The sequence below is a fragment of the Micromonospora sp. ATLC16 genome (assembly GCF_057196645.1).
Genome location: NZ_JBXUOW010000007.1, coordinates 57672 through 114058, shown reverse-complemented (window position 1 = coordinate 114058; position 56387 = coordinate 57672). Strand labels below are relative to the sequence as shown.

Annotated in this window: 53 protein-coding genes and 3 pseudogenes (1 of these 56 only partly in view); 20 read left to right on the top strand and 36 right to left on the bottom strand. The window is 70.5% G+C overall.

The genetic code is table 11. From position 1 onward, the window contains the following. The 8 genes from AC2CHE_RS05390 to AC2CHE_RS05355 form a co-directional block, all read right to left on the bottom strand. Positions 1-372, bottom strand: the 5' portion of a protein-coding gene (locus AC2CHE_RS05390; protein ID WP_484503780.1) for an ATP-grasp domain-containing protein. 798 nt of this gene lie to the left of the window's left edge; the window shows 372 of its 1170 coding nt (coding positions 1-372); its start codon is at positions 370-372; its stop codon lies off the left edge, out of view. A 154-nt stretch (positions 373-526) separates the two neighbouring features. After that, complete coding sequence (locus AC2CHE_RS05385) at positions 527-934, bottom strand: arsenate reductase ArsC (RefSeq protein WP_484503769.1); 408 nt, start codon at positions 932-934, stop codon at positions 527-529. A 55-nt stretch (positions 935-989) separates the two neighbouring features. Next, positions 990-1733 carry an aquaporin gene (locus AC2CHE_RS05380; RefSeq protein WP_484503768.1) on the bottom strand — a complete coding sequence of 248 codons (744 nt, stop codon included), beginning with the start codon at positions 1731-1733 and terminating at the stop codon, positions 990-992. Then, entirely contained in the window at positions 1730-2416 is a 687-nt protein-coding gene (locus tag AC2CHE_RS05375; RefSeq protein WP_484503767.1) for an arsenate reductase/protein-tyrosine-phosphatase family protein, read from the bottom strand. The genes AC2CHE_RS05380 and AC2CHE_RS05375 overlap by 4 nt, the downstream gene beginning before the upstream one ends. A gap of 68 nt (positions 2417-2484) precedes the next feature. Continuing rightward, positions 2485-3072: a DUF6879 family protein gene (locus AC2CHE_RS05370; protein ID WP_484503766.1), complete on the bottom strand. Its 588-nt coding sequence runs from the start codon at positions 3070-3072 to the stop codon at positions 2485-2487. Positions 3073-3288: 216 nt separating this feature from the next. Next, positions 3289-4581 carry a hypothetical protein gene (locus AC2CHE_RS05365; RefSeq protein ID WP_484503765.1) on the bottom strand — a complete coding sequence of 431 codons (1293 nt, stop codon included), beginning with the start codon at positions 4579-4581 and terminating at the stop codon, positions 3289-3291. After that, positions 4578-5678, bottom strand: coding sequence for a HesA/MoeB/ThiF family protein (locus tag AC2CHE_RS05360; protein ID WP_484503764.1), 1101 nt, complete (start codon positions 5676-5678; stop codon positions 4578-4580). Before AC2CHE_RS05360 ends, AC2CHE_RS05365 begins: the two co-directional genes overlap by 4 nt. 156 nt (positions 5679-5834) lie before the next feature. Continuing rightward, a complete protein-coding gene (locus tag AC2CHE_RS05355) occupies positions 5835-6233 on the bottom strand; it encodes a hypothetical protein (protein ID WP_484503763.1) in 399 nt (132 codons plus the stop codon). A gap of 86 nt (positions 6234-6319) precedes the next feature. Between AC2CHE_RS05355 and AC2CHE_RS05350 the strand changes: the two genes are divergently transcribed. The 3 genes from AC2CHE_RS05350 to AC2CHE_RS05340 all read left to right on the top strand — a co-directional run bounded on the left by AC2CHE_RS05350 (position 6320) and on the right by AC2CHE_RS05340 (position 10285). Beyond that, positions 6320-6940: an L-threonylcarbamoyladenylate synthase gene (locus tag AC2CHE_RS05350; protein ID WP_484503762.1), complete on the top strand. Its 621-nt coding sequence runs from the start codon at positions 6320-6322 to the stop codon at positions 6938-6940. A 188-nt stretch (positions 6941-7128) separates the two neighbouring features. Continuing rightward, entirely contained in the window at positions 7129-9492 is a 2364-nt protein-coding gene (locus AC2CHE_RS05345; RefSeq protein WP_484503779.1) for a tetratricopeptide repeat protein, read from the top strand. A gap of 115 nt (positions 9493-9607) precedes the next feature. Further along, complete coding sequence (locus AC2CHE_RS05340; RefSeq protein ID WP_484503761.1) at positions 9608-10285, top strand: hypothetical protein; 678 nt, start codon at positions 9608-9610, stop codon at positions 10283-10285. Positions 10286-10395: 110 nt separating this feature from the next. On the opposite strand, the gene AC2CHE_RS05335 is transcribed toward AC2CHE_RS05340, so the two are convergent. The 4 genes from AC2CHE_RS05335 to AC2CHE_RS05320 form a co-directional block, all read right to left on the bottom strand. Next, positions 10396-11472, bottom strand: coding sequence for an ABC transporter ATP-binding protein (locus AC2CHE_RS05335; RefSeq protein ID WP_484503778.1), 1077 nt, complete (start codon positions 11470-11472; stop codon positions 10396-10398). A gap of 65 nt (positions 11473-11537) precedes the next feature. After that, complete coding sequence (locus AC2CHE_RS05330) at positions 11538-12374, bottom strand: ABC transporter permease (RefSeq protein WP_484503760.1); 837 nt, start codon at positions 12372-12374, stop codon at positions 11538-11540. Positions 12375-12377: 3 nt separating this feature from the next. Continuing rightward, the gene (gene modA, locus AC2CHE_RS05325; RefSeq protein ID WP_484503777.1) at positions 12378-13124 is read right to left on the bottom strand and encodes a molybdate ABC transporter substrate-binding protein; all 747 of its coding nucleotides are present in this window, start codon (positions 13122-13124) and stop codon (positions 12378-12380) included. 29 nt (positions 13125-13153) lie between these two features. Next, a complete protein-coding gene (locus AC2CHE_RS05320; RefSeq protein WP_484503759.1) occupies positions 13154-13576 on the bottom strand; it encodes a TOBE domain-containing protein in 423 nt (140 codons plus the stop codon). A 289-nt stretch (positions 13577-13865) separates the two neighbouring features. On the opposite strand from AC2CHE_RS05320, the gene AC2CHE_RS05315 reads away from it, so the two are divergent. Further along, entirely contained in the window at positions 13866-15815 is a 1950-nt protein-coding gene (locus AC2CHE_RS05315) for a copper resistance CopC family protein (protein ID WP_484503758.1), read from the top strand. Between the two features lie 85 nt (positions 15816-15900). Next, positions 15901-16782, top strand: a complete 882-nt coding sequence (locus tag AC2CHE_RS05310; protein ID WP_484503757.1) for a hypothetical protein — start codon at positions 15901-15903, stop codon at positions 16780-16782. Between the two features lie 20 nt (positions 16783-16802). On the opposite strand, the gene AC2CHE_RS05305 is transcribed toward AC2CHE_RS05310, so the two are convergent. Further along, positions 16803-17144, bottom strand: a complete 342-nt coding sequence (locus AC2CHE_RS05305; RefSeq protein ID WP_484503756.1) for a hypothetical protein — start codon at positions 17142-17144, stop codon at positions 16803-16805. 392 nt (positions 17145-17536) lie between these two features. Here AC2CHE_RS05305 and AC2CHE_RS05300 point away from each other — a divergent pair, with 392 nt between their 5' ends. Beyond that, positions 17537-18886, top strand: coding sequence for a CE1 family esterase (locus tag AC2CHE_RS05300; RefSeq protein ID WP_484503755.1), 1350 nt, complete (start codon positions 17537-17539; stop codon positions 18884-18886). 97 nt (positions 18887-18983) lie between these two features. Here the strand turns inward: AC2CHE_RS05300 and AC2CHE_RS05295 are convergent, their stop codons facing one another. The 6 genes from AC2CHE_RS05295 to AC2CHE_RS05270 all read right to left on the bottom strand — a co-directional run bounded on the left by AC2CHE_RS05295 (position 18984) and on the right by AC2CHE_RS05270 (position 25079). Continuing rightward, positions 18984-19940: an acyltransferase domain-containing protein gene (locus AC2CHE_RS05295; RefSeq protein ID WP_484503754.1), complete on the bottom strand. Its 957-nt coding sequence runs from the start codon at positions 19938-19940 to the stop codon at positions 18984-18986. 59 nt (positions 19941-19999) lie between these two features. Beyond that, positions 20000-20197: a hypothetical protein gene (locus AC2CHE_RS05290; RefSeq protein WP_484503753.1), complete on the bottom strand. Its 198-nt coding sequence runs from the start codon at positions 20195-20197 to the stop codon at positions 20000-20002. Positions 20198-20233: 36 nt separating this feature from the next. Then, complete coding sequence (locus AC2CHE_RS05285; RefSeq protein WP_484503752.1) at positions 20234-21985, bottom strand: ABC transporter ATP-binding protein; 1752 nt, start codon at positions 21983-21985, stop codon at positions 20234-20236. Next, positions 21982-23658: an ABC transporter transmembrane domain-containing protein gene (locus AC2CHE_RS05280; RefSeq protein WP_484503751.1), complete on the bottom strand. Its 1677-nt coding sequence runs from the start codon at positions 23656-23658 to the stop codon at positions 21982-21984. The genes AC2CHE_RS05285 and AC2CHE_RS05280 overlap by 4 nt, the downstream gene beginning before the upstream one ends. Positions 23659-23746: 88 nt before the next feature. After that, positions 23747-24688, bottom strand: coding sequence for an NAD(+) diphosphatase (gene nudC, locus AC2CHE_RS05275; RefSeq protein WP_484503776.1), 942 nt, complete (start codon positions 24686-24688; stop codon positions 23747-23749). Positions 24689-24875: 187 nt separating this feature from the next. Further along, on the bottom strand, positions 24876-25079 hold the full coding sequence (locus AC2CHE_RS05270; RefSeq protein ID WP_210823429.1) for a cold-shock protein: 204 nt from the start codon (positions 25077-25079) through the stop codon (positions 24876-24878). Between the two features lie 157 nt (positions 25080-25236). Between AC2CHE_RS05270 and AC2CHE_RS05265 the strand changes: the two genes are divergently transcribed. Beyond that, positions 25237-25419, top strand: a complete 183-nt coding sequence (locus AC2CHE_RS05265; RefSeq protein ID WP_484503750.1) for a GntR family transcriptional regulator — start codon at positions 25237-25239, stop codon at positions 25417-25419. A 337-nt stretch (positions 25420-25756) separates the two neighbouring features. Further along, entirely contained in the window at positions 25757-25972 is a 216-nt protein-coding gene (locus AC2CHE_RS05260; RefSeq protein ID WP_484503749.1) for a hypothetical protein, read from the top strand. 162 nt (positions 25973-26134) lie between these two features. Here the strand turns inward: AC2CHE_RS05260 and AC2CHE_RS05255 are convergent. The 6 genes and pseudogenes from AC2CHE_RS05255 to AC2CHE_RS05230 form a co-directional block, all read right to left on the bottom strand. Next, positions 26135-26545: pseudogene (locus AC2CHE_RS05255) on the bottom strand (cellulose binding domain-containing protein); the annotation flags it as partial. Positions 26546-26584: 39 nt separating this feature from the next. Then, positions 26585-28282 (bottom strand): annotated as a pseudogene (locus AC2CHE_RS05250) (CotH kinase family protein); the annotation flags it as partial. Further along, positions 28273-29103, bottom strand: coding sequence for a polyphosphate polymerase domain-containing protein (locus tag AC2CHE_RS05245; RefSeq protein WP_484503748.1), 831 nt, complete (start codon positions 29101-29103; stop codon positions 28273-28275). The gene AC2CHE_RS05245 and the pseudogene AC2CHE_RS05250, both read right to left, overlap by 10 nt. Continuing rightward, positions 29100-29699: a DUF4956 domain-containing protein gene (locus AC2CHE_RS05240; RefSeq protein WP_484503747.1), complete on the bottom strand. Its 600-nt coding sequence runs from the start codon at positions 29697-29699 to the stop codon at positions 29100-29102. Before AC2CHE_RS05240 ends, AC2CHE_RS05245 begins: the two co-directional genes overlap by 4 nt. A gap of 506 nt (positions 29700-30205) precedes the next feature. Beyond that, positions 30206-31078: a bifunctional DNA primase/polymerase gene (locus AC2CHE_RS05235; RefSeq protein ID WP_484503746.1), complete on the bottom strand. Its 873-nt coding sequence runs from the start codon at positions 31076-31078 to the stop codon at positions 30206-30208. A gap of 216 nt (positions 31079-31294) precedes the next feature. Then, the gene (locus AC2CHE_RS05230) at positions 31295-31549 is read right to left on the bottom strand and encodes a hypothetical protein (protein ID WP_484503745.1); all 255 of its coding nucleotides are present in this window, start codon (positions 31547-31549) and stop codon (positions 31295-31297) included. 261 nt (positions 31550-31810) lie between these two features. Between AC2CHE_RS05230 and AC2CHE_RS05225 the strand changes: the two genes are divergently transcribed. Next, positions 31811-32500 (top strand): lysophospholipid acyltransferase family protein, encoded by a 690-nt coding sequence (locus AC2CHE_RS05225; protein WP_484503744.1) that lies wholly within the window; start codon positions 31811-31813, stop codon positions 32498-32500. Between the two features lie 107 nt (positions 32501-32607). Here the strand turns inward: AC2CHE_RS05225 and AC2CHE_RS05220 are convergent, their stop codons facing one another. From AC2CHE_RS05220 to AC2CHE_RS05210, 3 genes are read right to left on the bottom strand one after another with little or no spacing between them, the layout of a single operon-like run. Next, complete coding sequence (locus AC2CHE_RS05220) at positions 32608-33222, bottom strand: transposase (protein ID WP_484503743.1); 615 nt, start codon at positions 33220-33222, stop codon at positions 32608-32610. Next, positions 33183-33500, bottom strand: a complete 318-nt coding sequence (locus AC2CHE_RS05215) for an IS110 family transposase (RefSeq protein WP_484503742.1) — start codon at positions 33498-33500, stop codon at positions 33183-33185. Before AC2CHE_RS05215 ends, AC2CHE_RS05220 begins: the two co-directional genes overlap by 40 nt. Next, positions 33430-33669, bottom strand: a complete 240-nt coding sequence (locus tag AC2CHE_RS05210) for a hypothetical protein (protein ID WP_484503783.1) — start codon at positions 33667-33669, stop codon at positions 33430-33432. The genes AC2CHE_RS05215 and AC2CHE_RS05210 overlap by 71 nt, the downstream gene beginning before the upstream one ends. Before the next feature lie 245 nt (positions 33670-33914). On the opposite strand from AC2CHE_RS05210, the gene AC2CHE_RS05205 reads away from it, so the two are divergent. From AC2CHE_RS05205 to AC2CHE_RS05195, 3 genes are all read left to right on the top strand, one after another. Beyond that, positions 33915-35573 (top strand): glucuronyl esterase domain-containing protein, encoded by a 1659-nt coding sequence (locus tag AC2CHE_RS05205; protein ID WP_484503741.1) that lies wholly within the window; start codon positions 33915-33917, stop codon positions 35571-35573. Between the two features lie 213 nt (positions 35574-35786). Beyond that, positions 35787-37037, top strand: a complete 1251-nt coding sequence (locus tag AC2CHE_RS05200; protein ID WP_484503740.1) for a glycoside hydrolase family 10 protein — start codon at positions 35787-35789, stop codon at positions 37035-37037. 270 nt (positions 37038-37307) lie between these two features. Next, a complete protein-coding gene (locus AC2CHE_RS05195) occupies positions 37308-38684 on the top strand; it encodes a glycosyl hydrolase family 18 protein (protein WP_484503739.1) in 1377 nt (458 codons plus the stop codon). A gap of 165 nt (positions 38685-38849) precedes the next feature. On the opposite strand, the gene AC2CHE_RS05190 is transcribed toward AC2CHE_RS05195, so the two are convergent. Next, the gene (locus tag AC2CHE_RS05190; RefSeq protein WP_484503738.1) at positions 38850-40682 is read right to left on the bottom strand and encodes an RICIN domain-containing protein; all 1833 of its coding nucleotides are present in this window, start codon (positions 40680-40682) and stop codon (positions 38850-38852) included. A 272-nt stretch (positions 40683-40954) separates the two neighbouring features. Here AC2CHE_RS05190 and AC2CHE_RS05185 point away from each other — a divergent pair, with 272 nt between their 5' ends. Genes AC2CHE_RS05185 through AC2CHE_RS05170 form a run of 4 tightly spaced genes read left to right on the top strand, consistent with a single transcriptional unit; the run spans position 40955 to position 45800 of the window. Continuing rightward, entirely contained in the window at positions 40955-42202 is a 1248-nt protein-coding gene (locus tag AC2CHE_RS05185; protein WP_484503737.1) for a sugar ABC transporter substrate-binding protein, read from the top strand. A 50-nt stretch (positions 42203-42252) separates the two neighbouring features. Then, positions 42253-43206 (top strand): carbohydrate ABC transporter permease, encoded by a 954-nt coding sequence (locus AC2CHE_RS05180; RefSeq protein WP_484503736.1) that lies wholly within the window; start codon positions 42253-42255, stop codon positions 43204-43206. Continuing rightward, positions 43203-44024: a carbohydrate ABC transporter permease gene (locus tag AC2CHE_RS05175; RefSeq protein WP_484503735.1), complete on the top strand. Its 822-nt coding sequence runs from the start codon at positions 43203-43205 to the stop codon at positions 44022-44024. The genes AC2CHE_RS05180 and AC2CHE_RS05175 overlap by 4 nt, the downstream gene beginning before the upstream one ends. 57 nt (positions 44025-44081) lie before the next feature. Continuing rightward, positions 44082-45800 (top strand): MGH1-like glycoside hydrolase domain-containing protein, encoded by a 1719-nt coding sequence (locus tag AC2CHE_RS05170; protein ID WP_484503734.1) that lies wholly within the window; start codon positions 44082-44084, stop codon positions 45798-45800. 51 nt (positions 45801-45851) lie between these two features. Here AC2CHE_RS05170 and AC2CHE_RS05165 read toward each other — a convergent pair whose 3' ends face one another. Continuing rightward, on the bottom strand, positions 45852-46871 hold the full coding sequence (locus AC2CHE_RS05165; protein ID WP_484503733.1) for a LacI family DNA-binding transcriptional regulator: 1020 nt from the start codon (positions 46869-46871) through the stop codon (positions 45852-45854). A gap of 130 nt (positions 46872-47001) precedes the next feature. After that, positions 47002-47778: an IclR family transcriptional regulator gene (locus AC2CHE_RS05160; protein ID WP_484503732.1), complete on the bottom strand. Its 777-nt coding sequence runs from the start codon at positions 47776-47778 to the stop codon at positions 47002-47004. A 46-nt stretch (positions 47779-47824) separates the two neighbouring features. On the opposite strand from AC2CHE_RS05160, the gene eda reads away from it, so the two are divergent. Both eda and AC2CHE_RS05150 read left to right on the top strand, forming a co-directional pair. After that, the gene (eda, locus tag AC2CHE_RS05155; RefSeq protein WP_484503731.1) at positions 47825-48463 is read left to right on the top strand and encodes a bifunctional 4-hydroxy-2-oxoglutarate aldolase/2-dehydro-3-deoxy-phosphogluconate aldolase; all 639 of its coding nucleotides are present in this window, start codon (positions 47825-47827) and stop codon (positions 48461-48463) included. Further along, positions 48460-49563: a sugar kinase gene (locus tag AC2CHE_RS05150; protein ID WP_484503730.1), complete on the top strand. Its 1104-nt coding sequence runs from the start codon at positions 48460-48462 to the stop codon at positions 49561-49563. The genes eda and AC2CHE_RS05150 overlap by 4 nt, the downstream gene beginning before the upstream one ends. 39 nt (positions 49564-49602) lie before the next feature. On the opposite strand, the gene AC2CHE_RS05145 is transcribed toward AC2CHE_RS05150, so the two are convergent. The 5 genes and pseudogenes from AC2CHE_RS05145 to AC2CHE_RS05125 form a co-directional block, all read right to left on the bottom strand. Then, on the bottom strand, positions 49603-50286 hold the full coding sequence (locus AC2CHE_RS05145; RefSeq protein WP_484503729.1) for a response regulator transcription factor: 684 nt from the start codon (positions 50284-50286) through the stop codon (positions 49603-49605). After that, positions 50283-51515, bottom strand: a complete 1233-nt coding sequence (locus AC2CHE_RS05140; RefSeq protein ID WP_484503728.1) for a sensor histidine kinase — start codon at positions 51513-51515, stop codon at positions 50283-50285. Before AC2CHE_RS05140 ends, AC2CHE_RS05145 begins: the two co-directional genes overlap by 4 nt. A gap of 69 nt (positions 51516-51584) precedes the next feature. Beyond that, positions 51585-53117 carry a multicopper oxidase family protein gene (locus AC2CHE_RS05135; protein ID WP_484503727.1) on the bottom strand — a complete coding sequence of 511 codons (1533 nt, stop codon included), beginning with the start codon at positions 53115-53117 and terminating at the stop codon, positions 51585-51587. Continuing rightward, positions 53114-53341, bottom strand: a complete 228-nt coding sequence (locus tag AC2CHE_RS05130) for a hypothetical protein (RefSeq protein WP_484503726.1) — start codon at positions 53339-53341, stop codon at positions 53114-53116. The genes AC2CHE_RS05135 and AC2CHE_RS05130 overlap by 4 nt, the downstream gene beginning before the upstream one ends. Before the next feature lie 132 nt (positions 53342-53473). After that, a pseudogene (locus tag AC2CHE_RS05125) lies at positions 53474-54063 on the bottom strand (YybH family protein); the annotation flags it as partial. Between the two features lie 238 nt (positions 54064-54301). Between AC2CHE_RS05125 and AC2CHE_RS05120 the strand changes: the two are divergent. Next, positions 54302-55660 carry a TrkH family potassium uptake protein gene (locus AC2CHE_RS05120; RefSeq protein ID WP_484503775.1) on the top strand — a complete coding sequence of 453 codons (1359 nt, stop codon included), beginning with the start codon at positions 54302-54304 and terminating at the stop codon, positions 55658-55660. Next, entirely contained in the window at positions 55653-56333 is a 681-nt protein-coding gene (locus tag AC2CHE_RS05115; RefSeq protein ID WP_484503725.1) for a potassium channel family protein, read from the top strand. The genes AC2CHE_RS05120 and AC2CHE_RS05115 overlap by 8 nt, the downstream gene beginning before the upstream one ends. Positions 56334-56387: the final 54 nt, after the last annotated feature.

The following is a 56387-nucleotide window of genomic DNA, read 5'->3' as shown; positions in this document are numbered from 1 at the left end:
CGGCGCGAGGCGCTGGGCGTGGACCATGTCGAGACCGGCGTCGGCGACGGCCTGCCGGGTGGCGGCCTTGTCCTTGCAGCGTCGCGCCGACTCGGGATCCTTGCCGCGCAGACCGAGGCGACGGGCGGCGAGCGCCGTCGCGGCCTGCAGGTGATCGCTGTTGGAGAACAGCCCCACCGCGGCTGGTCCGTCCCGGACCACCTCGGTGACGGCCTGCGGGTCCCGCACCGGGCAGCCCCGCGTCGGCACCGTCGCGGGCCAGTCGTCGGGCCGGTCGGTCAGCACGGTGACCGACACGCCGAGCCTGTCGGCGGCCGGCAGCAGGCCGTCCAGCACGGAATCGGTCGGGTTGAGGGCGGTCAGGTACAGCATCACGAGCCGGCTCGATGACGAGCCGTCACCGGGCGCGCCAGTAGGCCAGCGCCGTTGCGTTTCACCCTGTTCTCCACTGTGGCTGCGGTTCGGCTGGCGGGGGAGCCTGTCGACCCTCGACGGCGCGTCCCTGGTCGAGGCCGCGCGGCGCTGCTCAGATTGCTGGCCGCAGGTCGGCCAGCAGCTTCTCGACCCGGGTGCGGATCTCGTCGCGGATCGGGCGGACCGCCGCCACGCCCTTGCCGGCCGGGTCGTCGAGCTTCCAGTCCTCGTAGCGTTTGCCGGGGAACACCGGGCAGGCATCGCCGCAACCCATGGTGACGATGACGTCGGAGGACTCCGCGGTGCCGTACTCAAGGAGCTTGGGGATCTGGTCGGTGATGTCGATGCCCACCTCGCGCATGGCCGCCACGGCGGCCGGGTTGATCGCGTCGGCGGGCGCGGAGCCGGCGGAGCGGACCTCGACGGCGTCGCCGGCGAGGTGGCGCAGCCAGCCGGCGGCCATCTGGGAACGGCCGGCATTGTGTACGCAGACGAACAGGACGCTGGGCTTGTCGGTCACGAGGCGCCTTTCTGCGGTGCGGGGGTCGTGGCTGGCGGTCGGCCGTGCGTGGGGGTCACCGGCGTCGGCTCGCGGTCGCCTGGTCGTCGGCTGGCACGACCACCTGGTCGGCGGCGGCACCGGCGTCCGGGTAGAGGGCCGCCAGCAGGCCGAGCCCGACGGCGAGACCGACGAGCTGTGCCACCACGAAACCCGGTACGGAGGCCGGGGCGATGCCGGCGAAGGTGTCGGTGAACGCCCGGCCGACCGTGACGGCCGGGTTGGCGAACGACGTGGACGAGGTGAACCAGTAGGCGGCACCGATGTAGGCACCCACGGCGGCCGGCGCCACGACGGCGCGGCCGGACCGGGCCAGCGCGAAGATCAGCAGGACCAGTCCGGCGGTGGCGACGACCTCGCCGAGCCACAGGTTGCCGCCGCCGCGTTCCCTGCCGGAGAGGCTGACCGCGCTCAGGCCGAACATCAGGTTGGCCAGCACCGACCCCGCGACGGCCCCGGTAACCTGCGTGGCGACGTAACCGGCGAGTTCCCGGGGGGAGAGGCCGGTGCCCGATCGGCGGCCGAGCAGCCAGTCGGCGGCGGATACGACCGGATTGAAGTGCGCGCCGGAGACCGGCCCGAACATCAGGATCAGTACGCCGAGGGCGAAGGCAGTGGCGATCGAGTTCTGCAGCAGTTGCAGGCCGACGTCGTCCGGGGAGAGGTCGGTGGCCATGATGCCGGATCCGACCACGGCGGTGACCAGCAGGGCGGTGCCGGCGAACTCGGCCAGCAGACGCCGCCAGAGTGCGATGGTCATCGTTGGTCTCCGGGTAGGACGGCGGGGGCGAGCCGGGCGACCCGGTCGGCGAGGTCGGCGTAGGTGGACTCGAACGCCTCGTCGGTGTCCACCCGGACCGGATCGGGAATCGACCAGTGCAGTCGGGGGCGTGACTGCCCGGTCATTCCCTCGTGGGCGTTGTCGCAGACGGCGATCACGAGGTCGTCGCCTCGTACGACGTCGGCGACGTGGGCGGTGCCGGTGGGGTCGAGGTCGAGATGGTGGCGGTGGGCCACGGTGACCGCGCGGGGGTGGACCCGGGCCGCCGGCCGCGTGCCGGCCGAGGCGGCGGTGCCGCGGGTGCGGTGCCGCCACAGCGCGGCGGCCAGCTGCGAGCGGGCCGAGTTGTGGGTGCAGACGAAGACCACCCGACCGACTCCGGTCAGTCGGGGGGTGGCGAGAGCGGCGAGTGTTTCGGGGCGCAACCGGAGGTAGGTGCGCCGCCGGTCGCCCTCCGAGCGGACCCTCACCACCAGTTGGGCCTGGGTGAGGACCTTGACGTGATGGGCGACCAGGTTGGTCGGCAGGTCGAGACGGTTGGCGATCTCGCCGGGTGAGGCATCACCGAGGGTGAGCGCGTCCACGATTGCCAGGCGGGCCGGGTCACCGAGCGCGGCATGGGTGCGCGCCCGCTCCGGCAACGAACAAAGCTCAACCTCCATAGACTCAATAATTGCTGACTTAAAATCGGTCGTCAAGGTGCCGCCGGTGGACCGCGCTGGTCCCTTGATCAGCCCAGCTCGCGGGGAAAGTAGTCGGTCAGCGGCTCGCCCGTCCGATGCAGGTCGGTGACCACCTGGCGGCACGTCCGGACCAGGTCCGCGTCGACGTAGCGATCCGCGCCGACGAGTACGCCGTCGACGTCGTAACGCACCTCGTAGAGCGTCTTGTCGGCCACCGTGACGAGTTCCGGCAGCGGCTCGTTGCCCTCCAGCGGTGCGACCTGTGATGGCCCGACGATCCGGACGTCGGTGCCGCATTCCGCCCTGATCCGCAGCACGTGCAGGTTCCACCGCACGTACTCGCTCAGCGGCGGCTCCACCACGCGAACCCAGTGCAGCGTGATCGCGTGCCGGGCCATCCGCTGGTGCTCGGCGGTGATCTGCTGACGGTCCACCTGGAGCAGCCGCATCGACTCCGGCCAGTCGCCCCGGGCGAACGCCTCCCACACCCCATAGCCGGGCTCCTGGAAGTGCTGCCGTCGTTCCAGCTTCCAGATGTCGGCGCCGCCGACGGCCCAGAAGCGCTCCCAGAAGTCCGTCAGGTACTCCTCCCGCGCCAGTCGCCTCCCGGTCGCCTGATCGAGTAGATCCCGCACGGTCTCACCTTTCTGCCTCGGTGCTGTCACCTTCCCGGGTGCCGCCGGCTCGGCACGACCGGAGTCGCGTCGAGCCGGCGGTCCGTCGGCATCAGCCGGACGGGTTGCTGCTCATCGCAGTCGTCTCGATCTTGTCGAGCTTGCGGATCTCGATCTTGTCGAGCTTGCCGGCCTGCGGCTTGTCGGCCTTGCGGCCGTCCGACTTCTTCACGCGGTTCACCTCCTTCCGGTCTGCCGCCGTTGGCGGCTGATCCCCCGTCGGACCCGGCGCCCGTGTCGATGCCACCAGGCACGGGTCCACAGGACGACAAAGACGACGCTGATGGCAGCTACCGCGACCGCGTCGAACAGGTGGCCGGCCGAGCCGCCGGCCAGCATGGTGCCGATGGCCGAGGTCAGCACGGTGACCGCCACCGGGAGGCTGATCAGAGCCGCCACCGCCAGGCAGGCGACCGTCCCACCAACCAGCACGACGGCGTACGACCGCACGGCCAGGCGTTCCCGGGCCATGAGTCGCCGGCTCGGGTCCTCACCCGGGGCGGCCGCCCGCCAGAACCGGCGCACCGGCCACCCCGCCAGGTGTCGCACATAGGCCGAACCGTCGGCGTACAGGTTGGCGCAGCCGGTCACGTCCTGCAGCACGAAGTAGATGTCGGTACGCATGAACACCAGGAACTGCACGGGGACGAGACTGAGCGAGAGCAGGCCCACCGCCCCGAGCAGTCCATCGGCCGGACCCGCGACACTGGTGGCCCGTACCAGCACCGTTCCGGCGTAGATCACCAGATTCGTCGTGATACCGGCGAGGTAGACGGCCAGGCGGTCGCGGCGGGGCGCCGCCCATACGCCGCTGACATCGGTCTGCGCGACCAGGAACTGCAAACGGGTACCGAGGCTGATCCGACCGGGTGCCCCGGCCGCACGGGCGGTGACCAGGTGCGACAGCTCGTGCAGAACGATCAGACTCCAGACGATCCCGAAGTTGCCGAGCAGGATCAGCCCGCCGCTCTCACTCCAGAGCAGGTCCTGGTGGTGTGGTGCCAGCACGGGGTCGCGGCCGATCACCACTGCGGCGGCGAACACCACGCTGCCCGCGATCAGCGGAACCACCGGATGCAGCAGCCAGCGGACGTGCCGTGGACGCAGCCACGGCAGCATCGGTCTGGGCACCGGCGCCGTCGGTAGCGGTCGACTGTCGATCTCTGCGACGAAGCCGAGGTCGATCAGGTCGGAGACGAATTTGGCGACGTCCACGTCGGGGCCGCTTTCCTCCCGCAGCGTGGCTCGCACCTCCCCGACGGTGGCGTGCGGTAGCAGCGTGATGGCCCGGTGCCCGATCGGCGGAAGTCGGACGAACGACCCGGTGTCGACCCGGCCGACGACCCAGGAGTTGCCCTCCGGACGTAGCCTGAGGCGGTGCAGCCGGATCCGACTGCGGTCGGCGATCGGCATCGTGTCGGACGCGTCTGCCCTGGGCGTGGCGCGTCCGCTCACCCCGGGGCCGGTCACGCCGGCGTCCCGCAGGCGGCGCAGTCCGGTCGGCGTGGGTCGTCGCGGACGAAGGTCGCGTCGGGGGCCAGGAGGTTGACCGCGTCGACCCGCCCGGCCGGCAGCGCCGGTACGCCGGTGATCAACGCCATGGCATGGTGTGCTGCCAGGTGACCCGAGATTCCCGCCGTCGGTGCGGCAACCGCGTTCGCGACCGCCGCGTTGCGCCGTACCGTGTCGGCGTGTCGGACGCCGATCGCGCGGTGCTGCTCGGCGTCGGCCCACCGGACGCACTCCCAGCACGGGCCGGTGCCCGGTACGTACCGCCCGACCTGCACCAGCGGGCCGTGGTAGCCGGCGTCCACCCAGGGGGTGCCGGTGGCCAGGCAGGCACGGTTGGTCCACCGTCGCAGCTCCGGTGGGTGGTCGGCGGCTAGCACCAGGACGTCGCACTCCGCGGCCAGGGCCGCCACCTGCTCGGTGTCGGTGACGCGCTGCCGGAGCCCGGTGACTTCGACCGTCGAGTTCATCTGCCGAAGCCGCTCCACCGCCACGTCGACCTTGGCCCGACCGATGTCCTGCTCGGCGTAGAGCAGTTGACGGTTCAGGTTCGACAGTTCGACCACGTCCGGGTCGACGCAGCGGAGTCGGCCGACACCGCTGGCGGCCAGCGCCATGGCCGCGATCCCGCCGGTGCCACCGAGCCCGATCACGGTGACGGCCGCGCGGCTCAGAGCGACCTGCGGCTCCCAGGTGTTGTCCCGGGGGACGAGGTCCATCCAGCGGAAGTACGCCCGACTGCGGTCGAAACGCTGCCGATCGCGCTCACTGAGCTCGGGCGGATCGGGTGCGTCAGCCTCCTCGACGTACCCGGAGTCGACGAAGAGTTGCAGGGCGGCGCGGATGTCGGTGCTCGGATGGTCGGCATACACGCTCCGCACGCGGCGCACGATCTCCGCCACGCTACGGCTGCCGTCCATGCTCTCCAGCAGGTACCAGACGGCACCGCTGGGATCGGCCACCTCGGCGGCAATGCCGTACGTCGGGCCGCCGATCCGGATCCGGCCGTCGGCGATCCGGTAGGGCGCGTGCTCAGGTTTGACGCGTGGACGCCTCATGGCCTCTCCCCGTGTGCCACTTCGGCTGACAACGTCTTGCCCACCCAGCCTGCCCAGGGCCGGCACGCCTGTCAATCCGTTGAGGACCGTCCGCCCGCTTCGGCCGGCCGGTGGGCTGGCCATGGCGGTCGCGGTGGCGCACCCGGGACCAGACGGTCAGCGCAGCCGCCCACGCCGGCCGAACCAGTCCCGCGAGGACCTGGTGTTCAGAGCTACCGCCACCCAGGCGAGCAGGCCCAGCCCGACGACCGTGATCGCGCCGAAGAGTCCCAGCGAGGCGGCGGCCAGCAGCGCCGCCAGGGCGTACGCGGGGTAGGGCGCCCAGCGGCGGCGGGTGACCAGGCTGACCGCGACGAGCGCGCATGCGGTGGCCATCACCGCGAAGAAGGCGACGGCGCCGAGGGACCCGGTCGCGGCCAGCGCCCGGTGCGCCGTCGCGAGTGCGAACAGCAGTGCGAGCAGCGTGAAGGCGAACACGGTGACCCGGACCGGGGTCGGCGTCCTGGGGGGCCGGAGCATGTCCCCGTAGCCGCCGCCGGGCGCGCGTACGACCATAGCTGCAACGATGGACGTCGAAGCCTGTCCGGGTGTGCCACTGTCGGCAACGCGACAGCGGACGCGGTCGCTCTAAGCTTCGGCTCATGGCGAGGTACTTCGACGTGCACCCGGACAACCCGCAACCGCGCACCGTCGGTCAGGTGATCGAGATCATCCGCGGGGACGGGTTGATCGCCTATCCCACGGATTCCTGCTTCGCCCTGGGCTGCCGGTTGGGCAACAAGGACGGCATGGATCGGATCCGGGAGATCCGCCACCTCGACAGTGGCCACCACTTCACGCTGATGTGCCGCGACTTCGCTCAACTGGGTCAGTTCGTGCAGTTGGACAACGCGGTGTTCCGGGCGGTGAAGGCGGCCACCCCCGGCGGCTACACCTTCATCCTGCCCGCCACGAAGGAGGTGCCCCGACGGCTGTGGCACCCCCGCAAGAAGACCGTCGGGGTGCGCATTCCCGCTCATCCGGTCACCCGCGCGCTGCTGGACGCACTCGGCGAGCCGTTGCTGTCGAGCACCCTGCTGCTGCCCGGCGACGAGGAGCCGATGACCCAGGGCTGGGAGATCAAGGAACGCCTCGACCATGCCGTCGACGCCGTGGTCGACGCGGGTGACTGCGGTACCGAACCGACGACGGTGGTGGACTTCTCCGACGGCGAGCCCGAGATAGTCCGGGTGGGTGCCGGTGACCCGGCCCGCTTCGCCTGACGGTCCGGGAGGTCCAGCCGGCTGCGCCGGAGGCAGCCTGACGCTTGCTGGCCGCCACGCCCCCGTACCCCGTGGCGGCCGTCATCCCGCCTGATCCCAACACGTCCGTCGCGCCCGCCTGCGAAGTCCAAACGATTCCGTACGCGGTGGCGTGGGATCGATTGTTATCGTCGCAACTCGTGAGTGTCATGAAGGCTGCCGTGTCCAACGGGCCACCCGACCCGGGCACGGCCCACAGCCTCGACGAACTGATCGGTTGCCTGCGGGCGCTCAAGCTCTGGGCCGGTGATTCCTCGTACGACACGATCACCCGGCGGGTCAACGAGCGGTGGCGGGCCGACGGTCGTCCCGTCGACGAGATGGCTCGCCGGGGCACCGTGGTGGACTGCTTCAAGACCGGGCGGCGGCGGATCAACGCCGACCTGATGCTCGCCGTCGTGCAGGCGTTGCACGACGAGACGGGTTACCTCGCGCACTGGCGACAGGCACTGCGGGTGAGTCTCGCCGAGACGACCGCGGCCGCCCAGGTGCGGGTGCTCGACCGGCTGCCCGACGACGCGGCGGCCTTCACGGGTCGTCAGGCGGAGCTTGTCCGGCTCAGGGAGTTGGCCGTGCTGACCGCCGAGCCCGGCCCGGCCGGGCTCGGCGGTCAGGTCTGCGTGCTCGCCGGGATGGCCGGGGTCGGCAAGACCCACCTCGCGGTACACGCCGGCCGGTCGCTGGTCGACGAGGGGCACTTCGATACGACGCTTTTCGTCGACCTGCGGGGCTACCATCCGGACCCGGGGCAGCCACCGGCCGAACCGGGCGCGGTGCTGGACGGATTCCTGCGCCTGTTGGGCATGTCCGGTCACGAGATCCCGTTCGGCATGGCGGAGCGCGCGGCGGCGTTCGGCGAGCGGCTCGCGGGTCGACGGGTGCTGGTCGTGCTCGACAACGCGGCCGGCGCGGAGCAGGTACGTCCGCTCCTGGCGCGCTCGGCCGGCACCCTGACACTGGTCACCTCCCGACGCCGGCTCGCCGACCTGGACGAGGCGGTGCATCTCGACCTCGACCTGTTCACGCCGGAGGAGGCGGAGCGGCTGCTGGTCCGCTCGAATCCGGGCGTGGCGGTGGGCAGCGATCCGTCGGCGCATCGGCGCGTCGCCTTGCGCTGCGGGTACCTGCCGTTGGCGCTGAGTGTGGTCGTCGGCCAGATGGCCTCGCGGCCCGCGTGGACGGTCACCGACCACGCCGACCTGCTGGACGAGCGTCACCGACACCGCCGACTCGACAGTGGTGTGGAGTTGGCGCTGCACCTGTCGTACCAGCATCTGCCGGACCAGCGGCAGACGCTGTTGCGGCGAATGGCCGTGCATCCCGGCACGGATCTGGACGAGCACGGTGCCGCCGCCCTGCTGGACAGCGACCCGGCCACCGCCGCGGCCGACCTGCGTCACCTGGCCGCCGAATATCTGGTCCAGCAGCCCGTCGCCGGGCGGTACGCCTTGCACGACCTCGTTCGTGCCTACGCGGGGGAGCGCGGCCGGGAGGAGGACCGACCGGCGGACCGGCGGGCCGCCCTGACCCGCCTGCTCGACCACTACCTGTACAGCGCGGCGGCGGCGATGGAGGCGTTGTATCCGGCCGAGCGGCACCGTCGACCGTCACTGCCCCAGCCACCCCCGGCCGTCCCGGTGCTCGACAAGCCCAGGACCGCGCTGCGCTGGCTGGACGCGGAACGCGCCACCCTCGTGGCGGTGTGCGTGCACGCGGCCCGCAACGGCTGGCCACGGCACGCCGTGTGGCTTGCCGGCACTCTCTACGTCTATCTCGACAACGGCGGTTACCCGGCCGACGCGATCACCGTGCACACCGAGGCCGAGCATGCGGCGCGGCTGCTCGGCGACACCGTCGCCGAGGCCACCGCGCTGACCAGTCTGGGCGTGGTGTGCTGGCAGTTGGGCCGCTACCCGGAGGGTGTCGGGCATCTGGAGCGCGCGCTGCCGTTGTTCCGCGCGGCCGGTGACGGTCGCGGTGAGGCCCGGGTGTTGGGCAACCTCGGTGTCGTGCACAGCGCGGCCGGGTACTGGGAGCGCGCCGGTGGCTACCACGAGTTGGCGCTCGACCGCTTCGTCCAGATCGGCGACCGGGTCGGCGAGGCAAACACCCTGACCAACCTGGGGGCCGTCCACGAACGGTTGGGCCGCCCCGGTGCCGCGGTCGACCAGAACAGCCGTGCCCTGGCGATCTTTCGTGAGTTGCGGCATCTCGGTGGCGAGGCGACCGCGCTGAACAACCTCGGTGACGCAAACGTCGCGTTGGGCAGGTTCGCGCAGGCCGTCGAGTGTTACGAACCGGCCCTCGCCCTCTTCCGCGACATCGGGGAGCGGTACGGCGAGGCGTGTGTGCTCAACGGACTCGGGCGGGCGCTGACCGGCCAGGGCGCACGCGACGAGGCGGTCGCGCGGCACGTCGAGGCGCTGACCCTGGCAATGGAGATCGACAGACCCGAGGAACAGGCCCGCGCCCGTAGCGCGCTCGCCCGGCTGGGCGTGCCGGTCGAGGGGTAGACCGAGCGGCTTTCGTTTCTCGCGGCGAAAGTTCGGTCTGCGGTGCGGAAACTATCGACGTCGCTCGGGGTGAGGGTTACGCTCCCTGGCAACAGCCGTCGATGCGAGGGGTGTCATGTCCCGTCGAACCGGAAGGCCCTCCTACCTGGTCGCCCCACCCGAGCGGCAGCACCGGCAGCGGATGTGGATCGTCGCCACCGCCGCGGCTGCGGTCCTGGTGGCGGCCCCGGCCGGCGGGCTGGTCGGGCACGCTGTCGGTCGACCGGACCCGACGGAGGCGAGCGTGGCGGAGATGCGCCAGGCCGACGCCGAGCGGGACGCGCAGCAGATCGTCGAGCTCACCGAGATGGCTCACCGCACGGGCGAGGAACTCGCGCCGATCATCCGCGCCGTCCGCCAGGACGCCGAGGCGGGGCGCACGCCCGAGCAGGCCAAGGTCGGCCAGTGGCAGCAGACCGTAGGGCGGTTGGTAGCCCAGTTCGCCGACCCGCCGTCGGGCATGACCGCCACCAACGTCGCCCGTGGCGGTCTGCGTGGCGCCGTCGACCAGGTGGCCGTCGCGGTCGACTCGGTCGCTCTCGCGCTGGCCGGTCCGGCCAGCGGGCGTGCCGAGCGGATGCAGTTGGCCGCGCGGCAGGCCACCCTCGCCGTCACCACGTGGTCGGTGGCCGCGACCCAGCTCGACCAGATCAACATTGACGCCGGGCAGGGCCACCAGCATGTGCACCTCGACGTCGGCGAGGTGGAGGGCGCGCTCGGTCCGGACGGCTCGGCCGAGGGCGCCGGCGGCTGATCGCATCCAACCGCTCTCCGGTTGCTGATCGCGGTCCTCCGCGAACACCGGAACCGCTGTGGTCGACGCCGCTGCTCGACGCCGCGGGCGGCTTCCCGCTACCGGTCGGGCTACGAATTCGCGTCGGCGGGTGCCACCGCGGCTGGGTAGACCCGGGTCTCGGCGGCCTTGACGGCGGCCCACAGCGTCCGCCCGGGTGCGAGTTGCAGCTGGGCGGCGGCGGCCGGGGTGATGTCGGCCGCCACGGTGATCGGGCCGTCGAGTTGCACCCGCAGGTTGTCGCCGTGGCGCTGCATCCCGGTGATGGTGGCCGGCCAGGTGTTGCGGGGGCTGCCGTCGGGGCGACGGGGATGCAACGCCACGGCCGACGGCGCGAAGGCGACGAAGACGCCACCCTCGTGCTGGTCGCCGGTGACGAGGTGAAACCCGTCGGCGAGCAGCACGCGGTGCCCGTCCGCGCGTGCCCGGTAGAGGTTGAGACCGACCAGGCGGGCGACGTAGTCGGTGCGTGGCTGGGCGGTGACGGTGGCGACGTCGCCCTCCTGCACCAACTGTCCGTCTTCGATGACGACCAGCCGGTCGGCCAGCACGACGGCGTCGATCGGGTCGTGGGTGACCAGCAGCGTGGCGCGGCGATGCCCGGCGAGGTGGTGTTGGAGCTGGGCGCGGGTGTCGAGCCGGGTACGGGCGTCGAGGGCGGCGAGCGGCTCGTCGAGCAGCAGCAGTGCCGGTTCGACGGCGAGGGCCCGTGCCAGGGCCACCCGTTGGGCCTGCCCGCCGGACAGGTGCCGGGGCTTGCGTCGGGCATGGTCGGCGAGCCCGACCCGGTCCAGCCAGTCCACGGCCCGTTGCCGGGCCCGCTGCCGGTCGAGGCCCTGCCGTCGTGGCCCGAACGCGATGTTGTCCAGCACGGTCAGGTGCGGGAACAGCAGGTAGTCCTGGAACACGACGCCGATCGGGCGCTGCTCGGTCGGGATCCAGATCCGTCGGCTGGGACGGTCGAGGTGGCGGCCGGCGAGGCTGAGGTGCCCGTCGGTGAGGGGGAGCAGGCCGGCGAGGGCGCGCAGCGCGGTGGTCTTGCCGGCACCGTTCGGTCCGAGGAGAGCGACGACCTCGCCGGGGTGGATGGTCAGCGGCAGGTCGAGTCGGAAGGTGCCACGGTCCACGACGAGGTGGGCGTCGAGCACCGCACGGTCGGAGGATGGCTCGCCCGGCGGGCTCGGATCCACGCCGGGAGAGTTCGGACCGGCGGTCACGAGCTGCCGAGCCAGCGGTCGCGGAGGCTGGCCAGAATCACCACCGAGACGGTGAGCAGGACGAGACTGAGCACGATCGCCGCCTCCAGGTCGGTTTCGAGGGCGAGGTACACCGCGAGCGGCATGGTCTGCGTACGGCCGGGGAAATTGCCGGCGAAGGTGATGGTGGCGCCGAACTCGCCGAGCGCCCGGGCCCAGCACAGCACCGCTCCGGCGGCGATGCCCGGGGCGACCAACGGGAGCGTGACGTGGGTGAAGGTGGTCCACCGGCCCGCCCCGAGGGTCGCCGCCGCCTCCTCGTAGCGGACGTCCGCGCCGCGCAACGCGCCCTCGACGGCGATCACCAGGAACGGCATCGCGACGAAGGCCTCGGCGAGCACCACACCGGCCGTGGTGAACGGCAGGGTGAATCCGAAGGTGTTGTCGAGCCAGCCGCCGAGGATGCCCCGCCGGCCGAGGACGAGCAGCAGAGCCACGCCACCAACCACCGGCGGAAGCACCAGCGGCACGGTGACCAGGGCACGCGCGAGGCGGCGGCCCGGAAAGTCGACGCGGGCGAGCAGCCAGGCCAGGGGCACCCCGAGGACGAGGCAGAGCAGCGTGGCACAAGTGGCGGCCTGCACGGACAGCCGCAGCGCGGTGAGCACCCCCGGCTCGGTCAAGCGCTGTGGGAGGGTGCTCCACGGCGTACGGACCAGCAGACCTGCCAGTGGAAGTAGCAGGAAGAGCAGGCCGAGGGCGGCGGGCAGCAGCAACGCGACGGGTACCCGACCGGTGCGCCTGGATCGTGGCGGTGGCGCGGACCGGGTGGTCACGTTGTCAGGCCGGGACATCGGCTACGGGGCCTGGAATCCGGCGGCGGTGAGGACGGCCTGGCCCGGCCCGGAGAACACGTGGTCGACGAACGCCCGGGCGGCCGGCCTGTTCGGGGCGTTGCTCAGCACGACGATCGGATAGTCGTTGATCGCCCGGGCTGATTCGGGGAACTCGATGCCATCCACGTCCTCGTCGGCGGCCCGTACGTCGGAGCGGTACACCAGTGCCGCGTCCACCTCGCCCAGCCGTAGTTTGGACAGGGCCGCCTTGACGTCCTGTTCGAGCGTGACCGGGGTGAGTTCGGTCCCGGCGGCGTCCAGGGCCTGCGCCGCCGCCGCGCCGCAGGGCACCTGTTCGGCGCAGAGCGCGACCTTGACGTCCGGCTTCGTCAGGTCGGCCGGGCCGTTCACCCCGCCCGGGTTGCCGTCCGGTACCGCGATCACGAGCTGGTTGCGTACGAAGACGCGTGGGTCGCCGCCGCCGTTGCCGGCGTCGACGACCGTCGTCATGTTCGCGGGAGAGGCGGAGGCGAAGACGTCCGCCGGAGCGCCCTGGTTGATCTGGTTCGCGAGGGCGGAACTGCCGGCGAAGCTGAAGGTGACCCGTACGCCCGGATTCGCCGCCTCGAAGTCCTCGCCGATCCGGGTGAACGACTCGGTGAGCGACGCGGCGGCGAACACCGTGACGTCACCGGTCACGGCACCGCCCCGCGGGGGCGCGTCGGTGGTCTCGCCACTGTGGCAGCCGGTGAGCGCGACCGCCACCATGGCAGCGAACACGGCCAGGAGTCGGGTCGTCACGAGCCATCACTCCTGATGCCCGCGTTGGTCGGCGGTCGCTCCACGACGACGGTGGTCGACTTGATCACTGCGATCGCCACCGAGCCGACCGACAGTCCGAGGTCGTCGACCGCCTCGCGGCTCATCAGCGACACCACCCGGAACGGTCCGGCCTGGATGTCCACCTGGGCCATCACGGCGTCCTTGAGCACGGCGGTGACGATCCCCCGGAGGCGGTTACGGGCCGAGGACCCGTCGGCACGGCCGTCCGGGTCGCCGGCCTGGGTCCGGACGAAGGCGGCCAGATCGACACCATTGATCAATCGATGTCCCTGCTCGTCGCGGGTGGCGGCGAGACGACCGGCATCCACCCAACGCCGCACCGTGTCCGCGCTGACCCCCAGCAGTTCGGCCGCCTCGCCCATCCGAAACACCGTCACGGCGCTACGGTACGCCACGCAGCTACAAGCTCCGAAGCCCGATCGGACTCGAACCTGCGGCCCAAGAATCGGTCTTCAACCCGCAGCTGCGATATCCCTGCGACGCATCCCACTGGTGACGGCCGGCGTGCTGCTCGGTGCCGCCGCGATCTCCCCAGGTGGCGTGGCGCACGCCGTCGAACGGTGGACCACCATCCCCGGTATCGATCGTAACGACGAGAACTTTTCTTATCTGAACAAAAAGATGACGACCTATTGCGGAAAGCGGCGTCATCGCGAGGATGGTTCGATGCGTCATCTCCCTCGGGCTCACGGCCGCGTCGCCGCCGGTCTGCTCGCTCTGGCCCTTGCCGTCAGCGTGGTTCTGCTCGGGCCGGCCACACCCGCCTCAGCGCACGGCACCCTGGCGATGTCCATGCCGGCCGAGGGCGCCACCGTCGACAAGGCCGTGACGACCGTACAGCTCTACTTCACCGAGCGGGTCCGCGAGGACGCGTACTTCACCGTCACCGCGCCGGGCGGTGGCCGGGTCGACAACGGCTGGACGCATGGCGAACCCCGCGCTCTGGACCGTCCGGTGCGGGAGTACTTCCTGGTCGACGGCGTGTTCGAGCCGCGCGAGTACAACACCGGTTTTCCCGCGGTGGTGGCCCTCGCGCACCTGCCCGCCGCCGGCCAGTACTCGGTGAGCTACCTGTCGGTGGCCTCGGACGGTGACCCGGTACGCGGCAAGGTCACCTTCCGGTACACCGGAAAGCCGACGGCCACGCCGCCGGACTGGCAACCGCCCACCGGTCAGCCGGATCCGTCGCTGCTCGCCGCCGCCGAGCAGCACGGGGACACCGGATCGCAGCCGGTGCCGGCTGCGACGGCCGGCGACACCTCATCAGTCGCTCCGGTCCCGTCGCTCGCCGCCGCGCCACCCCCGGCCGAGGATTCGGGCGGCATCGGCCCGCTGGGCTGGGCCGCCCTGGTAGTGGCCGTCGTCGCGGTCGTCGGCTTCTTCGCCTGGCAGCGCCGTGCGGCCGGCGTCGAGCGGAGTCGCAAGGCGGTACGCCGGTCCGCTGCCACCCGACCTCGCGCCAAGTCGACCGCAAAGACCAAGGGGCGCCGCCCCACGGGTGGTGAACGCACGGCGGTGGTCCCGGCAACTCGGCGAGGCGCGAAGGCCGCCACGGTGCCGGCGGCGGTCCCGGCCCAGCGTGCGGTGACCACCACCCCGGTGGCGACCGGGGAACCTGCGGAAACCGCCGCGCCGGTCGTCCCCGAAACACCGGCCGGCGGATCCGCGTCGACGGGTGGGTGGCACCGCATCGGCGACACGCGTCTCGCGTTGCTGGTCGGTGGACTCGTCCTGACGCTGCTGGCCGGGTTCGCCCTCGGCCGGATCGGCACCGCCGACGACCCCACCTACACCGCTCAGCCGGGCACCGCACCGGGCGGCGGCGGCCGGGAGGCGGCGCAGGCGGTGTCGGCCGGTGACGGGCACCAGCACGGGCCGGCAACCGGCCCGCACACGCATCCGGGTGACGGCCAGGACCAGGCCACCGGTACGACCGTCAGCGCCGCCGGGTACACCCTGAAGCCGGTGCTGCGCTCCCAGGATGCCGGCGCGACGACCGACTACCGGTTCCGGGTGGTGGGGGTCGACGGGCAGCCGGTGACCCGCTTCGCGGTGGTGCACGACAAGCCGCTGCACATGATCGTGGTCGGCCGTGACCTCGGTGGATACCAGCACCTGCACCCGACGATGGGGGACGACGGCACCTGGAGCGTGCCGCTGAAACTCACCCGACCCGGCGGCTACCGCATCTACGCGGACTTCACCGTGACCACGGATGACGGCAGAGGGTTGCCGCTGGTGCTCGGCGTCGACCACGAGGTGCCGGGCAGTTATCAACCGGCCGGACTGCCCCCGCCGCAGCCGCAGACGACGACTGGTCCGTACGCGGTGACCTTGGCCGGCACGCCCACCATCGGGATGACCGTCCCGCTGACCCTCCGGGTGGACCGCGACGGGCCGGTGCAGTTGGAGCGTTACCTGGGCGCGTACGGGCATCTGGTGGTGGTGCGCGAGGGGGACCTGGGTTTCCTGCACGTCCACCCGGAGCCGGAGCTGGTCGACGGCGCGGTCAAGTTCTGGCTGACCGCGCCCAGTGCCGGCCGTTACCGGGCGTTCTTCGACTTCCAGGTGGACGGGAAGGTGCACACCGCGGCGTTCACCATCAATCTGGCCTGACGCTGCTGCTGACCCGGGGCCTGTGGCCGACCGCGCCGGTGCCCATCGCAGGGAACCGGTCGGCGCCCGCCGACGTCCGATCGGCATGAGCATTCGTCGAAGCGGGCGACTCGCGGTCGTCCCTCTGCTGTTGCTGACCTCCGCGGCCTGCGGCCAGCAGGCCGGTGGCGCCGGGTCGGGAGAGGCGGACTCACCCGAGCGGTCCTACTCCGCGGACGCGGTGGTGTTCCGGATGGAGTACACCGGGGGGTTCGTCACGCCAGCCATGCTGGCCACCCGCCTGCCCCCGGTCAGCGTCTACGGTGACGGCCGCGTGATCATCCAGGGGCCGATGCCGTTGATCTATCCCGGTCCGGCGCTGCCCAACCTGCAGGTGGGCACGATCAGCGCCACCGAGGTGACGGAACTGCTCAAGGCGGCCCGGGCCGCCGGGGTGGGCGGCCCGGCGGACTTCGGCACGCCGCCGGTCGCCGACGCGCCCACGACCCGCTTCACCGTGCTCGGTGACAACGGGGTCGAGGAACTCGACGTGTACGCCCTGGCCGAGTCCGGCGGAGCGCAGACCGGACTCACCGCCGAGCAGCGGGCGAAACGGGACACCCTGCGGAAGTTCGCCGACTCGCTGACCGCCGAGTCCGGTCCGCTCGCCGCCGCACCGACTGACACACAGCCGTACGTGCCGACCGCTGTCGCCGCCGTGGCCGAGCCCTGGGTCGCCAACGCCGACGCCGGCGAGCAGCCCGAGGTGGCCTGGCCCGGGCCGGCGCTGCCGGGCGCCGAACTCAGCGAGGGCCTGGGTCTGGGTTGTGTCACGGCGACCGGTGACGAGGCGAAGCAGGTGCTCACCGCCGCGGCGGCGGCGAACGCGGCCACCCCATGGGCCTCGGACGGCAAGCGGTGGACGGTGGCCCTGCGACCGTTGCTGCCCGACGAGACCGACTGCGGCGATCTGACCGTCGGTCGCTGATCCTGGCGCTGGGCGGCCGGTCACCGGCCGCCCAGCGGGCCGGCGGACGTAACGCAGCCGGATCGAGGCGAGCGCCGGCTGTCGACGGGGGAGGAGATCTGCAACGGCAACCGTGAGTCGCTGGGCAGCGTGCTGTCCACCGAGTCGGTCCTGGTGTGGCACCTCACGAGTTCGGCCGGGAGCGGCGTACGCTCCTCGATCGCGTCGGTGAGCGGGAACACCGGTTGGGTCATGCCGTCGACGACCACGATGCCCGGAGTGGCGCTGGGTGCGGTCCGCGCCGCCGCCGGAGCCGGGTGCCGCGCCGACGTGCCGGACAGGCCGATGCCGAGCAGTGCCAGCAAGTAGGGGAACCGACGCACAGGCGTCTCCCTTCCGAGTTCAAACATTTACATCTTGCGATGTCATCGCTCACTGGCTACGTTTCGGAGGCAGGAGCGAAGGGCACGCTCCGACGTTCCCCGCCCGGTCGGTGACCAGGCGAGCCGCGGCGCGTTGCGCCGGCTGACGGGCACTGCGGGCCCCGTGCGGGACGGGTCACGCCGCCGGTCCAGGGCGGCTGACGGTACGTCGCGGGAGCCGTGGCACACGCCGAGCAGCGCCGCTCCGGGCCGCCCACCTGAACTGACAGCCCGAACCGGTGTCGCACCGTATCCAGGCGCAACCCCGCGGTACGCCGGCCGTTCCCGGCGCCGCCACCAGGGCGATGCGCCGTACCGCCGCGCGTCCACAACGGGCGCGGAATGGAGTCACGATGTCCAGGCGTAAATCGATTTTCGGACCGGTCGCACTCGCGGCCCTGATGGTGCTGGCCGCCGCCGGTACGACACTCAGCGCGAACGTCGGCAGCGTCCCGGCCGCCCAGTCGGGCATCCTGGCCGCCACCGCCGGCTGCGGCAAGGCTCCCACGCTGCGCAGCGGTACCCACACCATCCAGAGCAGCGGCAAGAACCGCAGCTACATCCTGCGGGTGCCGGACAACTACAACAACAACCACCCGTACCGACTGGTGTTCGGCTTCCACTGGCTCAACGGCTCGGCGACCGACGTCGCCACCGGCCAGACCGTGCAGCGCGACACCTGGGCCTACTACGGACTGTTGCCGTTGTCGAACAACAGCACCATCTTCGTCGCGCCGCAGGGCCTCAACAGCGGCTGGGCCAACTCCGGTGGCGAGGACGTCACGTTCGTCGACGACATGCTCCGGCAGATCGAGGGCGACCTCTGCGTCGAGACCACCCAGCGCTTCGCGCTCGGGTTCAGCTACGGCGGCGCCATGAGCTTCGCCGTCGCCTGCGCCCGGCCGAACATCTTCCGCGCCGTCGCCGTCTACAGCGGCGCGCAGCTGAGTGGATGCAGCGGCGGCACCCAGCCGGTCGCCTACTTCGGGGCACACGGCATCCGCGACAGCGTCCTCAACATCTCCAACGGGCGGTCGCTGCGGGACCGGTTCGTCCGCAACAACGGCTGCACCGCGCAGAACCCGCCGGAACCATCGCAAGGCAGCCTGACCCACCGCAGCACCACCTACTCCGGCTGCGCGTCCGGCTACCCGGTGGTCTGGGCGGCGTTCGACGAGGGACACATCGCCGCACCGCAGGACGGCGCCCCCGGCGACAGCGGCTCCCGGACCTGGCTGCCGGGCGAGACCTGGCGCTTCTTCACCCAGTTCGGCACCGGCACCACCCCGCCCCCCAGCCCGACCACTCCGCCGCCGAGCCCGACCACCCCGCCCCCCAGCCCGACCACCCCGCCGCCGAGCCCGACCACCCCGCCGCCCGGTGGCGGAGCGTGCCGGGTCACCGCCGAGGTCAACGCCTGGAACAACGGGCTGACCGAGCAGATCACCATCACCAACACCGGCAGCTCCACCATCAACGACTGGTCACTGGTCTTCACGCTGCCCGGCGGGCAGACCATCACCGGCGGCTGGAACGCCAGCTACTCACCGACCTCCGGGCAGGTGACCGCGCGGAACATGTCGTACAACGGCACCATCGCCCCGAACGCGTCGGTCGGCATCGGCTTCCAGGCCACCCACACCGGCAACACCGCCGAACCGAGTTCGTTCACCCTCAACGGCGCGACCTGCACCGTCAGCTGACCCTTACGCGCAGCGGGGCGCGCACCCCCCCGGGGGGTCCCCCCCCGTCCCGCCAACAAGCGGCAGCACCAGGGGAGGGCGGTATGAACCGTCGCGGTCAGCGGACCGGCTCGATCGGGAAACGTCCGTGGCGCCATTGCCAGTGGCGGCCGGCCTTAAGGTGGTCGATTACGGCGCGTTGCAGCGCGGTGTCCCGCGGCAGTTGATCCAGCGGCGTGGTCAGGGTACGGAACACGAACCGCACCACTTCGACGTCGGCGTCGAGCCCATCCGGTTCCTGATAGGGCTCCAGCTCGAAACGTCGCTGGAAGCGGACGATGTTGGATTCCTCGGGCAGGTACTCTCGCAGCTGCGGGTCGAGCAGCCACGAACCGCAGGCGAACGACGTGTAGTGCTCGTCGGGGAAGTGGCGCGGGAAGAAGACCCGTGCCTCGTCGAGGGACGCCTCGACCGCTTCCGGGGTCAGCGACCCCGAGTCGGGGATGTGCAGGTCGATGGCGGTGCCGCCGCGATGGTGCTGAAGCCGACCCAACTCGTAGACCGCGCCGCGCGAGTGCAGCGTCAGCCAACTCTGCATGACCGACCAGCCCTCGCGATCCATCCGCCGGTCGATTGCGAGGTTGCGGCCCAGATCAGCGAGGGTCACCCAGGAGACGGTGTCGGGGACGCCGTGGGCACGGTGATACTCCGTGACCACGTCGACCAGGGCCAGGTACGTGTAGACGTAGAGATGCTGCCAGGCGGGGCCCCGTTCGCGCGGCAGCGCCGGACCGGGCGGCAGCCACTCGTGGCCCCCGAGATCCGCGCGGACCAGGGCGATCGAGCGGTCGAGCAGCCAGCGCAGCTCCGGGGTCCACAGCGTGGAGTCGGGGTCGGGCCAGCCCGCCATGATCTCGGCGGCATCGTCCGGCCGCACCGCGAGCCGGTCGAGCAGCCCGGGCGCGTCGCCTCTGGCGGGCACCGGGGCGGACGGGTGGTCGCCCGCGAGCCGATCCACGCGCTCGACGTCCTCGACGGGTACGCCGAGCCGGATGGCGATGTCGTGTAGATCCACGCCGACGACAGTAGCGACCGGTGCGGTCGTCGCAACAGCGCGATGCCCCGTCAGCCCGCTCAACGGTTGGGCGGCGTGACTGCGATGACCAGGTGGGCCGGCTGACCACTGGCATCGCGGTAGCGGCGGGCCAGGCGTGAGTCAGAGGCGACGGCCTCCCCGGCGGTACGGGTGTACGCCTCACCGCCGATGTCGGCGACCACCTCGCCGCTGATGATGATGGCGCAGCTCGGTCCGCCCTCGACCTCGCCTCGCACGGCCGCGCGTATCTCGGCCTGGCCCGGGCCGCCGGGTCAGCGTCGCCAGGCCGACCAGAGGTCGGCGTACCGGCCGCCGGCCGCGATCAGATCGTCCGGGGTGCCGAGTTCGACGATCCGGCCGTGCGCCATCACGGCGATCCGGTCGCAGGTGTGTGCCTGGCTGAGCCGATGCGCGACCACCACGGCCGTGCGGCCCCGGACCAGCGCGGCGCTGGCCTGTTCGAGCTGTCTCGCACCCGCGCTGCCGGCCTCGGCGCTGGCCTCGTCGAGGACGACGACCGGCGGGTCGAGTAGCGCGATGCGGGCCAGTGCCAGCTGTTGCGCCTGGCCGGCGGTGAGCGGGTGTTCGCCATCGCCGACCCGGGTCGCCAACCCGTCGGGTAGGGCGGTGACCCAACCGTCGGCTCCGACCAGCCGCAACGCGGCGTGCAGGTCCTCGTCGGCGGCATCCGGAGCGGCCAGCCGCAGGTCGTCGGCGAGGGTGCCGGCGAAGACGTGCACCTCCTGGGTGACCACGCCGACGGTCCGGCGCAACTCGGCCGCAGACAGCTCACCGATCGGGCGGTCGCCCAGCCATACCTCGCCCTCGGCGGCGGGGAAGACGCCACCGAGGATGGCCGCGAGGGTCGTCTTGCCGGCTCCGCTCTCGCCGACGATCGCCAACGACTCGCCCCCGGCGATCTCGATCGAGACATCCTGCACGACGGCGGGACCGCCCGGGTAGTGGTGCCAGACCGACTTGGCGGTGACGCCCGTTGCCGGCAACCCGGCTACCGGTCCGGACGGCCGCGACTCGGGTACGTCGAGGCCGGCGATGCCGACGAGCCGGGCGAGCGCCGCGCCAGCAGACTGGACGTCGTTGAACGACATCAGCAACAGGCCGAGCGGACCGAAGAGTCGATGGAACAGCAACGCCGCGGCGGTGACGTCGCCGACCGTGCTGTCACCCGCGCGTACCAGCAGGAAGCCGGTCAGCAGCACCGCGCTCAGTCCGAGCGCCTCCGCGTAGTTCATCGTGTTCGCGAACCAGAGGAAACCGCGTACCGCTCGCAGGCGCGCGACGACGGCGTGCCGGGAGGACTGCTCGACCCGGCGGCTCTGGCGGTCCTGCATGCCGTACGCGTGCACCGTCCGCGCGCCGGTGAACGTGGTCAGCAGGCCCTGGGTACGCACCGCGGCGGCTTCCCGCTCGGCGGCGTACAACCGTTTCGCCTGGGGCACGAAACGGCGCAGGCTCAGCACGTACACCGGGAAGACGACCAGGAACGCGGCGGCGATGCGCCAGTCGAGGGTGGCGAAACCGGCGAAGGTGATGACGACGGTGACCAGTGCGGTGAAGATGCCGGCCGCCAGCCGCACCGAGTCGGTCACCCGCTCCACGTCCTCGGTGACCCGGGACGCCACGTCGCCGGAGCCGGCACTCTCCAGCCGGGTGGCGTCCATCCGCAGCGCCCGGTCGAGCACCTCCTCGCGCAGATCGGCGCAGGCCCGCATGCCCCACTCGGTGACCAGCCAGTTGGCGGTGCCGGTGAGGACCGCGGCGGCCAGGCCCGCGCCGAGGATGAACGCCGAGGTCAGCAGTAGTTCGCCGACGGTGCCGCCGGCCACCACCAGGTCGACCAGCCGGCCGAGCAGGATCGGCACGACGACGGCCGCGACACTCGCCGCCGTGGCCGCCGCCACCGACGTCCAGGCGAGCGTCGGATAGCGCCGCAGGGCACGCCGGAAGGCGGTGAAGGTGACCCGGCCGGTCGCCACCGGCAGGATCATGGCCCTGGCAGTCACCGCAGCACCACCTCCGCGTACGACGAGTCGGCGAGCAGGTCGCGGTGCCGCCCGACGGCCGCCACCCGGCCGGCGTGGAGAAAGACGACCCGGTCACACCGGTCGAGCAGCGGCGCGCTGGTGGTGACCAGCACGGTCGCCCGGTCGTCGCCGATCCGGTAGGCGCGGATGCCGTCGGCGATGGCATGCTCGGTGACCGCGTCGATCGCCGTCGTCGGGTCGCGGAAGACGGTCACCGGCCGGTCGGCCAGCAGCGCGCGGGCCAGCGCGAGGCGCTGCCGCTGGCCGCCGGAAAGGTTCAGACCATGGTCGACGAGTTCCCGGTCGAACCCGACGCCGTCGGTGAGCAGATCACCGACGGCGGCCGAGGTCATCGCGGTGCGCAGGGCGGCATCGTCGGGGTCGTCGGCGGTCTGGAGCACCTCCCGCAGGGTGGCGCCGAACAGGTCGACCCCGTGCGGTTCGACAAGCACGGTCCGGCGCAGCGAGGTGAGGTCCAGCTCCCGCACCGGCGTGCCGGCCAGCCGCACCTCGCCCCGGTCCGGCGACCGCGATCCCGCGAGCAGTTCGGTGACGCTGTCGGCGGTGCCGGTCTCCGCGGTGACGATGCCGACCAGCTCGCCGGGAGACACGGCGAGGTCGACGCCGTCCAGGCGCGGCGCGTGCACGGCGTCGAGGGCCAGCGTTCCCGGCCGGGCCGTACGCGTCCCGGAGGGCACCCGTTCCGGTGCGGCGAGCACCTCGGCCACGCGCGCCGCGCTGGCCCGTGCCGTGGCCAGCCGGAAGACGCAGTCGGCGAGGTTGAGCACCGGATCGGTGAGGAAGGTGGCCAGCCCGACGACCGTGATGAGCTGGCCGACCGTGATCCGCCCTGCCAGGGCGTACCAGCCCGCCAGGGCGGCGACGGCGGTGATCAGCAGGCCGGTGGTGAAGGTGGACGCACCGATGAACGTGGCACCGGCCTTGACCGTGCCGATGCCGGCGCGCAGCGACGTCCGGCTGGCCGTGCGGTAACGGCCGACGGCCTCGTCGACGCCACCGAAACCGCGCAGCGGTCGGAGACCGCGCAGCAGATCCGACGCCGTGGCGGCGGCCCGACCGACCGCCTGCTGCTGGGCGGACGTGCGGCGACCGACGATCGGCCCGAGGGCGTTGAGCCCGAGCACCAGGATCGGCACGCCGACCATCAGGCCGAGCCCCAGCGACAAGTCGATCCGCAGCAGCACGACCGTCGACACTGCCAGCCCGACCAGCGCGCTCGCCGCCCGGCTGCCCAGTTCGAGCAGTTCGGCGGCGGACTGGGTGTCGGAGGTCGCGATCGAGAGCAGTTCTCCGCTCTGTCGGCTGGTCCGGATCCCCTGGCCACCGACCACCCGCCGGACCACCCGCATCCGCAACTCGTGCGACTCCTCGGTGACCGCCCGGGACAGGAACCAGAAGCCCGACCGCCAGCCCATGGTGAGGGCGGTGAACAGCGCGAAGATGCCCAGCACGGACCAGGCCATCGCCGAGCTCGACCCGGTACCGACGGCCTGGTCGATGACCAGGCCGATGGCCACCGGGACGAGAGCCTCACACAGTTGGTGCAGTGACCAGAAGGCGGCGCACAGGGCAGTGTCGCGACGCTGCCGCCAGAACATCCGGCGGATCAGTCGCCCCGTGGTCTGTGTCATGCCCCCGCCTCACGTTCGCTGAGTTAGGGCAGGCTAACCTGCTCTCCTCGCCGGACGCCATTCGCGGGTGCACCCTGCTGGCCAGGTCTCAGACCTCGGCGTGCCGGAGCGGCGGCCGGTCGAGCCCGGCCCAGGAGCGCAGCAGCCGACCGCCGATGGAGTCGGCCGGTCCGGAGCCGGGACCGTCGAGAATGCGTTCGACGATCTCGGCTCGGGTGAACCATCGGGCCTCAAGCAGTTCGCGCCCGTCCACGGCGATCGTCTCGTCGACGGCCCGGGCGACGAAGCCGACCATGAGGCCGGCCGGAAACGGCCACCCCTGGGAACCCTGGTAGCTGACCGCGCCGACCGTCACGCCGGCCTCCTCGCCGACCTCGCGGCGGACGGTGCCCTCCAGGCTCTCGCCGATCTCGACGAAACCGGCGAGCAGCGAGAAGCCGTCCGGGCCGGCACCGTGATGGCGGGCGAGTAGACAGCGTGGCTGCGGACTGGGGTCTTCGACGAGCACGATGACGGCGGGTTCGATCCGGGGAAACAACTGCCTGCCGCAGTCGGGGCCCTGGCAGACCCGTAGGTGACCGGCCTCGCCGCTGGCCGTGGTGGCGCCGCAGGTACCGCAGTATCTGGCGTGCCGGTTCCAGTAGAGCAGGCCACGCGCGTACGCCAGGGTCGCGGCAAGTGGCGCGGGCAGGGTGGTGGCCAGCGCGCGCAGGTCAGCGCTGCCGTGCGCGGTAGCCAGGCGCAGTGCCTCGGTCTCCTCGACCTCGCTGAGATCGGCGGCGAAGCTCGCGCTGGTGCCGTCGAGGCCGAGCAGGGCGGTCTGACCGGCCGCCGCCACCAGCGTGCGGGCGGGCGCACCGGTGAGCCGCACCGGCCTGCCGTCGGCCGTCAGCAGTGGTCGGTCGCGCCACATGGGCAGCACCTGGCTGTCGTCGCGGTCGAGCAGGTCGACGATCCGGGCCGGGTCGGCGCGTAGGCCAGCGGCCCGGTCGTGCGGTGTCGCGGTGTACGCGAGCCCGTGAAACACCATGCTGCCGATCGTGCCGGACCCTGCCGGCGGCGCGGGCACCGGCTCGGTGGTCAGCGGACGGCCGGTCACCCGAACCCAGGGTGCGGCGTGGGCCGCGCGGGCGGAACCCGGTGGGCGGACGTCGGGGTTGCCTCCCGGGTACGGCGGTCCGCTGAACCAGTCGGTCCGTCGTACCCGGGAGTTCACCTCAGACTGGGCGGATGTTCTCCGCCTGCAGGCCCCGCTGACCCTGGGTCACATCGAACTCCACTCGCTGGTTCTCCTCCAGGCTGCGGTAGCCACTGGCGGAGATCGCCGAGAAGTGGGCGAACACGTCGGCGCCACCGCCGTCCTGGCTGATAAAGCCGAAGCCCTTGTCCGCGTTGAACCACTTGACGGTGCCGGAAGCCATGTCTTCTCCTCGCAGGCTGTCGAAGCGCCGCACGGTGCGGCCCTTCGTAGGTCGCCGCGTTGATCACCCGTGTCCGGACAGGACGAGAAAACAAAGAGCGCCCGGGGGGTTGGATACCCTCAGGCGCTGGCGACGTCTACGGAATCAAAACTGCAACGTGGCTCACCGTAGCACGAAAAGCGGGACCGATCTGCCAGCTGAGAACATTGTTCCTCGCCGGCTGGCCCCCGGCGACCAGCTGCCGAAGGTCCGCGAGGTGGCGCAGCCACTGGCCATCAATCCCAACACCGTGCTCAAGACGTACCGGGAGTTGGAACTCGAAGGCCTGGCGGAGGGGTGACCCGGTGTCGCCACCTTCGTCACCGCGACGCTGCACCGCGAAGCCCTGGTCAACCAGGCCGAGCTGCGCGCCGAGCTGGTCGACTGGGTGCGTCGGGCGCAGGCGGTGGGACTCACGGCTGAGGAAATCACCGCCCTGGTGGCGACGACGATGCGGCCCAGGTGGCGCTCGCCCTCGCGCTGGCCAAGCGGCCCGGCTGACCTGATCCTGGCCTATCTCACCGAAGGCACCCGGCGGTGAGCACGCCACGCCGCTCGTCTCCGCCACAGGCCTGGACGAGACCGCCCTGCGGGGTGCCTGGACCCTCTCGTACGGCATCCGGGACGACAGCGGAGCGATGGTGGCGCCGGGCGCCCAGATCATCTGTCCACCGGACGCCACCGCGCCGACGGGGCCGTGCGGTGGTGAGTTCGGCGCGGACGCGTACAACTGGGTGCTCTACCAGCCGGCCGAGGGGTACTGGTTGTTCCAGGGCATCGAGACCGGGGTCTTCGTCGCACTCGCCGCGATCCTGTTCTATCTCGCGGTGTGGCGGGTCCGTCGGATCGCCTGAGCATTCGGTTGGTGCCCCCGACGAGCGGGCACCAACCGTGCCACGCCGCTTTCCGGTGACACCGGCCCGCGGCACCCGGACGGCCGCCCGGCCCCGGAGCTTCAGTTGTCCGGTGCCGGGCGGGTCCGCGAGGTGAGCTGCTCGGTGAGCGCGATCGGCAGATCAGCTCGCCGTGCAGGTCGGCGTGGGTGTGCCGGGTGTGCCGGTGGCGGAGCCGAGGAAACCGAACGAGGTGCTGGCGCCCGCGGCCAGGTTGCCGTTGTAGCTGACGTTGCGGGCGGTCACCGCCGAGCCCTGGCTGGTGACCGTCGCGTTCCAGGCCTGGGTGACCGTCTGCCCGGCCGGGTAGGTCCAGGTCACGGTCCAACCGCTGATCGCCGAACCGCCCGCGGTGACCCGTACCTCGCCCTGGAAGCCGCCGGACCACTGGTTGGTCACCGTGTAGGTCGCCGTGCAGCCGCTACCGCCGGGCGGCGGCGTGGTGGGCGGTGGGGTGGTGGGCGGTGGGGTGGTGGGCGGCGGCGTCGTCGGGGGTGGCGTGGTCGGCGGTGGGGTGGTCGGGGGTGGCGTGGTCGATCCACCCCAGCCAGCGGTGGAGTCGAGCCAGGCCGCCCGGCGCAGCATCCAGTCCCGCATGAACTGGACCTGCCCCTGCCAGGTCGGCGCGGTCGGCGTGATGAAGGGACCGACGTTTCGGTTGCTCAGGTTCGGCCAGCGCTGGAAGTTGCGCTGCGCGGCGGCCGTCAGCGGGGCGCTGAGGCCGTCGATGCGAGCCTGCAACGACGCGTCGGAGAGCGCGCCCCGGCGCAGTGTCTGCCAGCGCAGCCGCACCTCGTTGACGAACGCCGGGTCACGCATCAACTGTGTGAACCAGTCGTTGGCCACCGGTTGGCGGACCTGTTGGTACTGCCAGCCGGAGGTCTGGTCGTTCTGGAAGAAGCCGCCCACGCCGAAGCTGAGATCGTAGTCCCAGAGCGGACCGGCGAAGATCTTGGTGTCGCGGTCCTTGTAGAAGTAGGCGCTGCGGATGTACGAGTCCATCTCCCGGCTCAGTTCGTTGATGATGAGCTGGTCGATGAAGGAACCCACGTCGATGTACGCCCGGTAGCCGCTGACCGGGTCGGCGAAGTTCGGCGCCCGCAGCACGTTGTGGAACTCCTGGATGTGGCTGCGTAACCAGTCGCGTTGCTCGGGTTGCAGCGGCGACGGATCGGCGACCTCCAGGTAGTTCCAGCAGCTCGCCGCCGGCCCGGTGCAGGACAGGGTCGGCTCCTCGGCGGCCATCCACTCGAACTTGAAGATGTAGCCGCCGGTGATTTTCGGCAGGGTCCGGTCGTCCTCGCGGAGCTGTTTGAGGTCGAGCCGGTTCTTGGAGTTCTTGATCGTCTCGACGATCATGTAGACGCCCATGTAGTCGTCGGCACCGACCGGGGCGGCATCGGTGTTCAGGTAGAACTCCGCGAAGGCGTACCGGGGCGCGGGCAGGCCCATCTGCCGCCCGAGGTCGTAGACGAACGCCTCCCGGATCAGCGCCTTGTCGCTGAACGGCCCGCGCAGTACCCAGTCGGAGTCGGCCGGCATGCCGAGCACCGGGTAGTCGGCGTCGTCGTCCTCGTTGTCCCAGAACTCGAGCCGGAACGGCGTCTTGGCGAACATCGCCGACGACTGCCCGCGCAGCCGGAAACCGGCCCGGGTGGCCACGGTGGGTGCGGCGGCCAGGGAGGTGCTGCCGCCGCCCGGCTCGAAGATCATCGTGGTGGCGTCGAGGTACTCCCGGTCGGGCCGCCCGGCACCGTACGAGTCGATCAGGACGACCGGCAGGTCGTGTGCGGTGCTGGTGTCGCGGGCGGCGTACATGGCGGTGCCGGGTGCGCCCGAGGCGGTCTGCCCGACGAACGCCTGGGCCCGCAGTTGCGTCGTACGGGTGAAGCGCAGCGCCGTGCCGGAGTAGAGCGGCGACTGCGCGTCGGGCAGGCGCCCGTCGGTGGTGTAGCGGATCTGGGCACCGCTCACGGTGGTGCTCAGCGACACCGAGACCGCTCCGGAGAAGGTGCCGCTGGGTACGGAGAAGCCGATGTCGCCGACCAGATCTTCGGCGGCCTCGGTAGCCGCGGCGGTGTCCGCGGCGGTGCGGACACCGGCGGGCCGGTCGACCGGGATGGTGGAACCGGACGTGCCGGCAAGGGGTTCGGCACCGGCCGGTGCCGGCGACGGGACGAGGAACCCGGTGACCAGCGCGGCGACGGCCGCGATCCCTGCGATGCGCAGGGCTGCCGCCGAGGTGCCGACGCTGCGGTCGGTCAGACGCACGATGCCTCCTGAACGGGACGGTGGGTGGTGGCGGTCGGTGTCGTGCCCACCGACGGGGTGGTGCGGAAATGGCGGCGCAGTGTCCGACGCCAGGGCGAGTCCGGCAGGTCCGGACGCAGCGCCGCCAGCCCGGTGGCGTACTTGGAGATGCGGGCGGGCCGCAGCCCCAGCTGCCAGAGCAGCCGGTCGGCCGGTGATGCGGCGGCGCTGGTCTTGGTCTCGACCACGACCACATCCGGCAGGTGCAGTGAGGTGCCGCCGGCCTGCCAGGCGAGCCCGGTGTCGATGGTGACCCGACTGGCGGTCGCCGGCAGCAGCAGTGTCGCCCGGCGGTAGCTGGTGACCAGCACCGGATCGAGGGCGCTGCCGGCGGGCGGGCAGATCGCCTCCCGCGCGAGCGCCTGGTCGACGAAGTCACGGCCGGGTCGTACGGTCGTGCGGTCACCCGGATCGTATGGCAACCGATGTTTGGTGATGCTGTCGCGCGCTCCGCTGATCTTGACTTCGAGCCAGCACAGGGTCGAGTCGAGGTAGGTGCGGGTGCGCACCTTGAAGCGGCGTCGTCGCCGGTAGGCCGCGCAGTGATAGCTGGCCAACCTCGGGGTGTCGAAGTAGACCGACTCGTAGCGGAAGCTTCGCGCACCGCCGATCTCCAGCACCCGTGCGTGCGGGATGAGCTGGTCGAGCAGGAGTGGCAACCGGTCGAGCGGGACGAGGTACTTGCGGTCCACCCTGGTCTGCAGGGCGGCCCGGTCGACGAGTTCGGTCAACCCGATGGTGTCCATGGCTGCCAGGGGCGCGGTGATCGGCTGGATGCTCATCGGGCGGCTCCCGCCTTGGCCTGGGTTGCGGTGGCCCTGGTCGTCCGGCCGTTGACCGAGTAGCGGACGTCAACGACGGTGGTCTCGTTGACCAGGTCGATTCGCTGCACGGTGGCGACGTGCACACGTGCGCCGAGCAGTTGCTCCAGCTGGGCTACGAGGGTCACATGATCGGTCACGGCTGAATCGAGCACCATGATCTGGTGCCGGTAGTGGCGGAGCAGCCGGGGATGGTCGCCCAGGAATATCACCACGAGGATGAGGCCCATCAGCCCGGCGCTGAGCCAGACCGAGGTGGTGCTCAACGCACCGAGGATGCCCAGGGCGAGCGCGGAGAAGTAGTACGCGACCTCGTGCTGGTCGAGTTCCGTCGACCGCAGGCGGATGATCGACAGTACGCCGAACAGCGCCAGCCCGAGCCCGAGGCCCGCGCCGACGTTGCTGGCGCTGAGCGCGCTGGCCACTGCGAGGACACCGACGTTGACGCCGAGGTAGGCGACCACCAGGTCGCGGCGCCGGTGTCTCGGGAAGTAGAGCCCGAAGACGAGCAGCACCACCGCGCCGATGTCGATCGCGAACAGGATGAGCTGCGACATCTGGTGTTTTCCTCCTGGGTCGCTGTCGCGCCGGCCCCGTCTCATCTCGTCGGCACGAGCTGCGGCCAGGTGACCGAACGCAACCAAAAGTCTCGGTAAACTTGCGGGAACTATTTCGGTAATAGTACTGGGATGCATCGAACCGGGTCAATGGCAGTGTTGTGCCAACCTGGACTTTTGGCGCGCGCCGGGCGCTTCCGCGATCGTCTGACTCGGGTCGGTTCGCTGGTCGGGACGCGATCTGTGCGCGAGTGGACCAGATGTGGACCGGTGGTGAACCCAGGGTAAACAACCTCAGGCGGTTGCCGCTCGCCGCAAGGGCGGCCGCCCGCGGCGGCTGATGGTTGTGGACCTCCGCTCCGGCCGTGGTCGTCCTCGTGGGTCACCCGGCGCGATCTGATGTCGGCGGGGTCGATGCCCGCCCGGCCGCTGCGCACGCTCGGCCCCACCGGCCCCGGCCCTCACCAGCGGTGGACAACGACCACCAACCGAGGTCGCGGACCGGGTTAGCGGCGGGGGCGGCGGAGACCGGCACGCCAACCGGACGCGATCGTGCGCCGCGCCTCCGCCTGGCCCAATCCGACCGACACCGCCGCGTCGGTCAACCGGGGCCGCACCACGGACTCGTCGAGCGCTCCACTCGCGGCGAGCTGGCCGAGCCGGAACGCCGCCCGGTTCACCGCGTTGTTGCGCCCACCGCCGCTCACCCGCTGCCCGCCCCTGAACACAGGACGCGGCGCGGCCAGAATCCGACCGACCTCCCCGTCCAGCGCGGCCTGCGCGTACCGGTCGAGGTCGGCGATCGGCTCGGCCGCGACCGCCAACACCGGCGCCGGTGGGACCACCAACCGCGCAAGCGCCGGTGGGCACTGCGGCAGCGTGCCGCCGTTCCACGGCTGGGTGAACAGGTACCGGTGGCCGGTCGCGTGCAGCGACGGCGGCGCGACCGCCGACCCGCCCCGGCCGCGCCAGTCCACCCCGGGCAGCAACCCGATCCGACTGCCGTACCCCGTCGAGGCGAACCACAGGTGGTAGCCGAGCCCCGTACGCACGAGCGGCCCAGCCGGGCGGACCACGTCGAGCAGATCGAGGACCGCGTGCAGGCCGTCGTTGGTGTCGACGTCGCACACATCCAAGACGTCGCCGGTGGCCAGGCCGATGTTCGCTCGTGGCCAGCGCCGCCAGCACGACCGGACCAGCCGGGCGTCGGTGGACGCCTCGTGCAACCCGTGCCGCAGCCGTGGATGCTTTCCCGGCGAGCCGCACCCGTCACGTTCCCGGCAGGAACAACCTCCGCCGGGTACGGGGGTGTGTAACGGCATCACCGGGATACCGGCCTCCGCGTATCGCAGGGCCGTGTCGAGCAGGCTCTCTCCCATCTTTTACCTCCCCTGCTTCTCTCTATGGCGCGTGCGGCACAGACCCCGTTGTTGGCTGCCGGCCGCGGAGCAGGCGGCGTTGGACGGCAGGGTACGGGCGTGTGACCGGCTGACGGTGGCCGCGTCCGACCACAAGGTGCGGTCGGCGCCTCACCCGGGAGGGTGGCGCTTCCTCCACCAGCTCGATGCCCGTACTTCGCCATCTCCCCGAAGGCATCAGCGCATCGTCCTGGCGGTCAGGTCGGCGGAATCGCCGACGACCAGGTGGCCGCCCGTCGCGGCGTCGGGACCGCGCCGAGCGTGACCTCGGGTCGGCTGTCCCACTTCCTCCGATGGCACGCTCCCGGCATCACCGCCGACACGCTTCCTCCCGACCTGCTGGAGACCGGGCTGGGTGAGGCTCGCGATGAGAAGCTCCTCGAGGAAAGCCGCGCGGCGGTCGATGTTCGGCATTGGCTCGGGCGACGACATCGCGGCCACCGTCGTCTTCCTCGCCGGCAGCGGCGCGCACCATCTCAATGCGGTCCTGATCAGGGCGAACAGCGGACTCGTCTATCGAGACGGTCGATGGGGGCCCGGCTCCGTACCCCACGGAAGGCGTGAGGGGGTCTACAATAAGGAGGGTTGCGGAAGTGGGCCGTGACGCAACTCAGAATGGCCGGGCGACCGCCTGCGGAGCCGGCCCGTGGACACCTGGAAGGCACGTTGTCACTCGCATATTCCGGCCTCCGCATGATCGCCAGCCCCACACTGAAGACGTTCTGGAAACTGCGGGTCAGCGGAGTCGAGCACGTGCCGGAAAGCGGCCCGGTCATTCTTGCCGCAAATCACCTCTCCGTGGCCGATCACCTCTTCCTGCCCGTCGCCTGTCCACGTCTGGTGTTCTTCATGGCCAAGTCCGACTATTTTGTCGAGACCGGCGCCAAAGGACGACTGCGTGGTCTGTTCATGCGGTCGGTGGGTCAGATCCCGGTGGAACGCAGCGGCGGCCGGGCCGCTCTCGCCGGCCTTGAGCAGGCCCGCCAGGTCATTCTCAGTGGGAAGGTCTTCGGCATCTTCCCGGAGGGCACCAGGTCCGTCGACGGCCGGCTCTATCGCGGCAAGACCGGCGTTACCCGACTGGCGCTGATGACCGGCGCCCCGGTGATCCCGGTGGGTCTGACCGGCACGGACGCCGTACAGCCGCTCGGCAAGCTCCTACCCCGCGCCGGCCTTGAGGTCAGCGTCCACTTCGGCAAGCCGCTGTACTTCCGGCGTTCCAACGAGACCCGCCACAACGCCCGGGAACTTCGGGCGATGACCGACGAAGTGATGGACCGGATCGCGGACCTGACCGGCCAGGAGACGGTCAAGGCCTACGCCGTCCGGTCGGGCGCCGCTGCCTCCGGCACGCCCGGCAACGCTGGCCCGTCCGGCGGCTGAGGAGCTTTGTGACACCTCGGCGTGATCTTCCTGGCGGATGGGCAGTGAGCGGTCATTGAGCCGTTGTTGCGGTACGGGATTCGGAACGGGGCGGCGTGGTGACGCCCCTATGTTTGCCAAGTCACCGGATTGGGTGTTGTCGCTGGTGGCAGGGCTGCGGTGATGAAGGGGAAGATCTGCCGGGCGACGTATCGCTTCAGGCAGCGGATCGTTTCCTTCGTCGATTTTTCCTCAGTTGCCCGCTTGGTGGCGTAGTCGCGGGTGCGTTGGTCGCGGCCGAGCCGGGTCAGGACGATGGTGTAGAGGGCGCTGTTGGCGCGCCGGTCGCCGCCGCGGTTGAGGCGGCGGCGGATGGTCTTGCCTGATGACGCGTCGATGGGGTTGACGCCGCAGAGGGCGGCGAACGCGGCTTGGTTGGCCAGCCGGTCGGGGTTGTCGCCTGCAGCGATGAGCAGCGCCGCAGCGGTGTCGGGACCGACGCCGTGCTGCTCGAGCAGCTGCGGCGCGCAGGCGGTGATGGTGGCGTTCATCTGTTGTTGCAGGACGCGGTGCTTGTCGGTGAGAGCCAGGACACGGCGGGCCAGGATGCGCAGGACCGTGGTGGCCGCCGCACGGGTGTCCTGTGCGGTGCTGCTGGGCAGGTCCGCACAGGCGCGGATTAACGCGACTCGACCGAGACCGTTTAGTGATTCGCGCAGCATCGGGTCGGCTCGCACCAGCACGGCCTTGAGCTGGTTGATGCCTGGGTGCGGGCCTTGACCGCCGAGTCTTTGGCGATCTTGAACATGCGGAGTGCCTCTACGGCGCCGTCGCCGCTTTTGGCCAGGCCGGTGGCTTGCCCGGACAGCACCGCGCGGGCGGCGTTCTCCGCGTCGATGGCGTCGGTCTTGCCGCGGCGGCGGCGTACCGCTCGGTCGAGCCGGTTGACCTCAATGACCTGCAGCCCGTCGCGGTGCAGGTGCCGGTGTCGGCGGTGCCGTGGGAGTTGGTGCCTCCACACCGGCGCGGCGCAGCCGACCGTGTCCGTGCGCCCAGTCCACCAAAGCGGTGTAGCCGGCTGCGGTGGTTGGGAATGCCCGGGTGGCCATCAGCGCACCGAGCACGGTGACTATTGCTGCGACGTGCTGGTCGTTGTGCGTGTCTACCCCGAGGATGACTTCCTCATCCATCGCGGCGGCGTCGGTTGTTGACGTCGGTGGGCAACACCAGATCCTTTCACTCGGGAACAGGCATCGACGTCGACCGGACCTCCCTACCGATAATCACCGAAACTATATTGACATATTTCGTTTTCCGGTTCGAAACTTACCCTGCGGATACCGATCGATGAACCTCGATCAACACCATCCTCTCAGCGTCTGCTCGGAAGGGGTCTGGAGTGACTGTGAAGCTTGCCCGCCCACGGAGCCGTTCGGTGGTGGTCGTACTTGCGGTGACGGCGCTCGCCCTCGCCGCAACGACCCTGACGGTGGCGGAAGTGGGGGTGGCCCGGGCCGCCGACGGCCTCGCGGTCGTCTCCCCGGTGGAGGACGACGGCGTCGACTGTCCGACGCCGATTCCGGGTACGCCCTCGGCCAACCCCAGACTGCCCGACCCCTTCCGGAGGCCGGACGGGAGCCGAATCTCGGCCAAGTCGGACTGGCGCTGTCAGCGTGCGGCGACCAAGCAGCTCGCGCAGCGGTACGTCTACGGCGACAAGCCGGCGAAACCGCAGACCGTCAGCGGCACGGTCTCGAACACCAGCATCACGGTGAACGTGGCGCACAACGGCCGTACCGCCAGCTTTTCCGCGAGCGTGCAACTGCCCAGCGGTGGCAGTGGGCCCTACCCTGCCGTGGTGGTACTGGGCGGGTTCGGCGCGGACACCGCGACCATCCGGTCCGCCGGCGCCGCGGTGATCAGCTATGACCCGCTCGCCGTGGGGCGGGAGGGCACCCCCCGCAACAACAAGCAGGGTGCCTTCTACGGCATCTACGGTTCGTCGAGCAGCAGCGGGCTGTTGGTCGCCTGGGCCTGGGGCGTCAGCCGGATCATCGACGTCATCGAGCAGTCGGGCGGAAACATCCTGCGCGCGGACGCGACAGGTGTCACCGGGTGCTCCCGCTACGGCAAGGGGGCCTTCGTGACGGGCGCTTTCGACCAGCGGATCGCCCTGACCATGCCGATCGAGTCGGGCAGCGCCGGCTCGCCGATCTTCCGGGGCATCCCCGGCGAGTCCGGCGCCCAACCGCTGAGCAGCGCGTACGGCGAGCAGCCGTGGCTGGGTGACGCCTTCGGCTCGTACACCGGCAACCCGGCGAACCTGCCGATCGACACTCACCAGACCGTGGCCATGGTGGCTCCGCGTGGACTGCTCATCATGGACAACCCGCACATCGACTGGCTGGCCGCCCGGTCCTCCAGCGTCGCCGCGCTGGCCGGAGCGGAGGTCTACCGGGCACTCGGAGTCGGCGACAACATCAGCTACTGGTCCGACGTCCAGGACGGCACGCACTGCGCCTCCCGGTCGGAGTGGCGTGTCCCGTTGCAGCAGAACATTCAGAAGTTCCTGCTCAAGACGGGCGACTCGGCGGGCGTCTTCCGGATCTCCAGCCGTAAGGCCGGCAACCTCTCCGAGTGGCGGGACTGGCAGACGCCGACCCTTGCCGACGGCCCGACCGCGCCGCCGACCACGCCGCCGACCACGCCCCCCACCACGCCGCCGACGACGCCGCCGACGACGCCGCCGACGACGCCCCCGACCACGCCGCCGACGACGCCACCCACCACGCCGCCGGCCAGCGGCGCCTGCTCGGCGTCGGTGTCGGTCAACCAGTGGACGGGTGGCTTCGTCGCCACCGTACGGGTCACCGCCGGCCCGGCCGCCCTCAACGGCTGGGCGGTCACCATGACGCTGCCCTCCGGCACCAGCGTCACCAACGCCTGGAACGCCCAACGCAGCGGCTCCAGTGGAGCGGTCACCTTCAGTAATGTCGGCTACAACGGGTCCGTCGCCGCCGGGCAGTCGACCGAGTTCGGCTTCCAGGGGACCGGCGCCGGCAGCGGGATGACCCCCACCTGCGCCGCCCGGTAGCTTCCGACGCTGCGAGCCGGGCGCCTGGGCATGGCGGTGGTGGCCGTCATGCCCAGTGACGCTCCGAAACTTCCGTAGAACTTTCGGAAATCATTGACGTGCGTGAAATCTCGCTGCAATACTTCGGCCCAGTAAGGCCGATGCGACCCTTTGGCCATGGTGTGCACCGGTCCACAATTTTCGCACCCATAAGTCCGGATTCATGCTGCCCAAATGGGCCACCGGACCCGGAAGGAGCGTCATGGCCAACTCTTCCCGCGCACCCGGACGGTCGAGGCGACCATCCTGAACCGTGAGTTCAACCAGGTCACCGCCGAGAACGAGATGAAGATCGACGCGCTCCAGCCGAACCGGGGGCAGTTCAACTACGGCAACGCCGACCGGCTCGTCCAGCACGCTCGCAGTCAGGGCATGCTGGTCCGCGGGCACACCCTGGCCTGGCACTCGCAGCAGCCCGGCTGGATGCAGAACATGTCCGGCACCACGCTGCGCAATGCCATGCTCGACCACGTCACCCAGGTCGCCACCCACTTCCGGGGTCAGATCGAGTGGTGGGACGTGGTGAACGAGGCGTTCGCCGACGGCGGCAGCGGCGCCCGACGTGACTCGAACCTCCAGCGCACCGGCAACGACTGGATCGAGGCGGCCTTCCGCGCCGCCCGGCAGGCCGACCCGAACGCCGACCTGTGCTACAACGACTACAACATCGACAACTGGAACGACGCCAAGACCCAGGCCGTCTACCGGATGGTCCAGGACTTCAAGAGCCGTGGCGTGCCGATCGACTGCGTCGGCCTGCAGTCGCACTTCACCGGCGGCTCGAACTACCCGAGCAACTACCGCACCACGCTGTCCAGCTTCGCCGCCCTCGGCGTCGACGTGCACATCACCGAGCTGGACATCCGCAACGCCCCGTCCGACGCGTACCGGAACGTGGTGAACGACTGCCTCGCCGTCGCGCGCTGCAAGGGCATCACCGTCTGGGGCATCCGCGACTCCGACTCGTGGCGCTCCAGCGAGAACCCGCTGCTGTTCAACGGCAGTGGCCAGAAGAAGCCGGCGTACGACGCCGTGCTCACCGCGCTGAACAGCGGCACGCCGCCCACCGGCAACCCGACCACCCCGCCGCCCACCGGCAACCCGACGACCCCGCCGCCCACCGGCAACCCGACCACCCCGCCGCCCGGCGGCGGCTGCACCGCGACGGTGACGCCCGGCCAGGTCTGGGGTGACCGTTACAACACCTCCGTGACGGTCAGCGGGGCCAGCACCTGGTCGGTGGTCGTCGCCATCACCCCGCCGCAGCGGATCTCCGCTACCTGGAGCGGCAGCCCGACCTGGGACGGCAGCGGCAACGTGATGACGATGCGCTCCGACGGCAGCGGCAACACGTTCGGCTTCACCACGATGATGAACGGCAACTCCAGCGCCCGCCCGCAGATCAGGTCCTGCACCGCAGGCTGACCGGGCCGAGCCACACCGGCCGTGCGGGGCTCGCCCCGCAGGGCCGGTCCGTTCGTCACGGCATCACGGAGCAGCCGGCGGGCCGGACGACGTCGGCTGGGCCGGCAGCAGATCTGATCGAATAACATCATTGACCGTTACCGTTAACACTCTTTAAGATTTGGCTGCCTCGAGGAACCCAGCACCCGTACGCCACGGCCGGTCATCGGCGGCTCCACAGCGACCGGCCGTGGCGGCACGGCACCCTCACCTGCCACGGGAAGGTCCTCGATGTCCTCACCACGTCCCCGGCCGCGCTCCGCCCTCGCCGCCGCTCTGCTCGCGCTGGCAACCGCCAGCGCCACCCTCGCCGTCGCCCCGACCGCCGCGCAGGCGGTGGTTCTGCCCAACAACTTCAAGAGCGTGGGCTACCTGCCGTCCTGGACCGGCAACGTCAACTCGGTGCAGTACACCAAGCTGACCCACATCAACTACGCGTTCGTGCTGCCCAACAGCAACGGCACCCTGCGCGCCTTGGAGAACCCGAGCAAGCTCACCTCGCTGGTGTCGCTGGCCCGGGCGAACAACGTCAAGGTCTCCATCGCCGTCGGCGGCTGGAACAACGGCGACGACAGCGCCTTCGAGGCACTCGCGGCCAACGCCGGCACCCGCACGACATTCGTCAACAGCGTGGTCAACGTCGTCAACCAGTACGGCCTCGACGGCGTCGACATGGACTGGGAGTACCCGGACCCGGGCACCTCGGCCAACAACTACAGCCTGCTGATGCAGCAGTTGAGCAACGTTCTGCGCCCACAGGGCAAGCTGCTCACCGCAGCGGTCGTGGCGGAGGGCTACTACCGCGACGGCGTACCGACGTCGGTCTTCAACTACGTGGACTTTCTCAACATCATGGCGTACGACAGTGGTAGTCCCCACGCCAACTACGACTGGTCGATCAACGCGGTGAACGGCTGGAAGGCTCGCGGCCTGCCGGCCAGCAAGGCCATTTTCGGGGTGCCGTTCTACAGCCGGCCGGGCTACTACACGTACACCCAGTTGGTTGGCATGGACCCGGCCAACGCCAACCGGGACTGCACCACCGTCGGCGGCGCTCAGCAGTGCTACAACGGCGTGTCGACGGTCAAGCGCAAGACCCAGTGGGCGATGACCAATGCCGGCGGCATGATGAACTGGGAACTGACCCAGGACACCGGTGGCTCGACGTCGCTGGTCAGCGCCATCTACGACACCGTGATGGGCGGATCCCCGCCGCCGACCGGCCGGACCGGCCAGATCACCGGCATCGCCGGCAAGTGCGTGGATGTCGCCGCCGCGACCACCGCCAACGGCACCGCCATCCAGCTCTACACCTGCAACGGCACCAACGCGCAGCGGTGGACCGTGGCCAGCGACGGCACCCTGCGTGCCCTCGGCAAGTGCCTGGACGTGACCAGCGCCGGCACCGCCAACGGCACCCCGATCCAGCTGTGGGAGTGCAACGGCACCGGTGCCCAGGTCTGGCAGGCCCAGTCCAACGGCACGCTGCGCAACCCGGTGTCGAACAGGTGTCTCGACGCCACCGGCAACAGCTCCGCCGATGGCACCCGGCTACAGATCTGGGACTGCTTCGGCGACGCCAACCAGGTCTGGCGCCTACCGACCTGACTTGGTGCGGTGTCCAGAAACGTTCACCGGATCGCCGCCTGGCCCTCGCCGCGACACCGCCAACGTTCCTGGACACCACCTAGCTCGACCGGAACGCCATGGCGGCCCCGTCCCGGTGGGGACGGGGCCGCCATGGCCAGCGGGCTCATCGGCCCGGATCGGCGATCACCGACCCCACAGCCGCCAGGTCTGGTTGAGCGGGCTGCCCTGGCCCACCGGGTTGCAGGTCCACTGGTGGACCGGGGCGCGCGGCGCGGTGGAGATGGTGCTGACATCGACGCACTTGTTGCTGTGCCGGGCCACCAACTGGTAGTCGTGCGGGTCGTTGCCCGAGTAGGTCACCTTGCGCAGGGTGAACTGCTGGTTGAGACCACCGTGGCAGCCCCACTGGTGCACCGCCGCGCCGTCGGCGGTGGACACCCCGCTGACATCCAGACACTTGCCGGTCTGCTGGTTGACCACCGTGTAGGTGTTCGCCACCCCGGCGACCTGCTGGAAGTTCCACAGCTGCTGGTCGCCGCCCTCGCAGTGGAACTGCTGCTGCACGTTGCCGTCGGCGGTGTTGCGGTCGGTGTTGTCGAGACACTGCTGGGAGTGCTGTGCCACGGCCACCGACTGGAAGCCGCCGTCGGAGGGCGGCAGCAGGGTCAGCGTGTAGGTGTCGCTCTGGTTGGGGTACGGCACCGTCACCGTGGCGTTGTCGCCGCTCACACCCACCACGCTGTTCGAGACGGTGATCGGACCCTGCACCGCGCCGCCGCCGTTGTGGGGGATCCGTTGGGTGAGCACCCGGACCTGGTTGTTCTGCACGATGCCGCTGGTGGTGTCGAGCCGTTGCAGGTTGACGGTGAGGCGGCCGGTGGTCCGGCCCCCGCCGAGCAGCACCTTCGCCGAACCTGTCGTCTTGGTGGCGAAGGCGTCGTACGACGGGCTGGCCGAGACCGGGACGATCTGCCCGGTCTGCGAGCCGTAGAAGCGATAGACCCACCACTCGCCCTTGGGCTGGTGCTGCCCGGCCGAGTTGTGCACCAGGAGGTTACCCAGGTCGTTGTGCAGGTTTCCGCCGCCGGCCCAGTTCGCCCGCAGGCCGTCAGCGCGGGCACGTTCCAGGCGGGCGATGTACCAGGCCCCGTCGGCGGGGTTCTGCTCGTCGGGGGCGGCGTACTCGTTGATCTGATACGGCCGGGGGTGCGGGATGCCGCGCGGATCCAGGGTCGCGTTGGCGGCGGCGACGTTTGCCACCGGATCGCCGGGCAGGGCGTGCCAGCTGACGATGTCCGGCACCGTGTTCGTCGAGCGGACGAAGTCCAGGTACTGGTTCCAGAAGGCGTGGTTGGTCGAGGGCACGCAGGCGCAGCTCGGCCCGACGATGAGCTGGTCGGGGAACTCGGCCCGGATGCGCTGGTAGGTGCGGCGCCACAGCTCGAAGTACTGGGAGATCGGGCGGTTCCAGAACAGTGTGATGTTGGGTTCGTTCCAGATGTCCCACTGCACGCTCAGCCCGGCCGCGCGTACGTCGCTGATGACCCGGTCGAGGAAGTTGTCGTAGTCGGTCCAGTTGCCGTTGTCGCCGGGGAACCGGGAGATCGCGGCGCCGTCCGCGCCCCACAGGTCGTGCGGCAGGAGGATGAACTCGCCGCCGAGGGCGGTGGTCCGGCGGGCCTGGGCGAGGGTGGAGTTCCACCGGCGTTCGTAGGTTCCGCCGACCCAGCCGCTGCCGGGTAGCTGCGCGCCACCGGCGCGCATGTACCGGAACTTGACGTCGCGGTAGAAGTGGTCGGCCGGGCCAGCGGCGTTCTCGGTCATGCCGTAGATCCAGCCGGCCGCGCGGTACGTCGGCGCACCGCTGGTGACTGAGAAGTTCACGCTGATCGACTCGTCTGCGGCCTGCGCCGGTGTGGAGACCGCGACGACGGAGGTGGCAGCGAGAAACCCGATCGCGAGCCGGGCGGTGAGGCGGCGGAGAGTTCCTGGTCTGCTCGTGCGGGGGAGTGGCACTGGGACTCCTTTGCGACGGGAGCACGTCTGAAGGGCGAAGGGCTGCGGCCGAATCGATTCGCTGCGGAGCGTAGGAGTTCATGGTTGTAAATGTCAACGCCGTGACGCCAGCGTGAAGTAGTCGTTTCGCCGTCGGCCCCGTCGTCGCGCGGAGCGCTCTTGACCGGGTTGTGCGGCCGGGCCTATGGTCGGCCGAACCGATTCCGCGAATCGGTTCGACAGTGGGTTGATGTTGCGCACCGTCCGCCACAGAGATCGAAGCGAGGCGTCAGATGACCCGATCCATATCGCGCGGGCGCACCGTCGGTGCCGCCCTGTTGGCCGCCGCCCTCGCCGCCACGGCCGTCGCCTGCGCCGCGGAATCCCTGTCGAGCGAGGCCGGCGGGACGTACACCATCTGGGACCCGTACCCGCAGTTCACCGACGATTCCGACTGGGTCGGACTGCTCAAGGACTGCGGCACGTCGGCCGGGGTGACCGTCGAACGGACCAGCTACGACACCACCGACCTGACGAACAAGGCGTTGCTCGCCGCACAGCAGGGCAACTCCGCGGATGTGTTGATCATCGACAACCCGGTGATCTCCACCCTGGCCGAGGCCGGTGCCCTGACCACTACCGACGAGACGAACCTCGACGTGTCGGCGATGGAACCCAACCTGCTCGGCGCCGGGCAGAGCGGCGGCAAGACGTACGGAGTGCCGATCGGCGCGAACACCCTCGCCCTTTACTACAACAAGGACCTGCTGACCGAGGTGGGGGTGGACGTCGCCACGGTGACCGACTGGCCCGCACTCACCGCGGCGCTGGTCAAGGTCAAGGCCGCCGGCAAGAAGGGCATCACCTTCTCCGCGATCGGTACCGAGGAGGGCAGCTTCCAGTTCCTGCCCTGGTTCTGGGGTGCCGGTGCCCAGCTGACCGCGTTGGACGCGCCACCGGCGGTGGCCGCGTTGACCCTCTGGAGCGACTGGCTGGCCGCCGGCCACGCCCCCAACTCCGTCATCAACAACACGCAGACCACCAGCTGGCAGGAGTTCGCCAGCGGCGGTTACGCGTTCAGCGAGAACGGCACCTGGCAGCTGGCCAACGCGGCCAAGCTGGATTTCGAGTACGGCATCATCCCCGTCCCGGCCCGTACCGGCGGCACCGCGCCGGCACCCACCGGCGGCGAGTTCATCTCCATCCCGGTGCAACGTGACACCGGGCGGTACGCCACCTCGCAGCGGCTGGTCACCTGCCTGACCAGCGGCGACAACCTGCTCACCACGGACAACACCCTGTCCTACATCGCTCCGGTCGCCGCCGTGCAGGAGCAGCAGGTGGCGGCGAACGCCGAGTTGAAGGTCTGGGTCGACGCGGTGAAGGCGGCGAAGGGGCGCACCGGCGACGATCTCGGCACCCGGTATCCGAGAATCTCCGAGCCGCTGTGGAGGGCTGTGCAGTCCGCGCTCAGCGGCGCCCAGACGCCGCAGGAAGCGCTGTCGACCGCGCAGCGGGCCGCCGAGAGCGCGACGAGCTGACCAGGCACGCCACCGACATGGGAATCGACGTCATCCGTACCCTGCGATCCGTGACGGTGGGCGCGACCGGTGGAGCGGCGGGCACCGCCCCACCGGCACACCGACGCCGTCGCCGTCGCCACGCCAGCGGTTCCCGGTGGGCGACGTGGGCCTTCCTCGCCCCGGTGGTCGGCTACCTGATCGCCTTCTACGCCTATCCGCTGTACCGCAACGTCGAGTTGAGCCTGCGGGAGTACACGGTCCGCTCGTTCGTCCAGGGTGGTGCGCCGTTCGCCGGGCTGGACAACTACCGGGCGGTGCTGTCCGCGCCGACGTTCCCGCCGGCGCTGCTCAACACGCTTGTCTTCACCGCCACGTCACTGGTCTTCCAGTTCGCCATCGGGCTGCTGCTGGCGCTCTTCTTCCATCGGCACTTCCCGCTCTCGCGTACGCTGCGCGCGCTGTTCCTCGTACCCTGGCTGCTGCCGTTGATCGTCTCTGCGTCCACCTGGTCGTGGCTGCTCAACAGCGAGGCCGGCGTGGTCAACGCCGCGCTCGCGCTCCTCGGCGTGGATCCGGTGAACTGGCTGACCTCACCCCGGTGGTCATTGGTGTCGGTGATCATCGCCAACATCTGGATCGGCATCCCGTTCAACCTGGTCGTGCTCTACAGCGGCCTGCAGGCGATCCCGCGCCCGCTCTACGAGGCGGCGGAGCTGGACGGCGCCGGTGGCTGGCAGCGCTTCCGGTGGATCACCTGGCCGTTGCTGCGTCCGGTCTCGGCGATCACGCTGCTGCTCGGGCTGGTCTACACGCTGAAGGTCTTCGACCTGATCTGGATCATGACCAGGGGTGGCCCGACCGATTCCTCGACCACCCTGGCCACCTGGTCGTACCGGCTCGGGTTCGGCAACCTGCTGCCCGAGTTCGGGCCCGGGGCGGCCGTCGGAAACCTGCTGATCCTGTTGGCGGTGGCCGCGGGCGGGCTCTACATCGGCTTCGAGCGTCGGCGGCGGCTGTCATGAGCCGACCGAAGCGTGGCTGGTGGCGGACCGGGCTCGGAGTGATGCTGACCGGGCTGATGCTCTTTCCCGTCTACTGGATGATCAACGTCTCGTTCACCCGGGACCAGGACATGCGCAAGAGCCCACCGCACCTGTTTCCGATGGACGGCACGCTCGACGGCTACCGGGCCGTGCTCGGCCAGCAGTTGCCGTACGTCGGCACCAGTCTGGTGGTCGGGCTCGGCACCGTCCTGCTCACCCTGATCCTGGCGGCCCCGGCCGGGTACGCGCTGGCCAAGCTCCGGCCGCCCGGCGGAAGGGCGATCCGGTTCGTCCTGCTGATCGCGCAGATGATCCCCGGCATCATCATGGCGATGGGCTTCTACGCCATCTACCTCAACCTCGGTGTGCTCAACACCGTGACCGGGTTGATCCTGGCCGACTCGACGATCGCGGTGCCCTTCGCGGTGCTCATCTTCACCGCGTTCATGTCCGGGATACCTGACGATCTGATCCAGGCCGCGCTCGTCGACGGCGCGAACCGGCTGCGGACGTTCTGGTCGGTGGTGCTGCCGGTCAGTCGCAACGCGACGGTCACCGTGTCGCTGTTCGCGTTCCTCTGGGCCTGGTCCGACTTCGTCTTCGCCTCCACCCTGGCCGGCGGAGGCGCCCATCGGCCGGTCACCCTCGGCATCTACCAGTACATCGGCAACAACAACCAGCAGTGGAACGCGATCATGGCGACCGCCGTGGTGGCGTCCATCCCCACCACCCTGTTGCTGGTCCTCGCCCAGCGCTACGTCGCCGCCGGAGTCACCGCCGGTGCCGTCAAGGACTGATCCGGTCGATCCTCGGAGCAGTCGCACCATCCGTACCCGGAAAGGCAGTTACCTGTCATGACCGTCGCCCGTACCGGCCCGACCTTCTCCATCCAGGAGATCCCGTTCAGCTACCACGGGTCCTGGTTCAGCATCTCGCCGGTGGTGGCAGCGCACACTCAGGCATCCGAGCTGCATCTGGTCTCACACCAGACCGGGATGCATCCGGTGCTTCGGCTGGCGCCTTCGGCCGACACCACGGTGACGGCCAGCGCGGCGCTGCTGACCTGGCACAACCGCACAGGTCTGATCGAGCTGACCTACGACGGCCGGGACACCGTGCGATTGCGCGGTCGCGGAATCGGTCTGCGGATCGCCGCCGCCCGGGACACCCTCACCCCGTTCAGCGGCACCTACCTCTTCCACGACCCGGTCGATGACTCGTACGTCTTCACCTCGTACGAGACCGGCCGCCGCTACCGGGTCACCGCCCTGCGCGGCGACTCGCGTGCCGTGGGCGTCGAAGCGCTCGGCACCGCCGAGCGGGTCGTGGAACTGCCGGCCGACCAGCCGTGGGAGATCGCCGTCGAGGAGTACGAGTCGGCCCGCCGCCGCTACCCGGGCGACCGTGACTTCGATCAGCTCGTCAGGTCGACGACGGCCGAGTTCGCCAGCTTCGTCGACCGGGTGGCGCCCTGGCGCGGCTCCGAGACTCCCGCCGCCGAACTGGCCGCGTACGTGCTGTGGTCGGCGACTGTCGCGCCGGGCGGCTTCCTCGCCCGGCCAGCCGTGCTGATGTCCAAGCACTGGATGAACAAGGTGTGGAGCTGGGACCACTGCTTCAACGCCCTGGCCCTCGCCGAGGCGGATGCCGAGCTGGCCTGGCACCAGTTCCAGCTGCCCTTCGACCATCAGGACCCGACGGGTGCGTTGCCGGACTCGGTCGCCCACTCCGAGGTGCTGCACAACTACGTCAAGCCGCCGGTGCACGGCTGGGCGCTGCGGCAGCTGCGGCAGCGGCTGTCCCGGCCACTGTCGCGTGACGGGCTTTCCGACATGTACCGCCGGCTCACCCGCTGGACGACGTTCTGGCTCGACCAGCGCCGGGTATCCGGTCACCAGCTGCCGCACTACCAGCACGGCAACGACAGCGGATGGGACAATGCGACAACCTTCGACGGTGATCGGACCGTCGAGACGCCGGATCTCGCCGCGCTGCTGCTGTTGCAGCTGCGTCAGCTCGCTGACCTGGCCGGGGAGTTGGGGCTGCCGGAAGAGGTGGCACAGTGGAGCCGCACCGCGAGCCAGATCCGCACCGAGCTGCTCGGCGAACTCTGGGACGGCCAGCGGTTCCTGGCCCGGAGTGCCAGAACCGGTCAGCCGAGGTCGAGTACGAGTCTGCTCGACCTCATGCCCATCGTGCTCGGTGCCGACCTGCCCTCCGGGGTGAGCGCCGGGCTCGCCGGTGGTCTCAAGCGCCACCTGACCGCACACGGCCTCGCCACGGAGCCTGTCGACTCCCCGTACTACGTGGCCGACGGCTACTGGCGTGGGCCGATCTGGGCACCGGCCACCGTACTGATCGAGGACGGCCTGCGCCGGGCCGGGCACGTCGGGTTCGCCGATGACATCAGCCACCGGTTCCGCGCCCTGTGCGAGAAGTCCGGCTTCGCGGAGAACTTCGACGCCGAGACCGGCGCGGGCCTGCGCGACCGCGCCTACACCTGGACCGCCAGCAGCTACCTCATCCTCGCCGCCGCCCACCACCGCCGTCGCCCACACCACCGGCCCGGTTGATCGGTAGGTCTTCGTCGTGCCGCGCGGTCGGGCGCGACGACAACCTCTTGATCAACGGAGTGCACGTGGGGGTGGCGCGGTGCTGGCGCGTAGGGAGATGGGTGGCTGGTAGAGATGGTGGCGGGGGGCGGCGGTGGGGGCGGCGATCCGTTCGAGCAGCAGCGCCACGGCTTCGGCCCCCATCTCCAGGGTGGGCACGTCCGCGGCTGTCAGCGGCGGGCGGAAGTCCTCCGCCCAGTGCGCGGCGGCGACTCCGACGACGGAGAAGTCGCGGGGCACCAGCCGGCCCTCGGCCTGCAAAGCCCGCTGTACGCCGGGCAGGGCGGCCTCGTTGATCGTGGCGACGGCGGTGACCTCCGGACGGGTGGTCAGCAGCCGGCTCATGGCGGCCTCGCCGGCGGGCGCGTCGTCGCCGCAGCACAGGTCGACGCCGGTCAGGCCGCGTTCGGCCACCGCTTGTGAGAACCCGGCCAGGGCGCGGTGCCCGGGTCCGTAGCCGGCGGCCACCAGTTCGGCCGACCGGTTCACCAGGGCGACGTGCCGGTGCCCCAGGTCGGCCAGATGGTGCACACACCGCGCGATCAGACTCTCGTAGTCGACGTCGACCCAGCTGGTGCCGGTCGCTTCGGCGGTGCGACCGATGGTGACGAAGGGCAGTCGACTCTGCCGCAGCCGGGTCACCCGGTCGTCCTCCAACCGGATCTCCATGAGGATCGCCCCGTCCACCCGGCGTCCGGTCACGATCCGCTCGAACGACCGGTCGTGGTCGCCGCCCGACGGGGAGAGTAGGACGTCCAGGTCCGCGCGGGCGGCGGCCTCGACCACGCTGGCGACGAAGCCGAGCTGCATGTCGGTAAGCCGCTGGCTGGCCGGGGGGATGACCAGTCCGAGGGTGCGGGTGCGGCCCTCCTTCAACGCCCGGGCGTTCGCGTTGGGACGGTAGTCCAGCTCGTCGATGACTGCCTGGATCCGCTGCCGCGTCGGCTCCGACACCGCCCGCTTGCCGCTCAACACGTACGACACGGTGCTGCGGGACACGCCCGCGCGGCGGGCGATCTCCCCGATGTTCATCCCGCTCCTCGCAGTCGAATCGATTCACTCAGGTTATGAGGGGTGCCGGGCAGGGTCAACGCCGTCCGGTCGGTGCCCCGGGGGCCGATCGTCCGACCCGGTGTTCAGCGCGGGGGCATGGAGGCCGACATCACGCGCTCAGCATGCTCCGGGCCTGGGCGAGGCCACCGACCAGTTCCCGCAGCGCCGCGACGATCGCCGCTTCGAGCTCCGGGCTCAGCCGGCTGACCGGGACCGAGACGCTCACCGCGTCGACAGCCGGGCGGGCCAGCGGTACGGCCATCGCGACGCAGCGGATGCCCTCGGCGTTCTCCTCCCGGTCGACGGCGTGGCCGGTGGTCCGTACCGCCTCGAGGGCGGCGTGCAGAGCCTCGGGGTCGGTGACCGTGTGTGGCGTGAGGCGGGCCAGCGGCCAGGTCAGCATCCGGTCGACCGCCTGGTCCGGATGCTCGGCCAGCAGGGCCTTGCCCAACGCGGTGGCGTGTGCCGGCAGTCGGCGGCCGATCGCGCTGTACAGCCGCAGGCGGTGCACCGACTCCCGTTTGGCGAGGTAGACGACCTGGTCACCGTCGAGTCGGCCGAGATGGACGGCTTCGCCGAAGCGGCGGGACAACTCGTCAAGCACGCCGGACAGCAGACCGATCCGGTCGTCCCCGTCGAGGTAGGCGGCTCCTACCCGGAGGGCGCGCAGACCGAGCCGGAACCGGCTGCCGGTCTCGTCGGTGCGTACCCAGCCGCGGCTGGTCAACGTGCGGAGCAGGCCGTGCAGGCTGCTCTTCGGGATGCCGAGGGCGCGGGCCAGGTCACCCAGCGCCCAGGGCTGTGGGTGATCGGCGAGCAGTTCGAGCAGGTCGAGGGTGCGCCCGGCCGACTTCACGGGCTGGAAGTCCTCGGGTGCGGTGGACACGGGGCCACTCTAGCGAAGGGTGCGCGCCCCCAGTAAGGTCACGTACATGACCAACGTTCATGGTTCTGAACAATTGCCTGTCGGTCGGGTGCTGCCGGTGGTGGTGCTCGATGACGCGCGGCACGCCGACCCGCTCGGTGACGCCCTGGTCAAGGGCGGTCTGACCGCCGTCGAGGTGACCCTGCGTACCGCCGCCGGGCTGGACGCCATCGCGGCGCTCGCCGCCCGCGACGACCTGACCGTCGGGGCCGGCACGGTGCTCACCGTCGAGCAGGCCGAGCGGGCGATCGCAGCCGGTGCCCGGTTCGTGGTGACGCCCGGCTTCGCGCCGGCCGTGGTCCGCGCCTGCCAGCAGGCCGGCGTGCCGGTGGTGCCCGGGGCGGCCACCGCCACCGAGATCCAGATGGCCCTCGACGCCGGCCTGAACGTGGTCAAGTTCTTCCCCGCCCAGCAGCTCGGCGGGGCGGCCATGATCAAGGCCCTGGCGGCGCCGTTCCGTGACGTCAGGTTCATCCCGACCGGCGGCATCACCGCCGCGGTGATCGCCGACTACCTCGCCCTGCCGGCGGTCCTGGCGGTCGGGGCGAGCTGGATGGTCTCGGCAGACCTGATCGCCGGCGAGCAGTGGGACGAGATCACCGATCGCACTCGGGAGGCGCTGGCCGCCGCAGGGGGTGCGGCGTGAGCGCGGTGAACCCTCGGCCGAAGACCGACTGCCGCTACGACCTGGTCTCGCTCGGCGAGGTCATGCTGCGGCTCGACCCAGGAGAGGGCCGGGTCCGCACCGCCCGCCAGTTCCGGGCCTGGGAGGGCGGCGGCGAATACAACGTGGCCCGAGGGCTACGCCGCTGCTTCGGCCTGCGCACCGCCGTGGTCACCGCGTTCGCCCGTAACGAGGTCGGCCTGCTGCTGGAGGACCTGATCCTCCAGGGCGGTGTCGACACCAGCCTCATCACCTGGCTGCCGTACGACGGCATCGGCCGCACCGTCCGCAACGGTCTGAACTTCACCGAGCGCGGCTTCGGGGTACGCGGCGCGGTCGGCACCTCCGACCGGGGCCACTCCGCCGCCAGCCAGCTCAAGCCGGACGACGTCGACTGGGACCACCTCTTCGGCACGCTCGGGGTGCGCTGGCTGCACACCGGCGGCATCTACGCCGCGCTGTCGGAGACGGCCGCGCGGACCGCCGAGGCCGCGATGACCGCCGCCCGCCGGCACGGCACCCTCGTCTCGTACGACCTGAACTACCGGCCCAGCCTGTGGAAGGCCGTCGGCGGCCAGGACCGCGCGCGGGAGGTGAACACCCGGCTCGCCGGCCTGGTGGATGTGATGATCGGCAATGAGGAGGACTTCACCGCCTGCCTGGGCTTTCCGGTGCCGGACACCGACATCCACAGTGGGGCGCTGGACGCCGGCAACTTCAAAGCGATGATCGAGGCGGTGGTGCGGGCGTACCCCAACTTCAAGGTGGTGGCGACCACCCTGCGCGGCGTCCGCAGCGCGACAGTTAACGACTGGGGTGCCGTCGCCTGGGCCGGCGGTGCGTTCGCCGAAGCCACCCACCGGCCCGGCCTGGAGATCCTGGACCGGGTCGGCGGCGGCGACAGTTTCGCCTCCGGGCTGATCTACGGTTTGCTCGAACGCGACGGTGACCTGGCGCTCGCCGTGGAGTACGGTGCCGCCCACGGCGCGCTGGCGATGACCACCCCGGGCGATACCTCCATGGCCAGCCTGACCGAGGTGGAGGCGTTGGTGCGGGGGGCCGGTGCCCGGGTGCAACGCTGAGCTCAGCTGTGGGTGTGTGTGCGATGCGTCCCGGTGCTCTCAACCGGTCGGGTTCTCCGATGCGCCGGGCCGCACCAGCCCTGTCTCGTAGGCGATCATCACCAGCTGGGCACGGTCGCGTACGCCGAGCTTGATGATGATCCGACTGACGTGCGTCTTGGCGGTCAGCGGGCTCATCCGTAGTGCCTCACCGATCTCGGTGTTGCTCCGACCGGTGGCGATCATGGCCAGCACCTCGCGCTCCCGGGCGGTCAGCTGCGACAGTCGCTCCGGCGACGACCGGGCCGGGTCCGGTCGGCGGGACAACTCGGTGATCACCTTCTCGGTCACGCTCGGGCTCAGCAACGCCGCGCCGGCGGCTACCACCCGCACCGCCCTGCACAGCTCCGTGCGGCTGACCGTCTTGGTGAGGAAGCCCCTGGCACCGGCCTTGAGCGCGTCGAAGATGTACTGGTCGATCTCGAAGGTGGTCAGCACGATCACCCGCACGTCCGCGAGCTGCGGGTCGGCGCTGATCCTCCGAGTCAGCGCGAGTCCGTCGAGTTCCGGCATACGGATGTCGACCAACGCCACATCCGGGTGCTGCTCGGTGATCAGGCGCAGCGCCACCATGCCGTCCTCAGCCTCAGCCACCACCTGAATTTCCGGGTCCAGCTCCAGCAGCCCGCGCAGACCGGTCCGCACCAACTGCTGGTCGTCGGCGATGAGGACCCGAATCGTCATCCGGCCGACCTCTCCCCGTTGATCAGGCTGTCGAGTTGGTATGTCAGCTCGTACGTCCAGGGTAGCCGCGCGTCGACCACGAACCCGCCGCCGTCTCCCCGCCCGAGTGAGATGGAGCCCCCGATGCTGCTCGCCCGTTCCCGCATGCCGGTGAGCCCGTACCCCTCGGTGAAGTTCGGTGCCGGGCCGCGACCGTCGTCACCGACGCGTACCCGGACGCCGAGGTCTGTGTAGTCGATCATGACGGTGGCCTGAGTGGCATCGGCATGCCTGAGCACATTTGTCAGCGACTCCTGCACGATGCGGTAGATGGTCAGCCCGACCGCGGGGGCAACGTCCCGGCGGTGTCCGGTCTCCACCAGAGCGACGTGCAGGCCGTTCTCCCTGACCGTGGTGACCAGTGCCGGCAGCTGCGCCACGCCGGGGGCCGGTGCCAGCTCCGGCGGTGGGGTTACATCGCTGCCCCGCAGCACCCGAACGGCGGCCTGCAACTCGCCGATCGCCTCGGCGTTGACCCGTTCGGCGGTTTCCAGCGCCTTCTGCGCCGCCACCGGATCGTCGTGCATCAGCTCCCGGGCCAGCCCGGTCTGGATACCGACCACGGCAAGGGTGTGGGCGGTGACGTCGTGCAGTTCGTGGGCGATGCGGAGACGCTCGTCGAGAAGGCGACGACTCAGCTCACGATCCCGCTGGTCCTGCTCGATCCGGAGCCGGGCACGCATCTCGCGGCCCCACATCTCGCGGTGGCGCATCGCGGTGGCCAGGGCGAGGGCCAGGGCGAGCAGCACCGAGTCGCGGAGTGCGCCGTCGAGCAGTTCCAGCGGGTGCGGTCTGGACCGGGCGAACCAGCCGATCGAGATCAGTAGCAGTGCGCCGCCGACCAGGCTCGCGGCGAGCAATCGACCGATCCGGGCGACGGTGTACAGCGGTACGAGCAGCGGCCAGATCGGCGACACACTGGGGAAGTCCGTCAGGTTGTAGACGAGAACCGCCAGCAGCGAACCGACAAGCACGCCGATCGGCCACCGCCGGCGGAACACCAGCATGGTGCCGAGCGCGACACCGATGACGTACGCGGCGAGGCCCGCCGAGCGGCTTGTCGGTTCGCTGGCCACCAGGGTGGACACGGTCATCGCCGCACCGACGACACCGGCGAGGAGCAGGTCGACCAGCCAGCTGAAGCGGCCAGGCTGCTCGGCGGCCTGCGGAGCCGGCTCGGGGACCGCCATCGCAGCTACGACCTTCCGTTAGCGTGGCCGACCGCCCACGACGTCACCCCGCCGCATTCCACGCCGGCCTCACCTGCCGTGCTGGTGGGTCGCCATGTCCTGCCGGACTAGGGTTCGGTCCGCCTCGGACACCGTCACGAACTGCCCCATCATGCCAGCGTCCTCGTGCGCGAGCAGGTGACAGTGGAACATGTACGGAAACTCGGGATCGGAGTGGGGAAGGAACGACACAGCCAGGTTCATGGTGCTGTCCGGGGCAACGTAGACGGTGTCCTTCGCACCGCGCAGGTGCGCGGGCGGCGGTTCGCCGTCGATGTCGAGGACATGGAACGACGCTCCGTGCACGTGAAAGTTGTGCGGGATCGCCTGCCCGTTGACGATCTCCCACCGTTCGACAGAACCTGCCGCCACCACCCGGTCGAGCCGCCGCATGTCCATCGTCTGGCCGTTGAGGGTGAAGTCACCCATCGCGAGCCGGAACGGCTCACCGCTCGGCTTCGCCGCCGCCGCCGGAGCGCCGAGCGTTCTGGGCAGGGCGGGCGAGGGGCGCAACGCGTCGGCGGCAACGAACCTGACCACGTCGTGCTCGTCACCCCCGCCGGCGAGCCGGGCATACGCGATGTTGGCCCCGAGCGGTGCCGGGAAGCTCTTCAGGAGCACGTCGTCGCCGGGCCGGAACTGGACGACTATCTCGGCGCGCTCCCCCGGGGACAGCATGATCCGGTCCAACGGCTGCGGCACGTCCAGCAGGCCGCTGTCACCGGCGATCAGGGTGAACTCCCTGCCGTCGGCGAACCCGAAATGGAAGATCCGGGCGTTGGCGCCGTTGAGCAGTCGCAGCCGGACCAGCTCGGTGGTCACCTTGAAGTGTGGGTCGTAGGTGCCGTTGACCAGGATCTTGTCCCCGAGCAGGCCGGTGATGGCGAGGCCGCCGAAGTTCATCCGGGACGTGTCGAGGGTACCGTCGTTCTTGATCTTCTTGTCCTGCACGATCAGCGGCACGTCGTCCACGCCGTAGCGTTTCGGCAGTGGCAGGGCGTCGGTGTCCGGGTCATCCACGATGAAGAGGCCGGCCAAACCACGGTAGACGTGCTGCGCTGTCACCTCGTGCAGATGCGGGTGGTACCAGAGAGTCGCGGCTGGTTGGTCGATCGTCCAGTACGGCTGCCAGGTGCCCCCCACCTCGATGGGATGGTGCGGGCCACCGTCCATCTCAGCCGGCAGATGCATGCCGTGCCAGTGCACCGTGGTCTGCTCGGGCAGGCGGTTGCGCACGTCCACCGCCACCCGCTCCCCGCGCCGAGCCCGCAGCGTGGGCCCGAGGTAGGTGCCGTTCGCTCCCCAGGTGGCGGTGCGCGTGCCGGTCAGGAACTCGGTGTACGCCTCTCGTAGCTCGAGCCGGAACCGCTTGCGCCCATCGCTGTCGGTGGTGCCGTCCAGCAGCGGCGGTATCTTCAGCTCGTTGCGGAAAGACAGGTCACCAGCGTTGCCGCGGTCGGAGTCGACGTAGAGCCACCCGACGAAGCCCGCGGCCGGCGTGACGAGCACGATTCCGGCGGCGGCCAGGCCCTTGATCACCGTACGCCGGCGGGGCGCCTTCATCGGGCCCGGCCGAGCTGACTCCGCAGCACCATCAGCAGGCCCACCGCCAGGGCCCACCAACCGATGAGTACCTCCGGCATCGGCAGCAGGCCCGGATCCCGCAGCCACACGTCGAGCGGGACGAAGAACAGCCCGAGGTTGAAGGCGATGCCGAGCAGGGCCACGACCAGCCCGCACCACAGCAGGGGCCTGCGTAGCCGGGGCCGTGCCGGATTGTCACTCATCCTCGCTCCTCGCCGTCTCGCTTCTGCGTGCGACTCGACGCTAGGTAAGGGTGAACGCCCCGACATCCGCTGGTGGGAGTCCGTTTACTACTCCCGTCGGCGTACCCGGGCAGCGACAGGTGCGCCGCCGGGTCAGGGGAGTAGGTCGGTCCGGGCCGCACCGGTGGCCGGGTCGAACGGGTAGGACAGGTGCTGGTGCACCAGTTGCCAGGAGCCGTCGCGCCGGGCGAAGACCCGGGTACCGCGTGACCAGCTCTCGACGGTCGCGGCACCGGGCGGGGTGACCCGCACCCGGTTCAGGCCCCAGGCAACGGCGAGATCCCCGTCGACCACCAGCGTCTGGTCGGGCACCGCCCAGGTCACCGCACCGTCGCCCGACGCGTCGAGACCGGCCCGGCAGATCTCGCGTACCGCCGGTTCGCCGACATACCGCAGCGGTGCCTCGTGCTCGTACGACACGACATCGGCGGCGATCGGCGCCATCAGGGCGTCGAGGTCCTTCGCCGCCGTCGCGGCGAACCACCGCTCGTGCAGGTCGTGCAGCTCCCGCTCATCGGCGGCGGAATCCCGGTGGGCGGTCGAGTCGAGCGCGAACGAGTGATGTTCGTGGGTGACCACCCAGCGGTCGTCGTGGCGGCGTAGGCCCAGGGTCAGGCGCAACCGCCGGTCGGGGCCTCGGCCAGGTCATCCCGGGTGCCGCAGCGCAGCAGGGCGTACGCGAACCTGCGAACCTGATCCACCACCAGCACGGTACGCCGCCGAATCTCGGTGTGTCGGTTACTCCACCTGCCGGGCGCCGGGCCCGGGCCAATTCGCCCGTGCGACGATGCGCCCTGTGTTGATCGTTGCTGGCCAGTCGCGACCGGGGGGTCGGTCCGTCGGTTGGGTCGTGGGCATCCTGGCTCGGCCGTGGGCGCGGTGGACCGGGCCGGGTGGATCGGGCGGTCGGTCGTGCGTCTGGTGACCCGGCGGCCCGCGTGGCAGCGACGTGGTGACCGATTTCGGCATCCGGCGCAAATGATCGCCGTGGGATTCGCCGGTGCGATCGCGATCGGCACCGGCCTGCTGTTCCTGCCGTGGGCGACCCGGTCGGGAGAGCGCCCGGAACTGGTGGACGCCCTTTTCACCGCGACCTCCGCGGTCTGCGTCACCGGCCTGGTGACTGTCGACACCGGCAGCTACTGGTCAGGTTTCGGGCAGGCGGTCATCCTGTTGCTCATCCAGGTCGGCGGGCTCGGGATCATGACCCTGGCCACGCTGTTCACCGTGCTGCTGTCACGCCGGCTCGGGCTGCGTGCCCGCTTCCTCGCCCAGGCGGAGACCAAGAGCCTCAGCCTGGGTGACGTACGCGGCGTGGTGCGCCGCATCGTCGTGTTCAGCCTCGTCAGCGAGGCCGTGGTCGCCACGCTGCTCACGATCCGGTTCGCCACCGCGTACCAGCGTCCGTTCGGCACGGCGCTCTACGAGGGCATCTTCCACGCGATCTCCGCGTTCAACAACGCCGGCTTCTCCACGTACGCGGACAGTCTGATGGGCTACGTCACAGACCCCTGGATCACGCTGACCGTCACGGCGGCCGTCATCCTCGGTGGCCTGGGATTCCCGGTCGTGTTCGAACTGGTCCGATCCTGGCGTCAGCCCTCGTACTGGTCGGTGACGACCCGGATAACCGTCGCGCTCACCGTTGCGCTGCTGGCGCTCGGCACCGTGGTGTTCACTCTCGCCGAGTATTCGAATCCGGGCACGTTCGGCCCGCTCGGTGGTCCGGAGAAACTGCTCGCCGGGTTCTTCGCCTCCGCGATGACCCGTACCGCCGGTTTCAACAACGTCGACATCGGGGCGATGCGCCCGGAGAGCCTGCTCGCCAGCGACGTGCTGATGTTCATCGGTGGCGGCAGCGCGGGCACGGCCGGCGGCATCAAGGTCACCACCTTCGGGCTGCTCGCCTTCGTGCTGTGGTCCGAGATGCGCGGCGAGACCCAGGTCAACGTCGGCCACCGCCGGATCCCGGCCAGCAACCAGCGTCAGGCCCTCGCGATCGTCCTGCTCAGCGCCGGTGCGGTGGCCGCGGCCACCTTCATCCTGCTGGCCCTGACTCCGTACCGGCTCGACGCCGTCCTGTTCGAGGTGGTGTCGGCCTTCGGCACCGTCGGCCTGTCCACCGGCATCACCGGTGACCTGCCGCCGCAGGCCGATGGCCTGCTCGTGCTGCTGATGTTCGCGGGCAGGATCGGACCACTCACCCTTGCGTCTGCGTTGGCGCTGCGCGATCGCAACCGGCGTTTCGAACTACCAGAGGAGAGGACGATCGTTGGCTGACATCCGTAACGAGCCGGTCGTCGTGATCGGCCTGGGCCGTTTCGGCAGCGCCCTGGCTCTTGAACTGGCCAAGCGAGGCACGGAGGTGCTCGGCATCGACAGCCAGCCGAAGACCGTGCAGAGCCTCGTCGGGCAACTTCCGCACGTGATTACCGCGGACTCGACCGACATCGAGGCGTTGCGGCAACTCGGCGTCGGCGACTTCCACCGGGCGGTCGTGGCGATCGGCACCGACATCCAGGCCAGCATCCTGACGACCAGCCTGCTCTCGGAGCTCGGCATCCCCGACATCTGGGCCAAAGCCGTGAGCGGGCAGCACCGCAACATCCTCACTCGCGTCGGCGCGCACCACGTCATCGCGCCCGAGCACGACATGGGTGAGCGCACCGCCCATCTGCTCACCGGCCGCATTCTCGACTACGTCGAGGTCGACGCGGATTTCGCGGTCATCAAGACCAAGCCTCCGCACGACGTGGTCGGCATGCCGCTTCGCGAGTCGCGCCTCCGCAGCCGGTGGGGGGTAACCGTGGTGGCGGTAAAACCGGAGGTCGGCATCGGTGGCCGTCAACCAGGCTTCAGCCACGCGACCCCCGACACCGTGCTGACCTACGGAGATCTGATCCTGGTGGTCGGCCCGGTCGACAACGTCGAGAGATTCGCCGCCGCCGAGTGACGCGGACCGGACCGACGAGGGCGCGTCGGTGACGCGACGGGCTGGTTGCCACGG

What these genes read in the sequence shown, in the direction of transcription:
- AC2CHE_RS05380 (WP_484503768.1), bottom strand. Translation starts at nt 1,733, where the DNA reads ATGACCATCGCACTCTGGCGGCGTCTGCTGGCCGAGTTCGCCGGCACC.
- AC2CHE_RS05375 (WP_484503767.1), bottom strand. Translation starts at nt 2,416, where the DNA reads ATGGAGGTTGAGCTTTGTTCGTTGCCGGAGCGGGCGCGCACCCATGCC.
- AC2CHE_RS05360 (WP_484503764.1), bottom strand. Translation starts at nt 5,678, where the DNA reads ATGAGGCGTCCACGCGTCAAACCTGAGCACGCGCCCTACCGGATCGCC.
- AC2CHE_RS05355 (WP_484503763.1), bottom strand. Translation starts at nt 6,233, where the DNA reads ATGGTCGTACGCGCGCCCGGCGGCGGCTACGGGGACATGCTCCGGCCC.
- AC2CHE_RS05350 (WP_484503762.1), top strand. Translation starts at nt 6,320, where the DNA reads ATGGCGAGGTACTTCGACGTGCACCCGGACAACCCGCAACCGCGCACC.
- AC2CHE_RS05345 (WP_484503779.1), top strand. Translation starts at nt 7,129, where the DNA reads ATGAAGGCTGCCGTGTCCAACGGGCCACCCGACCCGGGCACGGCCCAC.
- AC2CHE_RS05340 (WP_484503761.1), top strand. Translation starts at nt 9,608, where the DNA reads ATGTCCCGTCGAACCGGAAGGCCCTCCTACCTGGTCGCCCCACCCGAG.
- AC2CHE_RS05330 (WP_484503760.1), bottom strand. Translation starts at nt 12,374, where the DNA reads ATGTCCCGGCCTGACAACGTGACCACCCGGTCCGCGCCACCGCCACGA.
- modA (WP_484503777.1), bottom strand. Translation starts at nt 13,124, where the DNA reads ATGGTGGCGGTCGCGCTCACCGGCTGCCACAGTGGCGAGACCACCGAC.
- AC2CHE_RS05315 (WP_484503758.1), top strand. Translation starts at nt 13,866, where the DNA reads ATGCGTCATCTCCCTCGGGCTCACGGCCGCGTCGCCGCCGGTCTGCTC.
- AC2CHE_RS05310 (WP_484503757.1), top strand. Translation starts at nt 15,901, where the DNA reads ATGAGCATTCGTCGAAGCGGGCGACTCGCGGTCGTCCCTCTGCTGTTG.
- AC2CHE_RS05300 (WP_484503755.1), top strand. Translation starts at nt 17,537, where the DNA reads ATGTCCAGGCGTAAATCGATTTTCGGACCGGTCGCACTCGCGGCCCTG.
- AC2CHE_RS05280 (WP_484503751.1), bottom strand. Translation starts at nt 23,658, where the DNA reads ATGACACAGACCACGGGGCGACTGATCCGCCGGATGTTCTGGCGGCAG.
- nudC (WP_484503776.1), bottom strand. Translation starts at nt 24,688, where the DNA reads ATGGTGTTTCACGGGCTCGCGTACACCGCGACACCGCACGACCGGGCC.
- AC2CHE_RS05270 (WP_210823429.1), bottom strand. Translation starts at nt 25,079, where the DNA reads ATGGCTTCCGGCACCGTCAAGTGGTTCAACGCGGACAAGGGCTTCGGC.
- AC2CHE_RS05260 (WP_484503749.1), top strand. Translation starts at nt 25,757, where the DNA reads ATGGTGGCGCCGGGCGCCCAGATCATCTGTCCACCGGACGCCACCGCG.
- AC2CHE_RS05245 (WP_484503748.1), bottom strand. Translation starts at nt 29,103, where the DNA reads ATGAGCATCCAGCCGATCACCGCGCCCCTGGCAGCCATGGACACCATC.
- AC2CHE_RS05240 (WP_484503747.1), bottom strand. Translation starts at nt 29,699, where the DNA reads ATGTCGCAGCTCATCCTGTTCGCGATCGACATCGGCGCGGTGGTGCTG.
- AC2CHE_RS05235 (WP_484503746.1), bottom strand. Translation starts at nt 31,078, where the DNA reads ATGGGAGAGAGCCTGCTCGACACGGCCCTGCGATACGCGGAGGCCGGT.
- AC2CHE_RS05230 (WP_484503745.1), bottom strand. Translation starts at nt 31,549, where the DNA reads ATGTCGTCGCCCGAGCCAATGCCGAACATCGACCGCCGCGCGGCTTTC.
- AC2CHE_RS05225 (WP_484503744.1), top strand. Translation starts at nt 31,811, where the DNA reads ATGATCGCCAGCCCCACACTGAAGACGTTCTGGAAACTGCGGGTCAGC.
- AC2CHE_RS05210 (WP_484503783.1), bottom strand. Translation starts at nt 33,669, where the DNA reads ATGGATGAGGAAGTCATCCTCGGGGTAGACACGCACAACGACCAGCAC.
- AC2CHE_RS05200 (WP_484503740.1), top strand. Translation starts at nt 35,787, where the DNA reads ATGGGCCACCGGACCCGGAAGGAGCGTCATGGCCAACTCTTCCCGCGC.
- AC2CHE_RS05195 (WP_484503739.1), top strand. Translation starts at nt 37,308, where the DNA reads ATGTCCTCACCACGTCCCCGGCCGCGCTCCGCCCTCGCCGCCGCTCTG.
- AC2CHE_RS05185 (WP_484503737.1), top strand. Translation starts at nt 40,955, where the DNA reads ATGACCCGATCCATATCGCGCGGGCGCACCGTCGGTGCCGCCCTGTTG.
- AC2CHE_RS05175 (WP_484503735.1), top strand. Translation starts at nt 43,203, where the DNA reads ATGAGCCGACCGAAGCGTGGCTGGTGGCGGACCGGGCTCGGAGTGATG.
- AC2CHE_RS05170 (WP_484503734.1), top strand. Translation starts at nt 44,082, where the DNA reads ATGACCGTCGCCCGTACCGGCCCGACCTTCTCCATCCAGGAGATCCCG.
- AC2CHE_RS05165 (WP_484503733.1), bottom strand. Translation starts at nt 46,871, where the DNA reads ATGAACATCGGGGAGATCGCCCGCCGCGCGGGCGTGTCCCGCAGCACC.
- eda (WP_484503731.1), top strand. Translation starts at nt 47,825, where the DNA reads ATGACCAACGTTCATGGTTCTGAACAATTGCCTGTCGGTCGGGTGCTG.
- AC2CHE_RS05145 (WP_484503729.1), bottom strand. Translation starts at nt 50,286, where the DNA reads ATGACGATTCGGGTCCTCATCGCCGACGACCAGCAGTTGGTGCGGACC.
- AC2CHE_RS05140 (WP_484503728.1), bottom strand. Translation starts at nt 51,515, where the DNA reads ATGGCGGTCCCCGAGCCGGCTCCGCAGGCCGCCGAGCAGCCTGGCCGC.
- AC2CHE_RS05135 (WP_484503727.1), bottom strand. Translation starts at nt 53,117, where the DNA reads ATGAAGGCGCCCCGCCGGCGTACGGTGATCAAGGGCCTGGCCGCCGCC.
- AC2CHE_RS05130 (WP_484503726.1), bottom strand. Translation starts at nt 53,341, where the DNA reads ATGAGTGACAATCCGGCACGGCCCCGGCTACGCAGGCCCCTGCTGTGG.